54 protein-coding genes (2 of these 54 only partly in view) are annotated in these 57,671 nt (G+C 61.6%); 16 read left to right on the plus strand and 38 right to left on the minus strand.

From position 1 onward, the window contains the following. The 6 genes from H2510_RS03210 to H2510_RS03235 all read right to left on the minus strand — a co-directional run. On the minus strand, nucleotides 1–526 hold the 5' portion of the coding sequence (locus tag H2510_RS03210) for a sirohydrochlorin chelatase (RefSeq protein WP_186626871.1). Its footprint begins 206 nt before the window's first position; 526 of the gene's 732 nt are visible here — the first part of the coding sequence; the start codon lies at nucleotides 524–526; its stop codon lies beyond the left edge, outside the window. Next, nucleotides 527–1,747, minus strand: a complete 1,221-nt coding sequence (locus tag H2510_RS03215) for a uroporphyrinogen-III synthase (protein WP_186626872.1) — start codon at nucleotides 1,745–1,747, stop codon at nucleotides 527–529. Continuing rightward, complete coding sequence (gene nirD / locus H2510_RS03220; protein ID WP_186626873.1) at nucleotides 1,744–2,157, minus strand: nitrite reductase small subunit NirD; 414 nt, start codon at nucleotides 2,155–2,157, stop codon at nucleotides 1,744–1,746. The genes H2510_RS03215 and nirD overlap by 4 nt, the downstream gene beginning before the upstream one ends. A gap of 57 nt (nucleotides 2,158–2,214) precedes the next feature. Next, nucleotides 2,215–4,746: a nitrite reductase large subunit NirB gene (nirB, locus tag H2510_RS03225; protein WP_186626874.1), complete on the minus strand. Its 2,532-nt coding sequence runs from the start codon at nucleotides 4,744–4,746 to the stop codon at nucleotides 2,215–2,217. A 54-nt stretch (nucleotides 4,747–4,800) separates the two neighbouring features. After that, entirely contained in the window at nucleotides 4,801–6,213 is a 1,413-nt protein-coding gene (locus tag H2510_RS03230) for a NarK/NasA family nitrate transporter (RefSeq protein ID WP_186627156.1), read from the minus strand. Nucleotides 6,214–6,445: 232 nt separating this feature from the next. After that, entirely contained in the window at nucleotides 6,446–7,684 is a 1,239-nt protein-coding gene (locus H2510_RS03235) for an MFS transporter (RefSeq protein WP_315901197.1), read from the minus strand. An 82-nt stretch (nucleotides 7,685–7,766) separates the two neighbouring features. Here H2510_RS03235 and H2510_RS03240 point away from each other — a divergent pair, with 82 nt between their 5' ends. Beyond that, nucleotides 7,767–8,429, plus strand: a complete 663-nt coding sequence (locus H2510_RS03240; protein ID WP_186626876.1) for a FadR/GntR family transcriptional regulator — start codon at nucleotides 7,767–7,769, stop codon at nucleotides 8,427–8,429. 1 nt (nucleotide 8,430) lies between these two features. Here H2510_RS03240 and H2510_RS03245 read toward each other — a convergent pair whose 3' ends face one another. The 3 genes from H2510_RS03245 to H2510_RS03255 all read right to left on the minus strand — a co-directional run bounded on the left by H2510_RS03245 (nucleotide 8,431) and on the right by H2510_RS03255 (nucleotide 11,854). Next, nucleotides 8,431–9,285, minus strand: a complete 855-nt coding sequence (locus H2510_RS03245) for a TIGR02569 family protein (protein WP_186626877.1) — start codon at nucleotides 9,283–9,285, stop codon at nucleotides 8,431–8,433. An 82-nt stretch (nucleotides 9,286–9,367) separates the two neighbouring features. Next, nucleotides 9,368–10,543, minus strand: a complete 1,176-nt coding sequence (moeZ, locus tag H2510_RS03250) for an adenylyltransferase/sulfurtransferase MoeZ (protein WP_186626878.1) — start codon at nucleotides 10,541–10,543, stop codon at nucleotides 9,368–9,370. Nucleotides 10,544–10,678: 135 nt separating this feature from the next. Further along, nucleotides 10,679–11,854 (minus strand): DUF3152 domain-containing protein, encoded by a 1,176-nt coding sequence (locus tag H2510_RS03255; RefSeq protein WP_186626879.1) that lies wholly within the window; start codon nucleotides 11,852–11,854, stop codon nucleotides 10,679–10,681. A gap of 277 nt (nucleotides 11,855–12,131) precedes the next feature. Here H2510_RS03255 and H2510_RS03260 point away from each other — a divergent pair, with 277 nt between their 5' ends. Continuing rightward, on the plus strand, nucleotides 12,132–12,785 hold the full coding sequence (locus H2510_RS03260; protein ID WP_136169412.1) for a TetR/AcrR family transcriptional regulator: 654 nt from the start codon (nucleotides 12,132–12,134) through the stop codon (nucleotides 12,783–12,785). Nucleotides 12,786–12,857: 72 nt separating this feature from the next. Here H2510_RS03260 and H2510_RS03265 read toward each other — a convergent pair whose 3' ends face one another. Further along, entirely contained in the window at nucleotides 12,858–13,082 is a 225-nt protein-coding gene (locus tag H2510_RS03265) for a DUF3107 domain-containing protein (protein WP_179142288.1), read from the minus strand. Between the two features lie 111 nt (nucleotides 13,083–13,193). Continuing rightward, nucleotides 13,194–13,847: a ferritin-like domain-containing protein gene (locus H2510_RS03270; RefSeq protein WP_261392678.1), complete on the minus strand. Its 654-nt coding sequence runs from the start codon at nucleotides 13,845–13,847 to the stop codon at nucleotides 13,194–13,196. 465 nt (nucleotides 13,848–14,312) lie between these two features. Here H2510_RS03270 and H2510_RS03275 point away from each other — a divergent pair, with 465 nt between their 5' ends. Together H2510_RS03275 and H2510_RS03280 are read left to right on the plus strand one after the other, a co-directional pair. Next, on the plus strand, nucleotides 14,313–15,923 hold the full coding sequence (locus H2510_RS03275; protein WP_186627157.1) for a DEAD/DEAH box helicase: 1,611 nt from the start codon (nucleotides 14,313–14,315) through the stop codon (nucleotides 15,921–15,923). 11 nt (nucleotides 15,924–15,934) lie between these two features. Further along, the gene (locus tag H2510_RS03280) at nucleotides 15,935–17,182 is read left to right on the plus strand and encodes a hypothetical protein (RefSeq protein WP_186626881.1); all 1,248 of its coding nucleotides are present in this window, start codon (nucleotides 15,935–15,937) and stop codon (nucleotides 17,180–17,182) included. A gap of 20 nt (nucleotides 17,183–17,202) precedes the next feature. Here H2510_RS03280 and H2510_RS03285 read toward each other — a convergent pair whose 3' ends face one another. Both H2510_RS03285 and H2510_RS03290 read right to left on the minus strand, forming a co-directional pair. Next, nucleotides 17,203–18,003, minus strand: a complete 801-nt coding sequence (locus H2510_RS03285) for a ParA family protein (protein ID WP_186626882.1) — start codon at nucleotides 18,001–18,003, stop codon at nucleotides 17,203–17,205. Nucleotides 18,004–18,117: 114 nt separating this feature from the next. Continuing rightward, nucleotides 18,118–19,599 (minus strand): DHA2 family efflux MFS transporter permease subunit, encoded by a 1,482-nt coding sequence (locus H2510_RS03290; protein ID WP_186626883.1) that lies wholly within the window; start codon nucleotides 19,597–19,599, stop codon nucleotides 18,118–18,120. Nucleotides 19,600–19,851: 252 nt separating this feature from the next. Between H2510_RS03290 and H2510_RS03295 the strand changes: the two genes are divergently transcribed. Further along, a complete protein-coding gene (locus H2510_RS03295) occupies nucleotides 19,852–20,478 on the plus strand; it encodes an acid phosphatase (RefSeq protein ID WP_186626884.1) in 627 nt (208 codons plus the stop codon). Between the two features lie 5 nt (nucleotides 20,479–20,483). Further along, nucleotides 20,484–20,969, plus strand: coding sequence for a GNAT family N-acetyltransferase (locus H2510_RS03300; RefSeq protein ID WP_186627158.1), 486 nt, complete (start codon nucleotides 20,484–20,486; stop codon nucleotides 20,967–20,969). Nucleotides 20,970–21,008: 39 nt separating this feature from the next. Here H2510_RS03300 and H2510_RS03305 read toward each other — a convergent pair whose 3' ends face one another. Continuing rightward, nucleotides 21,009–21,431: a hypothetical protein gene (locus H2510_RS03305; protein WP_186626885.1), complete on the minus strand. Its 423-nt coding sequence runs from the start codon at nucleotides 21,429–21,431 to the stop codon at nucleotides 21,009–21,011. A gap of 46 nt (nucleotides 21,432–21,477) precedes the next feature. Between H2510_RS03305 and H2510_RS03310 the strand changes: the two genes are divergently transcribed. Then, nucleotides 21,478–22,434 carry a diacylglycerol kinase family protein gene (locus H2510_RS03310; RefSeq protein WP_186626886.1) on the plus strand — a complete coding sequence of 319 codons (957 nt, stop codon included), beginning with the start codon at nucleotides 21,478–21,480 and terminating at the stop codon, nucleotides 22,432–22,434. Nucleotides 22,435–22,745: 311 nt separating this feature from the next. Continuing rightward, nucleotides 22,746–23,000, plus strand: coding sequence for a WhiB family transcriptional regulator (locus H2510_RS03315; protein WP_084346872.1), 255 nt, complete (start codon nucleotides 22,746–22,748; stop codon nucleotides 22,998–23,000). Nucleotides 23,001–23,075: 75 nt separating this feature from the next. Here H2510_RS03315 and H2510_RS03320 read toward each other — a convergent pair whose 3' ends face one another. Next, nucleotides 23,076–24,554 (minus strand): sensor histidine kinase, encoded by a 1,479-nt coding sequence (locus H2510_RS03320; RefSeq protein ID WP_186626887.1) that lies wholly within the window; start codon nucleotides 24,552–24,554, stop codon nucleotides 23,076–23,078. Nucleotides 24,555–24,572: 18 nt separating this feature from the next. Then, nucleotides 24,573–24,788, minus strand: coding sequence for a biotin/lipoyl-binding carrier protein (locus tag H2510_RS03325; protein ID WP_084346870.1), 216 nt, complete (start codon nucleotides 24,786–24,788; stop codon nucleotides 24,573–24,575). A gap of 117 nt (nucleotides 24,789–24,905) precedes the next feature. On the opposite strand from H2510_RS03325, the gene H2510_RS21180 reads away from it, so the two are divergent. After that, nucleotides 24,906–24,980, plus strand: a complete 75-nt coding sequence (locus tag H2510_RS21180; protein ID WP_099052202.1) for a 50S ribosomal protein bL37 — start codon at nucleotides 24,906–24,908, stop codon at nucleotides 24,978–24,980. Between the two features lie 91 nt (nucleotides 24,981–25,071). On the opposite strand, the gene rsrA is transcribed toward H2510_RS21180, so the two are convergent. Both rsrA and H2510_RS03335 read right to left on the minus strand, forming a co-directional pair. Beyond that, the gene (gene rsrA / locus H2510_RS03330) at nucleotides 25,072–25,374 is read right to left on the minus strand and encodes a mycothiol system anti-sigma-R factor (RefSeq protein ID WP_186626888.1); all 303 of its coding nucleotides are present in this window, start codon (nucleotides 25,372–25,374) and stop codon (nucleotides 25,072–25,074) included. Continuing rightward, nucleotides 25,371–26,030: a sigma-70 family RNA polymerase sigma factor gene (locus H2510_RS03335; protein ID WP_186626889.1), complete on the minus strand. Its 660-nt coding sequence runs from the start codon at nucleotides 26,028–26,030 to the stop codon at nucleotides 25,371–25,373. The genes rsrA and H2510_RS03335 overlap by 4 nt, the downstream gene beginning before the upstream one ends. A gap of 207 nt (nucleotides 26,031–26,237) precedes the next feature. Between H2510_RS03335 and ybaK the strand changes: the two genes are divergently transcribed. Genes ybaK through rsgA form a run of 3 tightly spaced genes read left to right on the plus strand, consistent with a single transcriptional unit; the run spans nucleotide 26,238 to nucleotide 29,056 of the window. Continuing rightward, a complete protein-coding gene (gene ybaK, locus H2510_RS03340) occupies nucleotides 26,238–26,732 on the plus strand; it encodes a Cys-tRNA(Pro) deacylase (RefSeq protein WP_186626890.1) in 495 nt (164 codons plus the stop codon). 6 nt (nucleotides 26,733–26,738) lie between these two features. Then, the gene (gene aroA / locus H2510_RS03345) at nucleotides 26,739–28,067 is read left to right on the plus strand and encodes a 3-phosphoshikimate 1-carboxyvinyltransferase (protein WP_186626891.1); all 1,329 of its coding nucleotides are present in this window, start codon (nucleotides 26,739–26,741) and stop codon (nucleotides 28,065–28,067) included. Further along, nucleotides 28,064–29,056 (plus strand): ribosome small subunit-dependent GTPase A, encoded by a 993-nt coding sequence (gene rsgA, locus H2510_RS03350; RefSeq protein ID WP_176224898.1) that lies wholly within the window; start codon nucleotides 28,064–28,066, stop codon nucleotides 29,054–29,056. The genes aroA and rsgA overlap by 4 nt, the downstream gene beginning before the upstream one ends. A gap of 43 nt (nucleotides 29,057–29,099) precedes the next feature. Here rsgA and H2510_RS03355 read toward each other — a convergent pair whose 3' ends face one another. The 5 genes from H2510_RS03355 to H2510_RS03375 all read right to left on the minus strand — a co-directional run bounded on the left by H2510_RS03355 (nucleotide 29,100) and on the right by H2510_RS03375 (nucleotide 35,082). Then, nucleotides 29,100–30,344, minus strand: a complete 1,245-nt coding sequence (locus H2510_RS03355) for a fatty acid desaturase (protein ID WP_186626892.1) — start codon at nucleotides 30,342–30,344, stop codon at nucleotides 29,100–29,102. 120 nt (nucleotides 30,345–30,464) lie between these two features. Beyond that, nucleotides 30,465–31,748, minus strand: coding sequence for an acyl-CoA desaturase (locus tag H2510_RS03360; RefSeq protein WP_088944410.1), 1,284 nt, complete (start codon nucleotides 31,746–31,748; stop codon nucleotides 30,465–30,467). A gap of 132 nt (nucleotides 31,749–31,880) precedes the next feature. After that, nucleotides 31,881–32,996, minus strand: a complete 1,116-nt coding sequence (locus tag H2510_RS03365) for a ferredoxin reductase (RefSeq protein ID WP_186626893.1) — start codon at nucleotides 32,994–32,996, stop codon at nucleotides 31,881–31,883. Nucleotides 32,997–33,094: 98 nt separating this feature from the next. Next, a complete protein-coding gene (locus H2510_RS03370; RefSeq protein WP_186626894.1) occupies nucleotides 33,095–33,619 on the minus strand; it encodes a DUF6912 family protein in 525 nt (174 codons plus the stop codon). A gap of 11 nt (nucleotides 33,620–33,630) precedes the next feature. Next, nucleotides 33,631–35,082 (minus strand): wax ester/triacylglycerol synthase family O-acyltransferase, encoded by a 1,452-nt coding sequence (locus H2510_RS03375; protein WP_186626895.1) that lies wholly within the window; start codon nucleotides 35,080–35,082, stop codon nucleotides 33,631–33,633. Nucleotides 35,083–35,288: 206 nt separating this feature from the next. Here H2510_RS03375 and H2510_RS03380 point away from each other — a divergent pair, with 206 nt between their 5' ends. After that, nucleotides 35,289–35,861 carry an Rv3235 family protein gene (locus H2510_RS03380; RefSeq protein WP_186626896.1) on the plus strand — a complete coding sequence of 191 codons (573 nt, stop codon included), beginning with the start codon at nucleotides 35,289–35,291 and terminating at the stop codon, nucleotides 35,859–35,861. 25 nt (nucleotides 35,862–35,886) lie between these two features. On the opposite strand, the gene secA is transcribed toward H2510_RS03380, so the two are convergent. The 14 genes from secA to H2510_RS03450 all read right to left on the minus strand — a co-directional run bounded on the left by secA (nucleotide 35,887) and on the right by H2510_RS03450 (nucleotide 54,759). After that, nucleotides 35,887–38,823: a preprotein translocase subunit SecA gene (gene secA / locus H2510_RS03385; RefSeq protein WP_186626897.1), complete on the minus strand. Its 2,937-nt coding sequence runs from the start codon at nucleotides 38,821–38,823 to the stop codon at nucleotides 35,887–35,889. 273 nt (nucleotides 38,824–39,096) lie between these two features. Further along, entirely contained in the window at nucleotides 39,097–39,765 is a 669-nt protein-coding gene (gene hpf, locus H2510_RS03390; protein WP_186626898.1) for a ribosome hibernation-promoting factor, HPF/YfiA family, read from the minus strand. Between the two features lie 222 nt (nucleotides 39,766–39,987). Continuing rightward, nucleotides 39,988–40,728 carry a ComF family protein gene (locus H2510_RS03395; RefSeq protein ID WP_186626899.1) on the minus strand — a complete coding sequence of 247 codons (741 nt, stop codon included), beginning with the start codon at nucleotides 40,726–40,728 and terminating at the stop codon, nucleotides 39,988–39,990. 54 nt (nucleotides 40,729–40,782) lie between these two features. Further along, a complete protein-coding gene (gene lpqB / locus H2510_RS03400; protein ID WP_186626900.1) occupies nucleotides 40,783–42,555 on the minus strand; it encodes an MtrAB system accessory lipoprotein LpqB in 1,773 nt (590 codons plus the stop codon). Then, complete coding sequence (gene mtrB / locus H2510_RS03405; protein WP_186626901.1) at nucleotides 42,552–44,306, minus strand: MtrAB system histidine kinase MtrB; 1,755 nt, start codon at nucleotides 44,304–44,306, stop codon at nucleotides 42,552–42,554. Before mtrB ends, lpqB begins: the two co-directional genes overlap by 4 nt. Beyond that, on the minus strand, nucleotides 44,303–44,980 hold the full coding sequence (gene mtrA, locus H2510_RS03410) for an MtrAB system response regulator MtrA (protein WP_186626902.1): 678 nt from the start codon (nucleotides 44,978–44,980) through the stop codon (nucleotides 44,303–44,305). Before mtrA ends, mtrB begins: the two co-directional genes overlap by 4 nt. Before the next feature lie 4 nt (nucleotides 44,981–44,984). After that, complete coding sequence (locus H2510_RS03415; RefSeq protein ID WP_186626903.1) at nucleotides 44,985–45,650, minus strand: dTMP kinase; 666 nt, start codon at nucleotides 45,648–45,650, stop codon at nucleotides 44,985–44,987. A gap of 16 nt (nucleotides 45,651–45,666) precedes the next feature. After that, on the minus strand, nucleotides 45,667–47,187 hold the full coding sequence (gene ahcY / locus H2510_RS03420) for an adenosylhomocysteinase (protein WP_084346854.1): 1,521 nt from the start codon (nucleotides 47,185–47,187) through the stop codon (nucleotides 45,667–45,669). 65 nt (nucleotides 47,188–47,252) lie between these two features. Next, the gene (locus H2510_RS03425; RefSeq protein ID WP_222438159.1) at nucleotides 47,253–48,485 is read right to left on the minus strand and encodes an alkane 1-monooxygenase; all 1,233 of its coding nucleotides are present in this window, start codon (nucleotides 48,483–48,485) and stop codon (nucleotides 47,253–47,255) included. 93 nt (nucleotides 48,486–48,578) lie between these two features. Further along, nucleotides 48,579–50,090 carry an amino acid permease gene (locus H2510_RS03430; RefSeq protein ID WP_186626905.1) on the minus strand — a complete coding sequence of 504 codons (1,512 nt, stop codon included), beginning with the start codon at nucleotides 50,088–50,090 and terminating at the stop codon, nucleotides 48,579–48,581. Between the two features lie 139 nt (nucleotides 50,091–50,229). After that, on the minus strand, nucleotides 50,230–51,453 hold the full coding sequence (manA, locus tag H2510_RS03435; RefSeq protein ID WP_186626906.1) for a mannose-6-phosphate isomerase, class I: 1,224 nt from the start codon (nucleotides 51,451–51,453) through the stop codon (nucleotides 50,230–50,232). Then, the gene (locus tag H2510_RS03440; RefSeq protein WP_186626907.1) at nucleotides 51,453–52,628 is read right to left on the minus strand and encodes a tobH protein; all 1,176 of its coding nucleotides are present in this window, start codon (nucleotides 52,626–52,628) and stop codon (nucleotides 51,453–51,455) included. Before H2510_RS03440 ends, manA begins: the two co-directional genes overlap by 1 nt. Nucleotides 52,629–52,708: 80 nt before the next feature. Continuing rightward, complete coding sequence (locus H2510_RS03445; RefSeq protein ID WP_186626908.1) at nucleotides 52,709–54,085, minus strand: phosphomannomutase/phosphoglucomutase; 1,377 nt, start codon at nucleotides 54,083–54,085, stop codon at nucleotides 52,709–52,711. Nucleotides 54,086–54,336: 251 nt separating this feature from the next. Then, nucleotides 54,337–54,759 carry a DUF3499 domain-containing protein gene (locus tag H2510_RS03450; RefSeq protein ID WP_186626909.1) on the minus strand — a complete coding sequence of 141 codons (423 nt, stop codon included), beginning with the start codon at nucleotides 54,757–54,759 and terminating at the stop codon, nucleotides 54,337–54,339. A 75-nt stretch (nucleotides 54,760–54,834) separates the two neighbouring features. On the opposite strand from H2510_RS03450, the gene H2510_RS03455 reads away from it, so the two are divergent. Further along, on the plus strand, nucleotides 54,835–55,323 hold the full coding sequence (locus H2510_RS03455; RefSeq protein WP_186626910.1) for a metallopeptidase family protein: 489 nt from the start codon (nucleotides 54,835–54,837) through the stop codon (nucleotides 55,321–55,323). Nucleotides 55,324–55,349: 26 nt separating this feature from the next. On the opposite strand, the gene H2510_RS03460 is transcribed toward H2510_RS03455, so the two are convergent. Beyond that, nucleotides 55,350–55,604: a WhiB family transcriptional regulator gene (locus H2510_RS03460; RefSeq protein ID WP_186627159.1), complete on the minus strand. Its 255-nt coding sequence runs from the start codon at nucleotides 55,602–55,604 to the stop codon at nucleotides 55,350–55,352. 818 nt (nucleotides 55,605–56,422) lie between these two features. On the opposite strand from H2510_RS03460, the gene cofD reads away from it, so the two are divergent. Further along, a complete protein-coding gene (gene cofD / locus H2510_RS03465) occupies nucleotides 56,423–57,391 on the plus strand; it encodes a 2-phospho-L-lactate transferase (protein WP_186626911.1) in 969 nt (322 codons plus the stop codon). Further along, nucleotides 57,388–57,671: the beginning of a coenzyme F420-0:L-glutamate ligase gene (locus H2510_RS03470; RefSeq protein ID WP_186626912.1), read on the plus strand. The gene runs 1,072 nt beyond the window's last position; only the first 284 of its 1,356 coding nucleotides appear in the window; the start codon lies at nucleotides 57,388–57,390; the stop codon falls past the right edge of the window. Before cofD ends, H2510_RS03470 begins: the two co-directional genes overlap by 4 nt.

Genomic DNA, 57,671 nt, shown 5'->3' on the forward strand with positions numbered 1-57,671 from the left:
GTGCACGCAGGGCGGTCACTGCGTCCGGGACGACGCTGTTTGCCGGGGACGCGATGGCGATATGGGCAACGGTGACTTCGATGTGGGCGATCCGCGCGAGCATGTCAGCGGCACGTCGGTGCTCGAGTTGTGCCCTGGCATCGGACGAACCTGCTGCCGCGAGGACGACGGCGTCCCCGGGGCGCCACCCCGCATCGCTCAGTCGTTCCAGCAGCACCCTGGCGAGCACTGGATCCGGTCCGAGTGCGCGAGTGACTTTCACGCTCCGGTGACCGCTGTCGGTGATCTCACGGGGTACGTCGGTGTGTACGTGGTATCCCGAGGCCAAAAATGCCGGGACCACGACGGCAGGCCCATGGACCTCGCGAAGAAGCTCGGATGGAGAGGGTCCGAGTACATCGACGAAAGCGACCCGCGACACCCCGACCTGTCCGCTCACGGCATCGGCCAATTCGGCGATCATCTTTACTCCGCGCGGATTTCTGGTCCCGTGGGCTACCAGGACGAGCGCAGGATCTGATTTCATCTAGTACTTGCTCCCTTCGCAGATGGGCATGGCGGACATGGAAGTTCGTTCGGGCATCTCGGACTCTTCGCACTCCTCGCTGACCTCGGGTTCGTCGACCGCAAGCCGGTAGCCTCGTTTGACCACGGTGTGAATGGCCTTCGGTGCGCCGAGGGCAGAGCGGAGCCGAGTCATGGCGGTTTCGACGGCGTGAGTATCTCCCCCGCCGCCGGGTAGCGATGCGAGTAGATCTTCCCGGGATACCACTCGCCCAGGTCGCTTCGACAGAGTCTTGAGCAGTGCCATGCCCGCCGGGGATACCGCACGCACTTCGCCGTCGACAACGACACATTTGCCGCGCACGCTCAGGAGGTGGCCGCCTGCGTTCATGGATTGGGAGCGTCGCGGTAGTTCCTCCGCGATATGACGCGCCAGCGCCCCGAGGCGAGCACGGGCCGGCTGCGTCGTCGCGACGTTCAGTTGTTCGAGTGGTGCGGCGGTGATCGGTCCTACACATACCGGCAGCACCCGGGTACGCATCGATTGCAGCAAAGGTTCGAGAACGCCGTTCTCGTGTGCTCGCATCAGCAGGGACGCCAGTGCGGGCGCACTCGTGAAGCTGATGGCGTCGAGATCTCCGACGATGACTGCTTCGATCATGCGGTCCATCGGAACGCTGTCGTCCGGTGCGATCCAGCGGTACACCGGAACGGGCACCACTTCTGCTCCGGCGGCACGCAATGCCTTGCAAAAGTCCGGAACCGGTTCCCACTCCGTTGTTGCGCCGTGGAGTTGCACCGCAATCCGTTTGCCTTCGACCCCCTCTGCGAGAAGATGTTCGAGCACTTCTGTCGAAGATTCCGATGCCGGTGACCACTCTTCGCGTAGGTCGGCTGCGCGGATTGCCCCCTTGGCTTTCGGCCCCCGGGCCAGCAGTCGCGACGACGCAAGTGCTGCTCCGAGGCTTTCGGCCTGCCCCCAGCCGTCGGCCGCCTCGATCCAGCCTCGAAATCCAATTCCCGTCGTTGCGACGGTGATCGTCGGCGGATCGGCGATGATGCTGGCGGTGACGCGTTCCAGTTCGGCGTCGTCGGATAGCGGAATGATCCGGATGGCCGGTGCGTGCATTACCGAGGCTCCACGCCGAACGAGCAGCGTCGCGAACTCCTCGGCGCGCCGCGACGCGGTGATACCGACGGCGAATCCTGCCAGAGGTTCCCCGGTCTCGGCAGTCGAGCTCATGTCGATGCGCCACGCACGAAAATCACGCCGCCCGAGATCTTGGTCTCGAAAGATCCGAGCGAGATGTCGCTGACGTCGAGGCATCGGCCGTCGAGAAGGGAGAAGACCTGCTTGAGCAACGGCGAGGCCACGGTGGGTTCACCATTACGGTCGCCGACGAGACCCCTGGACATGACTGCTGCCCGGCCGAACGGATCGATGTTGCCGACCGCGAACACACGCGTATCTGGCAATGCGAACAACGCCACTTGGGTTCCTCCTCTCAGCAGAACGGCGACGCCTCGTCCAGGAACGAGCGCGTCGACGGTGCACGCGGCAGTCCACGAGCGCGCGGATTCGGTGCCCGATGTCGTGGGCAGCTGCTGGTTCCTGTTTCTGGTGGTGCTGGTTCGAGACTCGATGACAGTCATCACGTACCTCCTGGTGCTATTGCACGTTGCCCGTGTTTCTTGATCGTTAAGTAGCGGTTACTCGGATGTGCACATCCGATCGGACCCCGGCATCCCCATCAGCACCGGAACCTTGCGCTCACCCGACTCATCGAAGGCAATGGTCGGATCGATCGCCTCGGGCACATTCACGAACGAGACGAATCTGCCCAACTTCTCCTCGTCCTCGAGAACGCCTGCCCATTCGTCCTTGTAACCGGCCACATGGCGGTCCATATCGGCCTCGAGTTCGGCGCCGATCCCCAGGCTGTCCTCGCAGACGACGGCCTTCAGATGCTCGAGACCACCATCGAGCGCATCGAGCCAAGGCGCGGTCCGCTGCAAACGGTCCGCGGTCCGCACATAGAACATGAGGTACCGGTCGATGTAGCTGACGAGGGTGGCGTCGTCGAGATTCGATGCGAGCAACCGCGCATGCTTGGGCGATTGGCCACCATTACCGCCGACGTAAAGATTCCAACCACCTTCGGTCGCGATGACGCCGACATCCTTACCCCGCGCCTCCGCGCATTCGCGAGCACAACCGGAGACACCGAACTTGATCTTGTGGGGTGAGCGCAGGCCTCGGTATCGATTCTCGAGGTCAACGGCCATCCCCACCGAATCCTGGACGCCGTAACGGCACCAACTCGATCCGACGCAACTCTTGACCGTGCGCAACGACTTACCGTAAGCCTGACCGGATTCCATGCCCGCGTCCACCAACCGCTTCCAGATCGCAGGTAGCTGCTCCACGCGGGCTCCGAACATGTCTATTCGCTGACCGCCGGTGACCTTGGTGTACAGACCGAAATCTCGTGCCACCTCACCGATGACGATGAGTTGTTCCGCCGTGCACTCCCCTCCCGGCATACGTGGAACAACGGAATACGTGCCGTTCTTCTGAATGTTGGCCAGGAAATGATCGTTGGTGTCCTGTAGAGATGCCTGCTCACCGTCGAGGATATGGTCCGAGGACGTCGAGGCCAGGATCGAAGCTACGACCGGCTTGCAGATGTCGCATCCAGTCCCTTTGCCGTACTTGACGATCAGCGAAGAGAACGTGCGGGTGTTCGTTGCCCGAACGATCTCGAACAGCTCGGCACGAGAGCGACCGAAGTGCTCGCACAGCGCCTTCGACATCACCACACCCGATGCGGAAAGAAGCGCCTTGATCGACGGAAGGCATCCCCCACACGTCGTGCCGGCGTTCGTGCAGCTCTTCACCGAGGCGAGATCACAGGCCCCCTCCGCGATCGCGTTGCAGATCGCACCCTTGCTCACACCGTTGCACGAACAGATCTCGGCATCGTTCGGCAACGCACCGATCCCGACTTCCTCGGCAGCAGGGGAAATCAACGATGCTGGATCGCCGGGAAGTTCCCGTCCGACCAAAGGGCGAAGCAGTGAGTACGCGGCAGCATCCCCGACGAGGATTCCACCGAGCAAGGTCTTCGCATCGTCGGAGACGACCAACTTGGCGTACGTCCCTTTCGGAGCGTCACTGAAGACAACCTCGAGCGCTCCCGGTGTGAGAGCCATAGCGTCGCCGAAGCTGGCGACGTCGACACCCATGAGCTTGAGCTTGGTTGACATATCGGCACCGGGGAATTCCGCTGCACCGCCGAGCAATCGGTCGGCCACGACCTCTGCCGTCGAATAACCAGGGGCGACGAGCCCGTAGGGAGTCCCTTCGACCGCGGCACATTCACCGATGGCGTAGACATCGGGATCGACCGTGCGGCAACCGACGTCCACCAAAATTCCGCCGCGCTCACCCACTTCGAGGCCGCAGTCCCGAGCAAGGCGATCCTGTGGCCGCACACCGGCCGAGAACACCAGCAGCGCTGCATCGATGACACTGCCGTCGGACAACTCCACCGAAAGCCCTGCCCTATCGGCATTCTCGGTGATCGACGAGGTACCGACACCGGTGTGAACGGTCAGCCCGAGGTCGGTGACCAGACGTGCCAACAGCGCGCCACCACCCTCGTCGACCTGAAGCGGCATCAGTCGCGGAGCGAATTCGACGACATGGGGCGTCATGCCCATCTTTTGCAGCGCGTTGGCTGCTTCGAGTCCGAGTAGACCTCCGCCCACCACGACACCCACCGCGCCTGGACCCGCAGCGTCCGCGCAGGTCCTGATCCGGTCCAGGTCGTCGAGCGTGCGGTAGACGAAGCACTCCGGGCGATCGTGCCCGGTGATCGGAGGAACGAAAGGGTAGGAACCGGTAGCGAATACAAGGGCGTCGTAGTCGACGGTCTCTCCGGTCGATGTCGTGACCGTCTTCGTTGCGCGGTCGATGTGCTCGGCTCGCACACCGATTCGCAGATCGACGGCTGTTTTACAGAGATCGCCTGTGTCGTCGAGATAGTCGTTGCCCGCCAGAGCGAGCTCCCGGTGATCCCAGGCGCCCACATAGGACGAAAGCCCCACTCTGTCGTAGGCGGGCAATGCCTCCTCGCAGAGCACTGTCACCTTCCAGTCGGACGCGGTGTCTCGCGCGCGGAGCGCCTCCACGAATCGGTGACCTACCATGCCGTGTCCTACAACCACCGCGTTCTTCACGTGAGTTGTCCTTTCGAGAATTTCGTGTCGAACAATGTTCGAGGAGAAAAGAATTCAGACCGCGACGGACGCGTTCGTCTTCTCGCCTTCGAGAACCCGCGGCTTACGCAGATAAACGGCCCACGTCACTGCACAGCACACAACATAGAAGGCGAGAAACACCCAGAAAGCCGTGGTTGCGGACTTCGCCGCGCCCGAGTACGAAGCTCGCAGCACGAGGTTGATCCCAACACCACCCAAAGCCCCTATGGCACCGGCAATTCCGATCAGAGCGCCGGACATCCTGCGCGAGAAATGCTGCTGCTCCTCGATGCTCATGTCCTGCAGTTCAACGGACTTGGCGGCGAAAATCGCAGGAATCATCTTGTAGACCGAACCGTTGCCGATGCCGGAAAGAAGGAACAGAAGAATGAACCCGATCACGAAGAGGGTCATCATGGTTCCGGTGGCAGCACCCACGGTGTTGTCGTCCCACGTGCCTGCGGCAACCAGGATCCCGGTGGAGAAGACCATCGCCACGAACGTGTACAGCGTGATCTTGCCACCGCCGATCTTGTCGGCGAGCTTGCCACCGAAGGGTCGTGAAATCGATCCGAGCAAAGGTCCGAGAAACGCGATCTGAGCTGCGTGCAACGACGCTTGTGCCTGCTGGGCTGCGGTAGCGGGTGCTCCGTCGGTGATTCCGGCAAGGAAATTGATCTGCAGAACCTGACCGAACGCAAAACTGAATCCGATGAACGAGCCGAACGTTCCGACGTAGAGGAACGCGATCCACCAGGAATCGGAGAACCTGAGAACGTCGATCATCGAGCGGCCGTTGGTCTTCTGGTTCTCGAGGTTGTCCATGAAGAGTGCGGCACCGACGGCGGCGATCGCGATGAAGACGAGGTAGACGGCACACACGATTTCGGGAGCCGTGTTGCCGATCGTGGCGATGACCAACAGGCCGATGAGTTGAATGACAGGCACACCGATGTTTCCGCCGCCGGCGTTCAGCCCGAGTGCCCACCCCTTTTCGCGCTGCGGATAGAAGGCGTTGATGTTGGTCATCGAGGACGCGAAGTTGCCACCACCGAGGCCGGCAAAGGCTGCGACGACGATGTAGGTGGTGTACGACGCCGGGTTCAGCATGAAGTACATGGTCAGCATCGTCGGGATCAGCAGGACGAGGGCGCTGAAGATCGTCCAGTTACGACCGCCGAATTTGGCTGTCGCAAACGTGTACGGAATCCGAAGAATCGCTCCGACCAGCGTTGGCACCGCGACGAGGAAGAACTTGCCTGCCGCGTCGATGCCGTAGACCGTCACCGGCATGAACAGAACCATCACGGACCAGATCGACCAGATGGAGAATCCGACGTGCTCGGCGACGACGGACCAGATCAAATTCCGCTTCGCGATCGTCTTGCCCCCGGCCTCCCAAGCCTCGACGTCCTCGGAGTTCCAGTGGCTGATGCGGTGCTTGATCGACACCGGAACGCTTCCTCGCTCGGGCGTCGTTGTCGAAGCATCTTGGGCTGGTGGTGCCTCGGGAATGCTGGTCACGTGGGCCTCCTGATCGCGTGGGAGACCCAAAGGTAGAAAAACCGTGTTGCGGAGGCGCTGCCTGCGGTGACCTGTCGATTAACTTGCTCTCACGGGTCGAAACCGGTGCCCGTGAGGTCGTCGGCGCTACGACCCTGCGGTTACGACCCGGCGGTCACCAGGTGTCTTCGAGCATGCGCGGGCGGCAGCACAGGTACCCGCCTACGAGCAGCACCGCAACACATCCGGTCAGGAGCAGCATCGGTATTCCCCAGCCCCCGGAGAGTGTGTGCAGCAGTCCGAACGACAGCGGCCCGGTGGCCGATACGACGTATCCGAGGCCCTGTGTGAATCCCGAGAGTGCCGAGGATCCGGCATGGGTGCGGGTACGGAGATTGATGAGTGTCAACGACATCGGGAATGTCATCGTGCCGAGTCCGATGAGGCATACCCAGAGAACGGTTCCGGCGGTCGGCGAGAAATACAGTCCGGCGAACCCGATGAGGTAGAAGACGGCAGCCGCGATGACCAAGCCATACGGGTTGCGCAGGCGCGCGCACAGCGACGGGGCGGCCAGCGAGGAAATCAGACCCATGCCGCCGAACGCTGCGACCGAGGCACCGGCGAAAGCCTCGCTGATGCCCGAATCGGTGAGGATCGTCGGTAGCCAAGTCAGCATCGAGTAGGTGATGAACGACGTCATCGAGAACATGCCGACCATTCCCCATGCCAGCGACGAACGCCAGATTTTGCCTTCTGAATGCTCCTGCACGGCCACTGCGCTGGCCGCTTCCCTGCCATCACGCTCACGGCGTGAGAGAACGACACCGAGCCATGGCACTGCCGCAGCCAAGCCCACGAAAGCCCACATGCCGATCGAGATGCGCCATCCGTACGCCTCCGCCAGGGGAACTGCCACCAGCGGAGGAACCATCGTGCTTATTTGCAGGGCACAGATGTAAAGGGTGCTGACGACGGCCAGACGATCGGAGAAGTAGCGCTTCACCAGCGGCGGAAGGACGACGTTTCCGATTCCCATTCCGGCCAACGCGAGAGCTGACAAGGCGAGGAGTGAGCCGGTCCCCGGCGCGAATGCTCGGGTAGCCATTCCGAGGGTCGTCGCCAACATCGCCACTAGGGCGGCTCGCTCGAGTCCGATTCTCTTGACGATGAGGGGTGTCAGAAGGCCGAAAACGGCGAACATCGCCGGTGGAAGCATTCCGACCAGTCCGACGACCGTGGATCCGAAGTGGAGTTCATCGCCGATACGCCCGAACAGTGGGCTGATCGAGGTCACGGCGGCACGCAATGTCAGCGCTGACAGAATGATGGCCGCGAAGACGAGTAGACGTCCTCGGACCAGATGCCTGGCGTGGGTCCGGTCGTTCGACTCTGTTACTGCAGCGGGACTCACCACCAAATCATAGGATGACCGGATCATCTGACGCAAAGCCCTAAACTGGCCTACACATCGAGAAGACAACGGGGAGTCACGCGTGCAGCAAGTTCAGCGTTCCAGCCTGATATCACAGGTCACTGCGCAGCTTCGCGAGGAAATCGTGGCCAAACGTTGGCCGGTAGGTTCGCGTATTCCGGCAGAACCCGAACTGTGCGAGCTGACCGGGACCGGTCGTAACACGGTCCGAGAGGCCGTGCAGGCGCTGGTCCACGCTGGAATGCTCGAGCGAAGGCAGGGATCGGGCACGTATGTGATGACGGTGTCGGATCTGGGTGGCGCGCTGGGAAAATACTTCGCCGACGCGCAGGACCGTGATGTCACCGAGCTACGACGCACCCTCGAGGTCACCGCGGCTACGCTTGCCGCCGAGCGAGCCGACGCCGAGGACATCAGCGCACTACGGGAGGCACTCGCCGCACGAAACCTCGCCTGGACAACTCGGTCTCGCGACGACGCGATAGCGATCGATGCGCAGTTTCATCGCGCGATCGTCGCCGCTTCACACAACGCCATCTATCTGGAGTTCTACGATTCGCTACTGCCGGTGATCCGCCGGGCCATGCATCATCACGCCGCCGAGCACGACAACGACTATGTGGACGAACATGCCGCGCTGGTCGAGGCCGTAGCGGCAGGCGACCCTCTACGTGCGGGCGAGGCAGCACGCGTGTTCTTCCGTGAGCTCGGGGCGGATCACTGAACTACAGGATCAGCCGTACCAAATCGGCCGTCCGCGCGAGCCCGGGGAAAGCTTCGGGCGTCGAGCGCGGATGCAGCGCGTGCACCGCGAACCGAAAAATCAAGGCACGCAACAACATTTGTGGCCATTCGGGAAGATCGTCCCAGCGCCCGATCAAAGCATCGTCCGCTCCACCCCACGAAATGGCATCGACCACGGCCACCGCTGCGGCCCATGACGTCGGACGCCAGTACGGGGTGATGTCGGTGAGGCCAGGAGCTTCGCTGCCGTCGAACAGCACCGTGCCGAACAGATCGCCGTGCACCAACTGGTCTGCCGACTCGACAGGCCTGCGCAGACTCGCGAACTGCTTGATCAATTCGAGGCTCTGACGCCCGTCTTCGGAGGTCACTTCCGGAGCGCCCGCACCCCGCGCCGCCCGCAGGGGAACAGCCTCCCAAGCCGCCCGATCTGCCGCAACGAACACATCGACATCCGCCCACGGGGCAACGGGCGGCTGCACCAGAAAGCGAGGGCGCTCCAACTGGGCCGTTGCCGCATGAAGCCGCATCGACAATGAGACGACCTCGTCGTGCCGCGGTTCCGGCGAACCCTCGATGAAGGTGTCAGCGCGCCAACTACTGACTACGTAACGCCCGTCGGTCGACCGGACGGGACGCGCAAGGCGGACACCGTCGACGGCCAGGGTCTCGCGAACCTTCGCCGACCACGCAGCACGCGCGTGATCTGCGACAGGCGAAAGCACGACATCACCGAGTCGCCACCCACCGTCCCAGTCGGCACCGAGCGGCGTGGGCGGTACATCGCGCAACCCGAATGTGGAGATCACGTGTTGAGGGGGTTCCACTGAGCTCACAACTCTCACGCTACCGCCGACGAGCCGCACCGGTCCGCAGGCGCGCGTGGAGTATGAAAGGCCGAACAGTGCCGACGTGCGACTAGTAGATCGGCAAGCTGGGATCGATCTGACCGGCCCAGGCGATAATGCCGCCTTGCAGATGAACTGCATCGGCGAAACCCGCCTGCTTGAGAACGGCAAGCGCCTCCGCCGACCGAATTCCTGTTTTGCAATGCAACACGATGCGTCGATCGTGGGGCAGCGACGAGAGCGCATCCCCGGAGATGATCCCGCCCTTCGGCACCAGGGTTGCCCCCGCGATATGCACGATGTCCCACTCCACCGGCTCGCGGACGTCTATCAACGCGACATCGGCGCCAGTCTCGAGCAACACCGCCAGCTCGTTCGGCGTGATCGTCGAATCTTCCGTCGCAGCCGCACCCTCGTCGGACACGACACCGCAGAACGCGTCGTAGTCGATGAGTTCGGTGATCGGAATCCGATCCGGATCTCGCTGCAGACGGATAGTGCGGTAGCTCATGGCCAACGCGTCGTACACCAACAATCGACCCAGCAAAGTGTCACCGATGCCGGTGATCAGCTTGATCGCCTCGGTCACCATGACCGACCCGATCGAAGCACACAGGACCCCGAGCACGCCGCCCTCCGCACAGGAAGGAACCATCCCGGGCGGAGGAGCCTCCGGATAGAGATCTCGAAGGTTCAGACCGACCCCGTCCGGCGCATCCTCCCAGAACACCGAGACCTGACCTTCGAAACGGTAGATCGACCCCCACACATAGGGCTTACCGGCCAGAGCAGCGGCGTCGTTGACGAGATAGCGCGTGGCGAAGTTGTCGGTTCCGTCGAGAACGAGATCGTACTGCTCGAAGAGAGGCACGGCATTCGAGCGATCGAGCCTCATATTGTGCAGCCTGACCTCGACGCCGGAGTTGATTTCGCGGATCGAATCGCGAGCACTTTCCCCCTTCGGGCGCCCGACGTCGGAACTGCCGTGGATGACCTGTCGCTGCAGGTTGGACAATTCGACGTCATCGAACTCGACGATCCCGAGCGTCCCCACACCTGCCGCCGCGAGATAGAGCAATGCAGGCGAGCCGAGCCCTCCGGCGCCGATCACCAACACTCGGGCGTTCCGCAACCGTCGCTGCCCCGTCATTCCTACGTCGGGGATGATCAGATGGCGACTGTATCGAGCCACCTCGTCGAGCGTGAGCTCTCCTGCCGGTTCGACCAGCGGGGGCAACTGCGTCATGAAAAATGCACTCCTCGACGGCACTCCGTCAGTGGCCGTATGCCACGTTCGGTCACTTCACGTTACCGAACTGCCCATTCGCCGCCGCTTCGGTGATCCACTGCTCGCACCGGTCCGCGATCGCAAGACGAGCTTTCAGCTACGGGGGTAAGGCCACGGATTGAACCGACAGGTCTTGCCGTCCATCGGCACGACGCCTTCTGGATCGAGGCGGGCGATGTCGTCGTTCGAGGTACCGAAGGTCTGCTGCATCATTACCGGGGCCAGGCCTCCCTCGGTTTCGCACGGCTGATGTTGCTGATAGCCGATCGCGTGTCCAACCTCGTGATTTATCTGATATTGACGATACGAGCCGATATCACCTTGAAATGCGATGGCGCCACGCACCCATCTGGGCTCGTTGAGCACGACACGACCGATTCCAGGGTTGTAGCACGAGACCTCGAGCTGAATGTCGTAACCACAGGCCTTACGGATGGACATCTGCGAGGTCAGCGAAATTCGAAAATCGGGATCACCGGATTCGATTCGGCGGAATGCGAAGCGGGGGTCGTTCGTCCAACTCTTCGGGTTGCCCAGTGTCTGATCGACCAGCCTTCCGAACGACTCGTCGCCACCGAATCCTGCCGTATCGATACCGTCCTCGACCTCGACGGTATAGGTGAAGGTGCGCTCGGTCCCTTGACCGACTTGGTTCGACGATCCAGGGACCAGGCGCCAGGTACCCGCACCATCGACAGCAAACGACCCGCCGTCCGGTAGCTCACCGGAGGGAATGGATGCAGCGAAGTTGCCGTCGGCTTTCGGCGGAACCCCGATCACTCCGGAACCGCTCGTGTCCGAACTGAGCGCTCCGAATCCCGGGTCCGCCGGCAGTGAGAGGTTTCCCGTCGCGGTGGTGGTGGGATCACCGGTGCGCACCGCGTCGACCACGACCAGCGTGGTCACCACCAGAAGCAGCGGAATTGCATAGGCTCGCCAGCCATAGACGGATGCAAATTTTCCGAGCTTGCTCTGTTTTCTGACTTGACGTTCCGGACGCGGTGTCCGCGGACGTCGCAATTCTTCTCGGCTCGTAGGGTCCCACTGGGCCCGCAGCGGCTGGTGCGAGCCTGCGCCGCCAACCTCACGCGGGAGATCATCCGGACCGCTTTCATACCGTCGAGCAGGGCCGTCATACCCTCGCGCTCGAGCGTTCTCCGTATGGCGATCGCCGTCGGTACGGCGGCCTTCTGCGGCCTCGAACCGACGTGACCGCTGATCGGGTGGGAGGTATGCACCCCCGCGCCTCGGCCCTCCTCGGTCAGTCACTCCGCCAGAATCTCACAGTCTGGCGCATACGCCGCTCGCCGCGCCGATAATTTCCCCTTCGAACAAACTCAATGCCCGATTTGACCCGACTTATCCGGATACCGACCTGTCTTCGGATGTGACTCGACGAACGAGGGACACCCGCAGTCCTTCAGGTCACTACTTCGGGAGGTATCGTTGCCCACGATCTGCGCTACAAGAACCAATTGCCTCCGGTGTTGGGCACCCACAGGCGGCCGACACCGGCGCAGTGACTATGCAGATGGGATCAACCACTATGACAGAACTCGCGGATCGGATGTCCTCGGACCGTCCGACTCCTCCAGCCGGCCGCCGCAGCGCGCGCTTGCCACGCGAGGCGCGACGCGCGCAACTCTTGGCTGCAGCAAGCGAGATTTTCGTGACCCGTGGATATCACGCGTCCGGAATGGATGAGATCGCCGAATGCGCCGGAGTCAGCAAGCCAGTGCTCTACCAACATTTCCCCGGCAAACTCGAGCTGTACCTCGCCGTACTGCAAAGTTATGTGGACACCCTGATCTCAGGGGTCAGACAGGCGTTACGTTCGACGACCGACAACCGGCAGCGCGTCCGCGCCGCGGTGCTGGCGTTCTACGACTTCGTCGACACCGACACGCAGGGGTTTCGCCTAGTGTTCGAATCGGATCTCATGGGCGACCCCCAGGTGAGCGCCCGCGTCGAGCAGGCAACTGAAGCATGCGTCGACGCAGTGTTCGACCTCGTCGCCCACGACTCGGGCCTGGATCCATACCGAGCGCGCGTACTTGCCGTCGGTCTCGTCGGTGCCAGCCAGTTCACTGCGAGGTACTGGCTCGAGGCCGACCGTCCGATTTCCAAAGAGGACGCCGTCGACACCACGGTGTCGCTTGCCTGGGGCGGACTGTCCCATGTTCCGCTTCAGTCTCCCTAGAGTTCACGACAACGCGATAGGCCCCGTATCGATCTTCCGATACGGGGCCTATCGCGTTGTCGATCCAGAAATCTAGGTCGCGAATCCGACCTTGCGAGGATCGGCTGGGCCGATCTCCACGTACGCCACCTTCGCGGCCTGCACGAGGTACTTGCGGCCCTTCTCGTCGACGAGGGCCAGCACGCCGTCCTTGCCACTCAAAGCCTGAGCAACGAGCTTCTCGACCTCGTCCGGCGACTGTGCACTGTTCACCACGAGCTCGCGAGAGCTTTCCGACACACCGATCTTGACCTCCACGGCCAACCTCCGAACTCATAGACAACTAAGGCTGCTTCATCCAGGCTAGTGCAGCCGACACCTCGGGAGCTCACCTCGCGCCTGTGCTGTCAGCGAACACCATGTCCTCGGCTAGACGAGCCCGAGCACGCGCATCCGTTTCGAGTGCTGCTCCTGCATCCGATCGAACAACGCTGCGACACCGTTGAGATCGCCCGATACCGCGATAACCAAGTCGGTGAGGCTCTCTCGCTGCGCCAATACGTACTGTGCCTGGGTGATCGCTTCACCGAGCAGTCGCCGGCCCCACAACATCAGGCGCGCCTTGTCCTGGGAGCTTTCCTGCACCCGGACCGCGACCTCGTGAACCACGAATTCCGAATGACCGGTCTCGGCGAGAACCTCGCGGACGATCCTCGCGACGCTGGGATCGAGTGTGTGGGCGATCTCGCGGTAGAAGTCGGCTGCAATTCCATCGCCGACGTAGGCTTTGACCAGAGCTTCCATCCACGTCGAGGGGTTCGTCGAAGCATGGTACTCGTCGAGTGCGCGGACGAAAGGGTCCATCGCGGTGTAGACGTCCACTCCTCGGTCCGACAGTGCCCCGACCACAGTTTCGAAGTGGTTCATTTCCGCTGCCGCCATACTTGCCAGCGCGACACGACCCTGCATCGAGGAAGCCATCCGGGCGTCCTCGGCCAGCCGATAGAACGCGGAAATTTCGCCGTACGCCAGCACCGCGAAGAGATCCGATATTCCGGGGTGGTCGTATGCGACCAACGTCATCTCGGATGAACCTCCGGAATCGGACGGGTCCTCCGTAGGTGACGCCGAGGTAGACAGAGCAGCGGTCGATAGATCAGACGAATGAGCTCCCATGGAACACGATCGTAGTCGCGCCAGGATCGATGCATCAGCGGGTGGCCGACGATGAGTGTCGGGTTGCGCGCACACTCGCGAAGGCACTGAAAATCACTCGATACACAGGATGAGCGTTCGGCAAGCTACCATGGTGCTCAGATCACTGCACGGACCGATCGATACGGACCGACTCACGCGGAGATCAGTGACAATGTGTGCGCACCTGATCCGGGTCGCTACGACTGCTTCGCCCATCGTGTTCGGGCCCGAACACGATCGCGGCTGAGGCTCGACGCGACATCACATCGGATTGAGGGCATCGACTTCGGCCGGCAATAGGCCTGTGCCCTTCCTTGTGCGTACGTTCTCGATACGAGGAAGGCCAGACCCCTGAGCAAGATCATCATCGACCAAGAAGACGAGACCGGCGACACGACGTTGTCCGCCCAGCTCGACGACACGCACGTACCCCCGACCTTCGCCGAACTGGGCGTGCGCGAGGAGATCGTCCGATCCCTGAAGGACATCGGGATCGAGCGGACCTTCGCAATCCAGGAGCTGACACTCCCCCTGGCTCTCGCCGGTGACGACCTCATCGGTCAGGCCCGGACCGGAATGGGCAAGACCTTCGGATTCGGCGTCCCTCTGCTGCAGCGCATCTCCACAACGGACTCGGGCACCACAGCTCTCGACGGCACCCCGCGGGCGCTCATCATCGTGCCCACCCGGGAACTATGTGTGCAGGTCACCTCGGACCTCCAGAATGCGGCCAAACATCTGCGCTCGACGACTGGACCTGTCAAGGTGCTCTCGATCTATGGCGGTCGCCCCTACGAGGCACAGATCAGCGCCCTCCAGAACGGCGTCGACGTCGTCGTCGGCACACCCGGACGCCTTTTGGACCTCGCAAAGCAGGGGCACCTGATTCTGGGCAAGATCGGCGTCCTGGTACTCGACGAGGCCGACGAGATGCTCGATCTCGGGTTCCTGCCGGACATCGAACGCATTCTCGGAATGGTCCCGGACAAAAGGCAGACGATGTTGTTCTCGGCAACGATGCCAGGACCGATCATCACCCTCGCCCGAACGTTCCTCACCCAGCCGACCCATATCCGTGCCGAAGAGGCCGAGTCGTCGGCAGTGCACGATCGCACCGCCCAGCACGTCTACAGAGCTCACGCACTCGACAAGGTCGAGATGGTGACCAAGGTGCTCCAAGCAAACGGCCGCGGTGCAACCATGATCTTCACCCGCACCAAGCGCACCGCCCAGAAAGTCGCAGACGAGCTCGCGGAACGCGGGTTCGCCGTCGGTTCGGTGCACGGTGACCTCGGTCAGGTCCAGCGTGAAAAAGCGCTGAAGAAGTTCCGCACTGGTGGAATCGACGTTCTCGTGGCCACCGATGTGGCCGCCCGGGGCATCGATATCGACGACGTCACGCACGTCATCAACTACCAGTGCCCGGAGGACGAGAAGACATACGTTCACCGCATCGGCCGGACAGGCCGCGCAGGCCGTACCGGCATCGCTGTGACGTTGGTCGATTGGGACGACATCCCGCGGTGGCAGCTCATCGACAAAGCCCTCAATCTCGGGACACCCGACCCTGTCGAGACCTACTCGAGCAGCCCGCACCTGTTCGAAGAACTCGACATCCCTACCGGTGTGGGCAGCACAGTCCACAAGTCGTCCGAGGCCAAGGCCACGAAGGACTCGAACGGTAGCGCTGCGACCGATGAGACCTCGGAGGAAAAGGGCTCTGAGCAGCCCGACACCGATGCGGAGCCGCGCGCTTCCAAGCCTCGCCGCTCCCGCTCTCGCTCGCGTACCAGAGCGGGCAAGCCCGCGACCGGAGAGGCAGACTCCGTCGCTGACATCACCGGGCCGGTAGCCACCGAATCCACTGGTGACACAGGGACAGAAACGACGGCTCCACCACGTAGACGACGGCGTCGCCGCTCCTCCGCGTCGGCCTCGTCCGGTGCGGCCGCGTCGGAGTAGTCTCCCAAACTGTGCTTGCACCCGAACGTCGGCGCCGGTCGGATATCGTCATCGCCGTAGCGATCGCAGTCGTGACCGTGCTCGTTCTCGGAGTTGTGTGGCTCCGAAGCGACGCGCACGGCACGACATCCGCCCCTGCGGAATCCCCTTTGCCCCAAGCGAATGTGGCAACGTCGATTCCGGTCGCGCTGACCGAGACTTGGCGTGCGTCGAGTCCGGTCACGTCGGCACCGGTCACCACAGGCGGGGCCGTCGTCACAGGCGACGGTGGCACGGTCTCCGGACGGGACCCGCTCGATGGCTCCATTGAATGGAGCTATATCCGAGATCGAAAGCTTTGTGCCGTTACAGATGCGTGGAATACCATCGTCGCGGTCTATCAGGACGCCAGGGGTTGCTCACAGGTCACCGAGCTCGACAGCTCCAGTGGTACGCGGAAAGCTCAACGTAGCAGTGACGCTGATGCGAATATCGTGCTGAGCGAGGACGGAACCTACGTCACCTCCCGCGGTGACACTCGAATGGAGCTATGGCGCTCGGACCTGGTCCGAACACTCGAATACGGTCGCGTCGACGCGCCGGTCAATCCGAGTGGTCAACCCAGATCCGGATGCACCCTGCTGTCCTCCGCTTCCAACAGTTCTCGCGTTGCAGTTCTCGAGCAGTGCCCAGGCGAGTCGGGGGCGCGACTGACAACGATGAATCCAGCCCCGAAGGATGCCCAGCAGCCGGAGGAATACGGTTCTTCCGTCGTGGCGGCGTTGATAGGACCCGGCGGCCCGATCTCCGGCGCATCGATTCTCGTCGCCTCGGGTGACCGTGTGGCAGTGGCGATTCCAGCACATTCCGCACAACCACCGAGGGTTGCCGTCTTCGACGGAAACGCACAGCCCTTGGCCGAGTACGACCTTCCTTCCGCAGTCGTCGACGAAAATCACTCCCCCACAGCCGAAGCGGTAGTCAAGGCCGCATCGGTCTTCAGCTGGTGGACTGGAAGTGGAACCGTGGCACTGGGATTGACTGATCTGGTCCCAATGTGGTCGATCCCCGGCGCGCTCGGACCCGGCACGATCATGGCCGGCCGGCTACTGGTTCCGGTACTCGACGGAACAGCAGTGATCGACCCCGCCAAGGGCACCGTAGAACGGACCTTGGACGTCGACCGAGCCGGCTATAGCGGCCCAGTGGGCATGTCGGTGATCGGCGATGTCGTCATCGAGCAGCGCGGTGAGGACCTCGTTGCGCTATCGGCACGCTGAAGCGATGCTACCGAAACCGATCAGTCCGGTGTGTTCGGAGAATAAGTGGCCAATGCGGTCCCATGCTGCCAATGTGCTAGGAGATTCGCTGCGAGTTCGCGATATGCCTGCGCGCCCTTGCTCTTTCGTCCCGAGAGCACCGTCGACCCTGAAGCCGTAGCCTCCGCAAACCGGACAGTTCGCGGGATCGGTGGCGACAGAACCGGCAGATCGTAACGATCGGATACGTCGCCGAGCACATCCCTGCTGTGGGTGGTCCGAGCATCGAACAGAGTCGGCAGAGCACCGAGCAGAGTCAGATCAGGATTGGTGATCTGCTGGATCTCCGAGACGGTCCGAAGTAACTGTCCGACACCACGATGCGCGAGAGTTTCACATTGCAGTGGAACGAGCACCGATTGGGCTGCGGTGAGGCCGTTGAGGGTCAACACCCCCAGCGACGGAGGGCAGTCGATGATGACGACGTCGAAATTGTCGATCACCGGCGCCAACGCTCGCTTGAGGGCATATTCTCGTCCCGGACGCATGAGGAGCAGCGCTTCGGCACCGGCAAGATCGATCATCGCGGGCAGCAGCATGATGCCCTCGTCGGTTTCGATGAGCACGTCGGAAACATTTTTGTCGCCGGTGAGGACTTCATGCACGGATGAATCGAGTTTGTCGGGGTTGTGACCCAACGAAAACGTCAGGCACCCCTGCGGATCGAGATCGACCACGAGAACACGCTGGTCGAGCGCGTGAAGTGCTGCCGCCAGCGACGCAACCGTCGTCGTTTTTGCGACGCCACCCTTCTGATTGGCCACTGCCAGTACTGTCGTCACACCGCTGATCCTTGCGTACAAAACACGACAGAGCCAGGCGAATGCGAATGTGGGCGCGTCGAAACCGAATCCGATGCGCCCATATCCCGGGAAACAACCGTATTGGGAACGATCTCAGTGCAGCATGACTGGAGTCTCGGTGTTCACATCGCCGCGAGCCTCGTACTTCCTTCGAGGAAGGAAGTACGCCGGTACGAAGGTCAGCAAGATGAGAACGAGCGCGACCGTGAACGTCGTACCGAAAGCGCTCGCGGAGATGTCGAGCGCGTCGGCCGGGGACGTCGCCTGTGCGACATTCTTGATCTGATTGGTCAGCACCACGGACATCACGGCGGTGCCGATGGACCCCGCTGTCTGCTGCACGATGTTCATCAATGTCGACCCACGTGCGACCTCGTGGTGGGTGAGTGTCTGCAGCGCGGCAGTCATGATCGGCATCATCGTGGATCCGAGTCCCATGCCCATCACGAACAGTGCGCCCAACAGAAGGACATACGAGGTATCCGGTCCGACCTGCGTGAACACCGCCATTCCTGCCGAGATGAACACCATTCCGACGAGCACTACCTTTCCGGGTCCAATCCGGTCTGCAAGCGTCCCCGCGAGCGGCATGGTGAGCATCGCACCGATGCCTTGAGGTGCAAGAAGAAGACCGGCAGCGAGTGTGGTCTCACCCCGAATCTGCAGGAAATAGCTCGGAAAGAGCAATCCTGCGCCCATGAATGCCACCGTGAACAACGTCGTCGTGACGACCGCCACCGTCAGCGGCTTGTTTGCAAACAGTCGCAGGTCGATCAAGGGATGCTCGGTGCGCAGCGCGTGAAGCACGAACAGGCCGATCAGAATCAGCCCCGCGATCGCCGACACCAACACCCGTGCCGAGAGAATCGTTCCCGTTTCAGGGATCGACGACACCCCGAACAAGAAGAGGGCAAGACCCGGCGACAGCATCAACATGCCGAGGAAATCGAAGGACTCCGACGGCGTCGGATCGTCCTTCGGGAAGATTGTGATCGCAGCGACGAGTGCTATCGCGCCGATCGGAACGTTGATAAGAAAGATCCAGTGCCAGCTTGCTGTTTCGATCAACCAACCACCGAGAATGGGACCACTGATGGGACCGAGCAACATCGGGACACCGAGGACTGCCATCACGCGGCCGATACGCTCCGGCCCAGCAGCCCGGGTCATGATCGTCATGCCGAGCGGCATCAGCATTCCGCCGCCGAGGCCTTGGAGCACTCGGAACGCGATGAGCGTGGTGATGTCCCAAGCAAAGCTGCACAGCACCGAGCCGAGAACGAACAGAATCAATGCGGTGATGTAGAGGCGCTTGGTTCCGAATCGGTCTGCGGCCCAGCCCGTCAGAGGGATCACCGTGGCGAGCGCGAGTGTGTAGCCCGTCATCGTCCATGCCACGGTGGCATAGGTAGCGTCGAAGACTTCCATGAACGTGGGTAGCGCAACACTGACCACGGTGACGTCGAGTATCGACATGATCGCACCCAGAACCACGACTCCAGCGACCTTCAACACGGCTGAATCGAGTTTTTCCGATGCAGCGGGAGTCGGTGGTGATGTTCCTGGCTTCGTCATAGATCGAGAGTCCTTCGAGTAGGCGAGCGCTGTGTTGTATTCGCACCGGGCCGATTCGCGCAGCGTCACACGAAAGCATCGTCGAATCTTGGTGCGAGATTTTGGCAGATACGTCCGACACGGTCGAAAAGTGCAACGCGTGCAGACGAACAAGGTCTGATCAGTATTCCCTGTCGCCGCAATACGCTCAATCCGTTTTGCCGGCGGATGCACCGTGTGGACTGTGAAACCCGACACGGCATCATTGCGGGTATGACGATCTCGAACTCCGGTACCACCGGCCGGGTCGTGCTCCTCCGGCACGGCGAAACCGAATGGGCAACAAGTGGCCGGCACACCGGAACCACGGACGTGCCACTGACAGCAGTCGGCGAGCAGCAGGCCGTTGCTGCAGGCGAACTCATCGTAGAACTCGAGCTGCGCGACCCGCTGGTCCTGTCGAGCCCACGCGCGCGGGCTCAGCGAACCGCCCAGCTCGCCGGCCTGACGGTCGACCGAGAGTGGGACGCGCTCTCCGAAGTCGACTACGGAGACTACGAGGGCCTGACCTCACCCGAAATACACACAACCGTGCCGCACTGGACCGTGTGGACGCACCCGTGCCCGAACGGTGAGTCGATCGACGATTTCGGCTCCCGTGCCGATCTCGTGCTTTCCGTCGTACTGCCGGTCATGGTCGAACGCGACGTCGTCCTCGTCGGACATGGCCATTTTTCGCGGGCTTTGCTCACTCGATGGTTAGAACTGCCTGTCGCCGAGGGGAAACGCTTCGCAATGGCTCCTGCGGCGTACTCGGTGCTGGGCTTCGATCATTCGTATCGACAGCTCGTCGTCCACAACATCAATCCGTCGGTGCGAACCGGGAGAAAGAAGCGGTGAGCAGCATGATCCGACGAGCGAACGAGAACGATGTGGAAGCCATCACCGGGCTCGTGTACGAACTGGCCGACTACGAGGAATCGCTCGAACACTGCACGGTGAAACCCGAGCAGATCGCTGCCGCTCTATTCGGCCCAGCACCTTCGGTGTTCGCCCACGTCGCCGAAAACGATGGCGAGATCGTGGGAGTGGCTCTGTGGTTCCTGAACTTCTCCACCTGGGATGGCGTCAACGGCATCTATCTCGAAGACCTCTATGTCAAACCCGCATTTCGCGGAGCGGGCCATGGCAGAGCCCTACTCGCTGCACTGGCCACGGAGTGCATCGAGAAGGGGTACACCCGGTTGAGCTGGTGGGTGCTCGATTGGAACACCCCGTCGATCGGCTTCTACCGTTCACTCGGCGCTCTCGCTCAGGACGAGTGGACGACGTTCCGGATGACCGGTGATGCACTGGCTGCCCTCGCGAATACGCCCAGCTCGAGCGAGTAGTCGGGCGGGCCTACCGAATGCACAGCAGAGTGCCGTCGTCTACATCTCTTCGTCGACGTCCCCGTACTCGGCGGCCATCCATCTCGACGACGGCGGGCTGAAAAGCAGCACCAGGATCGCGATCACCACCAGTCCGAGCAACGCACCGTACAGCGGCTGATGCGAGTCGGTGAGCAGCGACCAGACGACCGGCAACAGGAGGAACTGTACGACCAGCGCGATGGCTCGCGCCCAACGCTTACCCGCCACCAGTGCCCCACCCGCAGCTCCGACGGCCAGTCCGACCACTGCGAACCATCCGGCGGTTCCGTAGCCGTTCGCGGCGGAATCCTCGACGCCGCCGACAGCGCGGACAAGTAGAACTACGGCAACGACCGACGCCACAAGCCCTTGGAGGGCGACGAGCACCCCGGCGGACCGGAAGGTCGAAGGCGGCACCAGTGGCTGCGAAGGCGTTGACACCCGGCCAGCCTAGAACACCGCCGTCGGACCGCTAGGCTGATGCCCCGTGCGCGCGCTTCTGATCGTCAACCCCAATGCGACATCGACCACTCCTGCTGCCCGTGACCTGTTGGCGCACGCGCTGTCGAGCCGCGTTCGCGTCACGGTCGCCCACACCACGCACCGAGATCACGCGGCCGAACTGGCACGCGAAGCTCGGGAGGACGGTATGGGTCTGGTCATCGTCCACGGTGGTGACGGCACGGTGAACGAGGTCATCAACGGGCTTCTCGGTGTTCCGCTTCCGACGTCGATGCGATCAGTGACGATCGGGGCCATCCCGGCTTTGGCCGTGGTACCTGGAGGCAGTGCCAATGTCTTCGCCCGCTCCCTAGGAATCGAACCCGACCCGGTGGCTGCCACGAATCAGCTCATCGAGCTTCTCGCGTCGCGGTCGAGGCGGACGATCGGCCTCGCTCACTGCGACAACCGATGGTTCACATTCAATGCCGGCCTCGGACTCGATGCCGACGTATGTCGTGCGATCGACGCGAGCCGCAAGGACGGACGCCAGGTTTCCGCCACTCGCTATGTTCGGGCGGCCGTCCGTGAGTTCTTTCGGCACAAACGTCACGAGCCGATGTTGACAGTCGAGGTGCCGGGCCACGACCCGATCACCGGCGTGCATTACGCGTTCGTCTCCAATTCGAGTCCGTGGACCTATCTCAATGCCAGGCCGGTTCACACCAATCCCGGGACCACGTTCGATACCGGACTCGGGTTGTTCGCCATGCGGACGACCAAGGTGGTGCCGAGCCTTCTGGTGTCGCGACAACTTCTGTCTCCCGGGGCAGAACCCAAGTCTCGCAATCTCTTTCGCATCGACGACGTGCCTCGAATCAAGATTACCTCGACCGAACCGATCGGCCTGCAGATGGACGGCGACTACCTCGGGGAGCGCACCGAAGCCGAATTCTTCGCAACTCCGTCTGCACTGGAAGTCATAGCCCCGCCGTCGGAATGACCCCCGCGCTGACGGGTGGAGAAGCCAGCTTCACCCTCGTCCGGCCAGACTCGTCCAGCCTGTTTTCCGCCGCATTTACCACGGCAGCGACTATGGTGTATAGCGAGAATTCGCCATGAGGGGTACAAAGGAGCGCAGGAGGCTTGAAGCACCCTAACAGAGTGAGCTTGACCACGGTCACGCGGCAATCTATTGACTTCCCCTGAGTTCGTGAAAGCATTCACAAGCAACAGAGCGGAAACATTGGTTACGCACTCGCGAACATCAATGAAACGGAAAACGGTGCTTCGGCGCCCGGTAAGGAGCAGAGGATGGACTGGCGCCACAACGCTATTTGTCGCGACGAAGACCCGGAACTATTTTTCCCCGTGGGAAACAGTGGCCCGGCACTCGCACAAATCGCCGATGCCAAAGTCGTCTGCACGCGATGCCCTGTCACGGCTGAGTGCCTGTCATGGGCTCTCGAGTCCGGCCAGGATGCGGGCGTGTGGGGCGGTATGAGCGAAGACGAGCGTCGCGCACTCAAGCGTCGTAACGCTCGTACGCGAGCACGTAGCTCCGTCTAACGTTCCCAGGAACAAGAGCAGAAAATAACTCGGTCCGCATCGGACCGAGTTTTTTTCTGCGCGAACACGCTCGAATCAGATCCTCGGACCGCGTCTGCCCAATGGCACGCGAAGCGAGGCGTCGGTTCCGCCACCTGCGGCGCGATGCAGCCCCAGCGACCCACCCAGCTCCGCCGAGACGAGCGTCCGCACGATTTGCAGCCCTAGTCCCTCGGACTTCTCCAGAGAGAAGCCAGGAGGCAGGCCTGGACCGTCGTCGTGGACAACGACGTCGAGCCACCGCGCCGATCGGTCTGCCGTGATGCGGACCACTCCATCGGTACTCGCCACGAAACCGTGCTCCATGGCATTCTGGACCAACTCTGCGAGCACCATGACCAGCGGCGTTGCACGTTCGGCGGAAAAGACCCCCAGCGCGCCCTCCCGCACGACGCGAACGCGCGGATTGACTGTCGCAATGTCCAACATGATGGGCACCAACCGGTCGACTATCTCGTCGAGGTCGACTTCCTCGTCCACCGACATCGAGAGCATTTCGTGAACCAGTGCGATCGAGGTCACCCTGCGCACCGATTCCGACAGCGCGATACGCGCCTCTTCGTTCTCCAGCCGTCTGGACTGCAGCCGTAACAGTGCAGCGACAGTCTGCAAGTTGTTCTTCACCCGATGGTGAATCTCGCGGATGGTCGCATCTTTGCTCAGCAGAGCACGATCGCGGCGTTTGACTTCGGTGACGTCGCGCACCAGCACTATTGCGCCGACGAATTCACCACGAGGTCGGAGCGGAAGGGTTCGAATCAGGACAGTCGCGCCGCGCGCATCGACTTCCATGCGATGACCCGCATCTCCCGAAGTGGAGGCCGCAATGTGGTCGGCCACCTCCTGGGAATCGAACGGGTCGGTGATCAAGGAACGCGTCACCGAGGCAAGATCCCGTCCCGAAAGCTCGGTCGCCAATCCCATCCGGTGATACGCCGACAGTGCGTTGGGGCTGGCATAGACAACCCGCCCATCGGTGTCGAGCCGAATGAAGCCGTCACCTGCACGCGGGGACGAGTTCACGTCGGTACGTTCGGCCGGCGTCGGAAACGTTCCTTCACTGATCATCCGGCAGAGGTCATCGGCACATTCTCGGTACGCGCTCTCCAGTGCACTGGGTGGCCGCTGCTGGGCGGGGTTGATATCGCGAGTGAGGACGGCGATGACGTGGTCGCCACACCTCACCGGCACGCTTTCGGTACCGGAAGCACCGCCGCGGACGATGTCGCGGGTGACCAACGAGTCGATCACGGTCGGGTGTTGCGACTCCGACACGATCGACCCCACCATGTCCTCGGTGAAGGCGGTGGAAGCCGTTGTCGGCCTGCACTGGGCAACGCAGAGCACTTCGGCATCGGGGCGATCGGCCGCGTTGCCGGTGCCGACCCACAGCAGCAGATCGGCAAAGGACAGGTCGGCCAGAAGCTGCCACTCCCCGACCACTCGCTGCAAATGATCGACGGCATCCCCGGGAAGATCGGTGTGCTCGGCAAGAAGGTCACTGAGAGTCGACACGGTGGACGGCGACTGGGCTCAGGACACCACTGCGATGAGATCACCTTGTTTGATGACATCACCGACTTTCACGTCGATTTTGGTTACGGTGCCCGCAATTTCGGCCAGCACCGGAATCTCCATCTTCATCGATTCGAGAACCACGAGAGTGTCGCCGTGAGCGACTGTGTCCCCCTCTGCTACAACGATCTCGAAGACAGTCGACACCATCTCTGCCCGCACGTCTTCGGCCATGAATTTTCCTCTCGCTCAGTGATCCACACCACAAGCACCGCGAACTCATCAGGCACCCGTAGAAGGACAGCCAATCACACGTGAAAGACTGTAGTGAACATACGAGAGGAGCTACACATGGGTAAGCGTGGGCGTAAGAAGCGCAGTCGCAAGAACAACAAGGCAAATCACGGCAAGCGTCCGAACAGCTGACGCTCGGACCGAGAACCGAGAAAGGCCAGGGAGCTTGAAACGCTCCCTGGCCTTTTTCTGTTTCTATCGAACCAACGTAGTCCTGAATGTCTCAGTCGAATTCGGTCTGCCGAATCAGGACCGTTCTCCGGATCTCGATGCTGAGGCGCTCGCGCAGACCACTCGGGGCTTGATCTCCACCACACTTACGACTGATCAGGTTCTTGACCTTCTCCTCGATACCGTAGGCCGCGAAGCACGACCCGCAATCGTCTATGTGCTTCTGTAGACGCTGCCGGCTGGCGTCGTCGCACTCGTCGTCGAGCATCAGCCATACATCGGCGATCACCGCCGAGCAGTCGAGATTGTCGAACTCGCTTTGCCCCGCATCGTCGGGAGTTGCCTCGGACGTCACTTCGACACCTCCTGCTCGTACGCATCGACAGCGCCGTTGCGGTTGAATCCACGCTCACGGGCCACACCAGCGAGCAGGCCCCTCAGTTGCTTACGACCACGATGTAAACGCGACATAACCGTTCCGATCGGCGTTCCCATGATCTCGGCGATCTCCTTGTAGGGAAAACCTTCCACGTCTGCGTAGTACACAGCCATTCGGAAGTCCTCGGGCAGAGATTGCAACGCGGCCTTTATGTCGTCATCGGGAAGTGTGTCCAGCGCTTCCACCTCGGCGGAACGCAAACCGATGGACGAGTGCTCAGCGGTAGCGGCCAACTGCCAATCCGTGATCTCGTCGGTCGGGTATTGAGCCGGCTGGCGTTGCTTCTTGCGATAAGAGTTGATGTAGGTATTGGTCAGGATGCGATACAGCCATGCCTTGAGATTCGTACCCTCACGGAACGACCTGAACGCCGTGTACGCCTTGACGTACGTTTCTTGAACCAGATCCTCCGCATCGGCAGGATTGCGGGTCATTCGCAGTGCTGCACCGTACAGCTGATCCAGCATCGGGAGCGCGTCACGTTCGAAACGCTCGGTCAGCTCGGTCGCCGATTCAGCTGTCGCCTGAGCTTTCGGCTCGACTTCCTCCACGCTGATCCCTTCGGTAGCCATGTTCGACCAGGCTACCGCGGGCGAGGGCAGCCCCAAAACGTAGATCGCTTCGTTACCGACAGGTGTGCGCGAGGGGCGCTCTGTTGTCGAAACCGTCACAGCAGATCCCTTCCTTCCCAGCTAGAGATTCTTGCGGGTTCAACACCGACGCGACGCCACGTGTTCCCTCGAGCCCAGTTCGACTACAACGTCGATAGGGTTGCGCGCATGCGCGCCGCCCCAACTCCTGCCGTCACGGTGCTGGCCCAGGCGAAAGTGCATCACCGACTGCACAGTTACGAGCACGACCCGAACTCCTCCTCGTACGGGACCGAAGCCGCAGACATTCTGACCACGCGACTCGGACTGGCGCGTGGCCAGATTTTCAAGACCCTCGTGGTCGAGTGCGCCGACCGCACGCTCGCGGTTGCAGTACTACCCGTCACCACGACGCTGTCCCTCAAGGATGCGGCGGCTGCTCTCGGCACTCGTAAAGTGACCATGGCCGATCGGGCTCAGGCAGAGCGATCGACAGGGTACGTGCTCGGCGGGATATCACCACTGGGGCAACGGCGGGCGTTGGCCACCATCGTCGACGACTCGGCACTCTGGTGGGACCGGGTGCTGTGTAGTGGAGGTAGGCGCGGACTGGAAATCGAGCTCGATCCCCGCGAACTGGTTCGGCTCTGCAAGGCGGTCACGGCTCCCATCGCGACGGAGTGAACGTCGATGCGCAAAGATGAAGGAGTGAGCACCTGGACAGCGCCGTCGACCACAGAGCCCGTACATGCAACGGTGATCCTGCCCGGATCCAAGTCCATGACGAACCGAGCACTGATCATTTCTGCTCTTGCGACCGGCCCGTCCACGGTGTCGGGAACATTGCGGAGCCGAGACACCGATCTGATGATCGCCGCTCTGCGTGATCTCGGGGTACGGATCGACATCGATGAAGACGATCCGACCGAGCTGCACATCATTCCCGGCCCACTCCACGGTTGTTCGATCGAGTGTGGTCTCGCCGGAACCGTCATGCGGTTCGTTCCACCGCTCGCCACGCTCGCCTACGGTGCAGTCTTCTTCGACGGCGACGAGCAAGCGCGTTCGCGGCCTCTGGATACTATTCTGGGGGCCTTACGGTCGGTCGGCGCGCAAGTCGACGGTAGCTCCCTCCCGTTCAGCGTGACAGGCACTGGGCGCCTGAGTGGCGGCGCCGTCGACATCGACGCATCCGGATCCTCACAGTTCGTGTCCGGGCTCATGCTGTCCGCCGCAGCATTCGACGACGGCATCACCATTCATCACGTAGGCAAGCCGGTGCCGTCGATGCCACACATCGAGATGACGGTGCACATGCTCAGGCAGGCCGGGGTCCGAGTGGACACCCCCCAGGACAGCGGCGACGCCGATACCTGGCGTGTCCACCCAGGGCCGGTTGCCCCGGTGCACTGGGTCATCGAACCGGATCTGTCGAACGCGACCCCGTTTCTAGCCGCAGCTGCGGTCACCGGCGGTGAAGTGCGCGTACCCCAGTGGCCGGCCGCAACGACGCAACCGGGCGATGCGATCCGCGAGATCCTTCGGTCCATGGGCGCCGAGGTCGAACTCACCGACGGCACCCTCGTCGTATCAGGACCGGACGTGCTGCACGGCATCGATATCGACCTACACGAGGTAGGCGAGCTCACCCCGACAGTGGCAGCACTGGCAGCGCTCGCCGATGGACCGTCCTGGCTTCGCGGGATCGCACATCTGCGCGGCCATGAAACCGATCGACTGAAAGCACTGGCCACTGAAATCGGCAGGCTCGGCGGAAAAGCCGTCGAAACCGCTGACGGTCTCGAGATCACGCCGGTTCCCCTCGGTTCCGGACTGTGGCACGCATACGCCGATCATCGAATGGCGACGGCGGGCGCAATACTCGGACTCCGCGTACCCGGAGTGCAGGTAGACGACATCGGCACCACGGCAAAGACATTGCCCGGGTTCGAGACCCTCTGGTCCAACATGCTCGCCGGTTCACCGTCGCACCTCGAGACCGACGGGAACATGTCCTGACGCCGCGCCGGTACGACGAATCGGACGTGCGCATACGTCCAGGAAAGAGCTCGCGACCTCGGACCAAGACCCGGCCCGAACATGCCGATGCTGAATCGGCCATGGTCGTCGCAGTCGATAGAGGCAGGTGGGGATGCGTTCTGGGAGGTGACCCGAACCGGCCCGTTGTCACCATGCGCGCACGTGAACTGGGCCGGACACCGATCGTCGTCGGAGACGACGTCGACATCGTCGGAGATCTGACCGGCAAGGTCGATACCCTCGCTCGTATCGTCCGCGTGGCCGAGCGTCGCACGGTGCTCCGCCGTACAGCCGATGACACCGATCCCTTCGAACGCGTCGTCGTCGCCAACGCCGAGCAACTACTCATCGTCGCTGCGTTGGCCGATCCGCCGCCGCGTACCGGCTTCGTCGAGCGCGCACTGGTCGCCGCCTACGTCGGCGGTCTGTCACCGATTCTGTGCCTGACGAAGAGCGACCTCGCGGATCCGACCGACTTCACCGCATCTTTCGCCGATTTGGACGTGCCGGTGGTTCTCGCCGGCCAAAGCGAGGACCTCACCGAACTGACGGCCACGTTGCGGGGCAAACTGACCGCACTGATCGGGCACTCGGGAGTCGGAAAGTCCACCCTCGTCAATCGACTCGTCCCCGACGCGCATCGCGCCGTCGGCGTCGTATCGGGCGTAGGCAAGGGACGTCACACGTCGACGCAGTCGGTGGCATTGCCCTTGCCCAGCGGCGGGTGGGTCGTCGACACACCGGGCATCAGATCCTTCGGCCTCGCGCATATCTCACCGCACGACGTCGTGGCTGCCTTCTCCGACCTGGCCGACGCGATCGAGGAGTGCTCGCGAGGGTGCACCCATCTAGGACCGCCCGCTGATCCCGAATGTGCGCTCGATGATTTGACCGGTGACGCAGCCCGTCGCGTCCGCGCCGTTCGCGGTCTTCTCGAGGCCGTACGCACGAACGACGCCTGGCAGTAGATCACCAGACGTCGTTCGTGGTATCGAACCGAAAAGTATTACTTCACTTTGCTTTTCGCCCAAACAGTCCGCGGGACTTCCTGGCTTCACGAATCGCCGTCGCAAGGCCACGCCGCTTCCCGGTCTCGGGATCGATGGTCAGCAGACCCGCAGGCTCATTGGCGAACTTACGTTCGGATGCTGTCTCCGGCGCATCGTCCGCGGTAGCCCGAAGGTACTTGTTCGGCAGCGAGAGTTTGGCGATTGTTCGCCACGACAACAGATACTGCTTGCCGATCGATCCGGTGGTGTACGGCAAATCGTATTTCTCGGCGAGCTGCACAACGCGAACCTTGATCTCCCGCAAACGATTACTGGGAAGATCCGGGAACAGGTGGTGTTCGATCTGATAGCAGAGATTTCCGCTCATGAACTCCATGACGGGGCCCGCATCGAAATTCGCACTGCCGAGCATCTGACGCAGGTACCACTGCCCCTGAGTCTCGCCCTCCATGTCGGACTTGGTGAACTTCTCGGCGCCGTCGGGAAAGTGACCACAGAAGATGACGGTGTTCGTCCACACGTTGCGAATCATGTTCGCGAGGAGATTCGCCGTCATCGTCGACTTCCACGCGGGACCGGTCAGAGCCGGGTACACCACGTAGTCCTTGACGACCTGCCGGCCGACCTTCTCGAGAACCTCGCGGCGCTTCTGAACGAACTCCTCGCGCGGAATACGCCCCTTGGCAACCTTGCCCAGTTCGAGGTGCTGGGCTGCGACGCCGTACTCGAAGAACAGCTGCAGCAGCAGGTTGAACACCGGGTTACCGAGATTGAACGGCTTCCAGCGCTGATCGCGAGTCACCCGCAGCAACCCGTAACCGACGTCGTCGTCCATACCGAGGATGTTGGTGTACTTGTGATGGATGTAGTTGTGGGTCTGCTTCCAATGCGCGGACGGCCCGGTGTTGTCCCACTCCCACGAAGTGGAGTGAATCTCCGGATCGTTCATCCAATCCCATTGCCCGTGCATCACATTGTGCCCGAGCTCCATGTTCTCGATGATCTTCGCGGCGCCGAGCAGTCCCGCGCCGAGCAACCAGGCGGGACGCTTACGACTCGCGAAAAGGGTTGCACGACCACCGATTTCGAGTGCGCGCTGGAAGCGAATCGTATTGCGAATGTATTTCGCATCACGTTCACCCCGCGAAGACTCGATGTCTCGACGAATCGCGTCGAGTTCGATTCCGAGCGCTTCCACGTCGGCGTCGGTCAGATGTGCGTATTCTTTGATTTCCGAAATCGCCATAGGATACGGCCCTCCTGGCAGTCGTCGAGGTGCACTTCGTACACGTTCTTGCAACGACCGTACCGCAACTTACGGTTGCGTAGGTTACGCACGCGTAGGTGTGAGTGAATTCACTCGCGCCTACGCGCGGCGCAGTGCCTTCGCCTGCCGCTTGGCTTCCTTCTTTGCGTTCCGAAGGGTGACCCGGGCTTCGGCGATAGCCGAACGAAGTCCTCGCCGCTCTCCGGTCATCGGATCGATTCGGAGCGCGTGGACGGTCGGAACCTCACCCGTGCGGAAACGTCGCTCAGAGCTGGTTTCAGGCGCATTGTCCGAGGTAGCCCGCAACCAGGAGTCCGGAAGCGAAAGCTTGTGGATGGTACGAAGTGCCAACAGGTATTGCTTTCCCAGCGAGCCTGTCGTGTACGGAAGGTCATATTTCTCGCAGAGCGCATGCACGCGTTCGGATATCTCCGCGTACCGGTTGCTGGGAAGGTCGGGAAACATGTGGTGCTCGATCTGGTAGCAGAGGTTGCCCGACATGAAGGCCATGACCTTACCCGCCTCGAAGTTCGCACTTCCCAGCATCTGTCGCATGTACCACTCGGCGCGAGTCTCGTTCTCGAACTGGCCGATGGTGAACTTCTCGGCGCCATCGGGGAAATGTCCGCAAAAAATCACTACGTACGTCCACAGGTTGCGCACGAGGTTCGCCGTCGCATTGGCAGTCAGAGTCGACTTCCACGCGGGGCCGGACAGCGCGGGGAAGAGCACGAAGTCCTTGCCGACCTGACGTGCGATCTTGCGGCCGAATTGCCGGTTGGAAGCAGACTTCCAGAAGGGCAGATTTGCCTCGCCGTCGAGGTCCTTCTTCGCATCGAGATCATGCAGGGCGATGCCCCACTCGAAGGTCATGGCAAGCAAGACATTGGCCAAGGGCTGGATCAAATTGATCGGCTTCCATGGCTCGTCACGAGTCATACGGAGAATGCCGAAACCGATGTCGTCATCCATTCCAACGATGTTCGTATACGTGTGATGCGAGTAGTTGTGCGCTCGCTTCCACTGCTCCGACGGCCCCGTCTGATCCCACTCCCACGAGGTGGAGTGAATCTCCGGATCGTTCATCCAATCCCACTGCCCGTGCATCACATTGTGCCCGAGCTCCATGTTCTCGATGATCTTCGCAACGGTGAGCATCGCCGTTCCTGCTAGCCAAGCGGGTCGATACTTGCTGCCCAGCAGCACAACTCGGGCTCCGAGCTCCAAACTGCGCTGAACGCGGATGGTCCGGCGGATGTAGGCGGCATCTTTGGCGCCTCGGCTGTCCTCGATATCACGTCGTACCGCGTCGAGTTCGCGCCCGAAGGCTTCCATATCGGCTTCGGTCAGGTGAGCAAACTCCTTGATGTCCGAAATGGCCATCGTGGTCCTCCATGGGTCCTGGGCCTAGCGCTGATGGCTTAGCCCGAATGTCTGTTAGGCGACGGGGCGCCTAACCAAATAATAACCGAAGATACTGAGAGGTAGGTGTGCTCCCCCGCAGCGCACAGGTGTTTACAGGTCGAGAGTGCAGTCGCCGGCCGCGGCCGAGATACACGTCTGAATTCGATCACCTTCACCGTGCTGTTTGCCTGAGCGGAGATCGATGACATGGCCTGCAGTAAGCGGAACCACGCAGGTCTGACAAATCCCCATCCGGCATCCGAAAGGCATCTGTACACCGACATTTTCGCCTGCCTCGAGCAGACTGGTCGCGCCATCGACCTCAGTGGAACGATCAGACTTCGCGAACGTCACCGTTCCGCCCTTACCGGAAGTATCGGCTCGCGAAATTTCGAATCTCTCGAGGTGAAGCTTGTCTTCCAACCCTTCGTGTTTCCACACGCGCTCGATCTCTTCGAGGAGCGAAGCGGGACCACACGCCCATGTCTCACGGGTACGCCAGTCCGGGTACAGCTCGTCGAGCGAGGCGAGTGCGAACTTGCCATCGGACCGTGTCAGCTGAATATGCGAATGAAATTGCGGATGCGCCTCGGCAAGTGCAGAGAGCTCGCCCGCGAACATGACTTCGTCCTCAGTGGGTGCCGAGTGAATGTGCACGGTGTCCGACAATTCTCCATGACGGTCCAGCGCTCGCAGCATCGAAATCACCGGCGTGATGCCACTACCGGCAGTAATAAACAGAATTTTCTCCGGAGGCGGCGTCGGAAGCGCAAAATTTCCCTTCGGCGCAGCCAGTCGAACGATGGTGCCCTGTGGAACTCCACCGACCAGATGGCTGGAGAGGAAACCCTCGGGCATCGCCTTCACCGTGATCGAAATACGCTTTTCGTCCCAGTTCGGTGGTGACGTCAGCGAGTACGAACGCCAATGCCACCTACCGCGGAGATGAAGACCGATACCGATGTACTGGCCGGGCTTGTAATCGAAATTGAAACCCCACCCCGGTTGAATGACCAGCGTCACCGCGGTTGCAGTCTCCTGCTTGACCTCGACGACGCGTCCGCGCAGCTCTCTCGCCGACCACAACGGATTGGCGAGGTGCAGGTAGTCGTCGGGAAGCAGAGGGGTCGTAATCCTGGTGAACGCTCCGCGCAGCATGTTCAGCTTGGGCCGCTTGGGCGCAGATACGTCCGCAGCAGGTGCTTCCAGCCACTTCTTGAGGTCCATCCGGTTGGTCATCCCCTCGCTCGAGGCAACGGTACGTTGCTGTAAGTTACGCTACCGTAGGTTGACGAAACGCAAAAGCGATGTGGGTTACACCGCCGTCACAGCAACGCGAGCAAGAACGGCAATTCCTGCGTCGCGTACCACGCCAAAATGTGGTCCTCGGCATCGCCGAGCACGAACTCTGCGTCGGGATCACCGACGTCGGCCGCGTCGACTACCGCAACAGCTTTTCCGACCGCATCCTCCGCGCCCTCCAGATCGAGGTGAACCGACGCCACCTCGTCCATGCGCAACGGGTTCTTCAACCGAACGACCGCGTCGTCGAGATCGGGACGAAGCGTCGGGTCCTCGACGTCCGCGGCAATGACCGCACGTCGATGCACCACTCCCCCGTCCACTACCCCGGCATCCGTCTCGTCCTCGATGCCTGCGGCGATGAGCCGCAACGACGCCCTGGCGGCCTCGTTCATTGCTACCTCGGCCAACTCCTCGTCGTCCCCCGAGGAGTACGCCTCTCGTAGGGACGGCGTCACCGCGAATGCGGTCCGGCTCACCGGATGGAATTCACCGTCTTCCACCAGCGTCCTCAGCATCGCGACCGTCGCCGGTATGTAAACCCTCACAGTTGAACTCCTTACACTCTCGACTCGTTGCTGGCATCGATCAGCTCTTCCAGAGACTCGAGTAGCAGTGCTGTCACCACATCGACGTCGGGCATCGCACCCCGATCGGCGTTCAACCCGAAGTACACAGAGCCGTCGTACGACGTCAGACCGATACTGAGGGCCTGATTCTCGAACAGTGGCGACACCGGGTACATCTCCAGCATGCGCGCCCCACCGACATACAGTGGAAACTGCGGTCCCGGAGCGTTGGTGATGATCAGGTTGAACAATCGCTTCGAAAGCCGACTACCAGCTCGCGCGCCCATGGCATGCAAGCTGGCCGGAGCAAATCCTGAAATTCGCATCAAAGTTTGAGCCGTCACTCCGGGTGACTGTCGCGCATGAGCTTCGGTCGCATGAGAAATATGCGACAGCCGGACGACCGCATTGGGCTCACCTACGGGCAGGTCCACGAGAAACGATGACACTTCACTGCGCGGCACCTCGGCTTCGGGCTCACCGGTCAGCCTGGCTGCGTGCTCGACGGGTCCTGCCCCTTCGTTCGAGACGTACACCGACATCGGCACCAATGCCCGAACCGTCGACGACTCGGTCACCGGTTCGCCGCGCGAGAGAAGCCAGTTGCGCAATGCACCCGTCACCACAGCGAGCACGACATCGTTGATCGAGCAACCGAATCGGGTGTGGATTTTTCGATAATCGGACAGTTCTGTCTTCGCAACCGCAAAGCGACGATTTCGAGATATCGGAGTATTCAGCGGGCTGGAGGGAGCGACCTGTGCCGCCGTGCGCACGGCGGAAAACACTTTGCCCGTCGCGGCAACGGCCTCGCTCGCCACGTCGGTGATGCTGCGGAACGCACCTCGGACGGCTTCGACGCCTTCGCTGGGGCGAACGATCATCTCGGTGATCGCATCGAGGACGAGTGTCGTGTCCTTGGGCTCACGCGCCGGCATCCACAGTTCATCGGCCATGACAGGGGGGCTTTTGCTCGCGTCGAGGATGACTTGACCGAGCTCGAGTGCCATCTCTCCGTCCACGAGCGCAGAATGCGATTTGGTGAAGATGGCGAACCTGTTTTTGGACAACCCCTCTACGAGATACATCTCCCATAGTGGACGTGTTCGGTCCAGGGGTCTGGAGGTGAGCCGGGCGATCAAATCGTGAAGCTGATCATCGGAACCCGGTTTCGGCAATGCAGACCGACGAATGTGGTAGGTGATGTCGAAGTCCGGATCGTCGATCCATACCGGGCGCGCCAGCCCGAATGCGACCTCGCGAACCTTCTGCCGATAGCGGGGCACGAGAACCAGACGCTCTTCGACAAGCTCGAGCAAACTCTCATAACTGAAACCGCTGCGCGGTGTGCGGAAGGTCGCCAACGATCCCAAATGCATGGGCGTGCTGCTGGCCTCGAGAAAGTAGAAAGACGCATCCTGCGTAGTCAGCCTTGTCGCCATCGCGAATCCTGCTCCCCGTTTCCGTTCGCCGGTACCGGCTAGTTCTGCCCGACGCTCGAACCGACCATGCCGATCGAACTTGGATGAAGCAAAACGCTACAGCCATTTCTACCGGCTGCACGAAAGACAACAGTGGAACCGTACGGCCTCCGGTTCCGTCTCATTCACTAGAGGATGCATACACCGCGACGTAAGGGATGCAAAGAATGGACAACCCACCCGTGTCGAACCGTCATACATTCCTTTCGCACGCCCGACCTTTCGAGCCACCGACAGCGTCTGGAAATGCCGCCGTACACGCCAAGAATCGTCTCGACCACCATCTCGCACACGTGCACGCCCGAAGTCAGTCGGACCGTCGACGTCGCCCCTTCCAGCGAAGTCTCGGCAACCACGCTCACGGGGGCACGCCTGGATCGAATGCAGTAACCCCAGCCGAGCGTCAGGCTTCCGACGACGCACAGCGGGGGGCGGAACACGCGTTACGGCTGATCCTGGAGGTTCTCGACAGACGCCGAACAACCGCCAGGCTGGGCGCCTTGTTCACCCCCACTGTTGTCGAGTCGCTGAAAACCCTTGTGAATTCGCAGCCACCCGGCCAGAGTCTCGGCGCCGCGTCACTCCGACGGGTGCATGTGAGCCGATGTGCGAAGAACTCCGCGGAGGTGTTCGGCACCTATGCCCGCGGACCACGCATCTTTGCGGTGGCCGCCCGCCTCGAGTATCGAAAGACTGCGCGACACTCGGGCTGGACGGTCACCTCGGTCAGGATCCGTTGAGGATTACCAGAACGACGGCAGGTTCTCAGCGCTTCTTCTTGGATCTACCGGACTTGTTGGAGGTTTTCGACTGCTCACGAGCTGCCTCGCGTCGCTCTCGGCGCGTCCCCTCAGGGGTGACCGGGGTTCCTGCAGTCGCTGATCCGCGTTGCCCGGACCCACCCTCGGAACGCCGTACCTCGGTACCACCGTCTTCGTCCGGACCGGAGAACGTCAACCGCCCACTGGGGCGCTCGTCGAGGCCCTTTGCGCGAAGCGCGCTCGGTGCCGCGCCCGCACTCTGCGCCGGCTGTGCGAGCTGGTCCTGTGTCGGCAGCGGTTTCTGAGTAGGTGTCTTTTGGGCAGCTGTCGACTTCTGCATCGATGCTCTGGCCGTACCGATCGGAGACGCCAGACCCGGCGCGACTGCCAAGCCTGCCCCTACCGCGGGACCTGCGGGGGCGGGGGTCGCCTCGACCTGCAGGTTGAACAAGAACCCGACGGATTCCTCTTTCAACCCTTCCAGCATTCCCTGGAACATGTCGTATCCCTCGCGCTGGTACTCAACCAGAGGATCGCGCTGCGCCATCGCGCGCAGGCCGATGCCTTCCTTGAGGTAGTCCATCTCGTAGAGGTGCTCACGCCACTTTCGATCGAGTACCGAGAGCAGCACTCGACGCTCCAGCTCACGCATTCCGTTCTCGCCCGCGATCTCTTCGATGTTCTTCTCGCGCGTCGCGTACGCGGCCCGAGCGTCGGCGAGCAATGCCTCGAGAAGTTCCTCGCGGCTCAGATCGCCCTTTTCGCCGAACTCGTTCTCCTGCGAGAGCTCCTTGTAGTCCAGACCAACCGGATACAAGGTCTTCAATGCCGTCCACAACTGCTCGAGATCCCAATCCTCGACGTACCCGTCAGCAGTAGCCCCGGTGACATAGGCGGTGATCACATCGGTGATCATCCCCTCGACCTGGCCTTCCATGTCCGCGCCCTTGAGGATGCGGCGCCGCTCCTCGTAGATGACGGTGCGCTGCTGGTTCATGACCTCGTCGTACTTGAGGACGTTCTTGCGGATCTCGAAGTTCTGCTGCTCGACCTGGGTCTGCGCACTCTTGATGGCCTTGGAGACCATTTTGGCCTCGATCGGCACGTCGTCGGGCAGGTTCAGACGCGTCATGATCGATTCGAGGGCGCCACCGTTGAATCGACGCATCAACTCGTCACCGAGTGACAGATAGAAGCGGGACTCCCCTGGGTCACCCTGACGACCGGAACGACCACGAAGCTGGTTGTCGATCCGGCGCGAGTCGTGCCGCTCGGTACCGAGGACGTACAGTCCGCCGGCATCACGCACGGTCGCTGCGTCGGCTTTCACCTGGGCTTTCACTGTCTCCAGGGCAAGCTCCCATGCATCTTGATATGCGTCGGGCGTCTCCACTGGGTCCAGACCCTGCTTACGCAGTTGCAGATCGGTGATGATGTCCGGGTTGCCACCCAGAACGACGTCGGTGCCACGTCCTGCCATGTTGGTCGCCACAGTGACCGCACCGAGCATGCCGGCCTCGGCCACGATGGTGGCTTCCTGCTCGTGGAACTTCGCGTTGAGCACGCTGTGCACTACGCCTTGCTTGGTGAACTGCTTGGACAAGTACTCCGAGCGCTCGACACTCGTCGTTCCGATCAGAACCGGCTGCCCCTTGGCGTGTCGTGCGACGACGTCAGCGACCACCGCATCGAACTTCGCCTCTTCGGTCTTGTAGATGAGGTCGCCGTTGTCGACGCGAACCATCGGTCGGTTGGTCGGGATCGGAATGACTCCCAAGCCGTAGATCTGATGAAGCTCAGCCGCTTCGGTCTGGGCAGTACCGGTCATGCCGGACAAAGTGTCGTACAGCCGGAAATAGTTCTGCAGCGTGATCGTGGCGAGAGTCTGATTCTCGGCCTTGATCTCGACCTTTTCCTTCGCCTCGATGGCCTGGTGCATGCCCTCGTTGTAACGACGCCCCACGAGGATGCGGCCGGTGAACTCATCGACGATGATGACCTCGCCGTCGCGGACGATGTAGTCCTTGTCCTTGGTGTAGAGCTCTTTCGCCTTGATCGCGTTGTTGAGGTAGTTCACCAGCGGCGAATTCGCGGCCTCGTACAGATTGTCGATGCCGAGTTGGTCTTCGACGAATTCGACACCCGCCTCGTGGACACCGATTGTGCGCTTACGGATGTCGACCTCGTAGTGCACGTCGATCTTCATCATCGGCACGATTCGGGCGAATTCCCCGTACCACTTCGACGACGCGTCGGCCGGACCCGAGATGATCAGCGGCGTGCGCGCCTCGTCGATGAGGATCGAATCGACCTCGTCGACGACAGCGAAGTTGTGACCCCGCTGCACCAGATCGTCGAGGGAGTGCGTCATGTTGTCGCGGAGGTAGTCGAATCCGAATTCGTTGTTCGTTCCGTAGGTGATGTCGGCCGAATAGGCCGCACGCCGCTCGGTCGGAGTCATTCCCGAGAGAATGACGTCGACCTCGAGGCCGAGGAAGCGGTGGACTCGGCCCATCCATTCCGAATCTCGCCTGGCCAGGTAGTCGTTGACCGTCACCACGTGCACTCCGTTGCCGGAGATCGCATTGAGATATGCAGGCAGAACACAGGTGAGAGTCTTGCCCTCGCCTGTCTTCATCTCGGCGATGTTCCCGAAATGCAGAGCTGCGCCGCCCATCACCTGGACGTCGAAATGTCGCTGCGACAGCACTCTGGACGACGCTTCTCTGGCGACGGCGAAGGCCTCGGGCAGCAGCTCGTCCAGAGATTCACCGGACGCGAATCGATTCTTGAACTCTGCGGTCTTGCCATGCAGTTCTACGTCGGACAGCCGCTCGACGTCCGGAGACAGGGTGGACACATGGTCTGCGATGTTCTTGAGCCGCTTGACCATGCGACCTTCACCAACACGGAGCAGCTTGGAAAACGACAGCGAAGGCACGGGCTTTCTCGTCCTCGATCCTCGGTTACGGATATCGGCTAGCAAGATATCGACTGGTCATTACGTCGTAGCGGGGCGTTACGGCAGCGCCGGTTGCGCTGCACTCACATGAAAGTCTCATGCCGGCAGCGGACCGACCCGTCCATGGTAGGCGCTGATGCTGAGTGCTTTGTAGGCCCACCACACGTCGGTGGGCCCGACCTGGGGTCGAACCCCTGGTCGGGCCCACTGACGTGACTCGAAATGCACGTCGGACCTAGTTCGTAGGCCAGATCAGGTGAGTCTGATCAGGCCGTAGTCGAATGCGTGCCGTCGATAGACGACGGACGGGCGGTCGGAGTCGCTGTCGTGGAAGAGGTAGAAGTCGTGACCGACCAATTCCATCTCGTAGAGAGCGTCGTCCACGCTCATCGGTGAAGCGGAGTGGACTTTGGTTCGGACGATCTGTCCGGGTCCCGTAGCCTCGTCCTCGAACGAATCCAGCTTGATATCCGGATTCAGCGCCAGACTGTCGTCCTCAGCCAACTCCGCCGTAGCCTCGGCGACCGACACCGGAGTCTTGTCACCGTAATGGACCTTGCGGCGATCCTTGGTCCGACGTAGGCGTGCTTCCAGTTTGGATGTGACGGACTCGAGCGCCGCATAGAAGCTGTCGGCAGTAGCTTCTGCTCGAACAACCGGGCCTTTGCCCTTTGCGGTAATTTCCACGCGCTGACATGCTTTGGCTTGTCGACGGTTGCGCTCGTGCTGCAGTTCGACGTCGAAGAGATAGATGGAAGGGTCGAAGCGCTCGAGTCGGGCTAGTTTCTCGGAGACGTACACCCGGAAGTGGTCTGGGATCTCGACATTGCGGCCCTTGACCACAACGTCGGCACTGGTCTTGGTGGACTCGTCCGAAGGCTTCTCGTCGAAGAAAACAGAAGCTTGTGAAGGGGTCGTCACTCGTACCTCCCGATATAGGCTGCACCGCTTTTCGCAGTGCGGCAAATGTTCATGCCGAATGGGGAACCAACCGGCATCACGTGCGGTTGCATCACCTCCACTACGAGACCTCGAAAAACATATCGAGGTCATGTCCGCGACGTTAGTCTGTCATCCGCTCGTGTGCCACTCTTCACTCGAAATTGGTACGTCTGCGTGTCCGGAGTGCACTATCGAGGCACCCTACCGAACTGCTGCAACCACCAATACCCCATCAACACGCACTCCCGAATTCTTTAGGACACTTACTGATTCGGTCGCCGTCGCACCGGTGGTGAGTACGTCGTCTACGAGAAGGACAGTTCTTTCACGCGGAATTCCCACGCGCGCAGCAACATCGCCGACTTCGGTGCGTCTGCGATATCGACGACCTGCAGATGTTGCGCTGCGCGAGAGTATCAACTCGATGCGACCCTCCACGTTCGCCTGCCGCTCGGACGCACTGAGCCCGACCGAATCTCGCACTCCCCTGCGCATCCGTAATACCGACGGTATCCGCACGACTTCTTGCCCTAGCTCGGCCGCGGTCGCTCTGACACAGCGCTCCACATGATCACCACCTCGCACTCGCGCTGCCCGCGCTCGAGTGGGCGCAGGCACGAGCACCAGACGAGAAAGCTCGGGCGGATCGATCTCACCGAGTACTCGAAGTTGCTCGATTGCGTGGGCAAGGGCCCGTCCGAGCGGGACGGCCACGTCGTGCCGGTTCCGTTCCTTCAGTTCGAGGACCGCGCTTCGGCGGGCACCGGAGTACGGCCCGAGCGCCCAGCACGGCACTCCTGGGTCGACGCGAGGCGATACCCGCTCGACGGCGGAGCACACAGTATCCTCGCACCGAGGACACCACAGGGTTGCCACGGCACCGCAGCCCCCACACTCACGAGGGAGTGCCAGGTCGAGCAACGTCCGAACAGTTGCGTTCATACGGCGAATCACAGCATCCGGGTACGACACTTTTTACCCTGCCGGATACCGCGCTCAGCCTGGCAGAATCGGTGTCGCTTTCACTCCTGCCAGACCGGCTACTTCACGCCAGTAGCGATCACCGGCAGGATCGCCATTGTTCAGCTGAAATACTGCTCGTGAATCCGCGACGTACTCGTTCGTCGGCGACGCGTCGACAGAGAGCACCGGAGCTGTCAGGTTCCGGCTCGGAAGCGCATCGAGGCGCGAACCGTCGGTCGTAACCTGCACTACCGGCACGTCGGTCGCGATACGCACGATGACGATGGCATCGCCGGTACTCCAGTCCAACGCCAGAGCGTCGCTGCCGAGACCGTTCGCCACCGCCTTGGGAGACATGAGGGAGTACGAGCCGTTCCCCTTGCGCACTACCGTCGCGACGTATACCAACCCGTCGACGATCATGGCCGCCCGGACACCGTCGCGTGATAGCCGTAGGTCGGTGATCCTCACACCGAGCGCAGTGACGGCGGTAGCATCCACCGGAACCACCGAAACCTGCCCCGTCGCTGGATCCCGTGCTGCGCGAATCACATTCGTACCGTCGATGACAGCCCACGCCGCGTTGTTGTCGGCGCCCCAGGAAGGTCTGGTGATCGACTGTCCCTCCGCTACTGGGAAGGCACCGCTGTCGTACCCGCCGATCATCAATGTCGAGGACGGCTCGGGCACCGGGCGGCCGGTGTCTGCTACGCCGGCCACCAGCGTTCCGTCGTTCGACAGCGCGACGCTACGCAGATTGTTGACGGTGCCGAAATATCCTGGAACAGGAACGGCACCGTAATCCTCGACCGACATCAGTTGCCCTGCGACCAACGCGTGTAGCCCCACTGCAGTCTCGGATGTCCCCAACGGATCGAGAGAACCGACATCTGCGGTCGTCCACCCGTCCTGCTTGTCGTCATCGAGAGGTTGTCCGTCGGCGAGCAGTACGTAGGGACCGGATATATCCGCCGATGCCAACGTCCAGATCACCTGGGCAGCAAGTAGCTCACGATTCTTCGTATCCATCGACTGCAGTCCGCCGAAATCGATTCTCACGCCGCCTGGACCGACGCCGACCTGTGTTGTTCGACCATCGGCTTTGGTGATCGGCCCACGAACGCCGACATCGTTCGACAATTCGTTCGACACCGCAGGCGCCAACGTCTGTTTCGGCCCGTCGATCAGCAATTGCACGAGCTGGTTGGCCAGTTGATCAGGAGAACCGGTGAGCCACCGGACATCGGGAACCAACGCCGCACCGAGCGGATCTACGAAGAACAACGACTGGCGTTGGTAGGCGTTGAAGAACTGCGAGCGATCGATCAGTACGCCGGGAGGAAGCTCGTCGATGCGCCACTCCCCGTCGACCTTGACCATCCGAATGGTCGAGTCCACCGAGCCTGCACCGGCCTGATAGTCACCACCCGACGCGAGGACGCCCACGGTGTTCGACCGAATCGTGTACTCCGATTCGTCCGAAGTACGAGGGCCGGACAACAGGTCGATTCGATCCGCTACGACGGTTTTGGCTCCGTCGTCCCAGGTACTGGAGGCATCGCGTGTCAGATACTGCCGTGCAGCTTGATGGCGGTTCGCCGAATTCGCGCTCGCTACGAGGAAGTCGCGGACGAGCAGATCGGGCTCACGTCCTTCCGCCGGCGGTGGCGGTGTAGTCGACGCCGCCCCTCCCGTGATCGAACCGATTGCCTGTGGGGTCGACGATTCGGGCAGGCTTGCGCATCCTGCGAGCGACAGGAGGACGACCATTACAGCGGCAACGGTCGCCGAACAACGCCGGATCATGATGACTCCGAAGGATTAGAAGGGTCCGTCGACTCGCTGGACACCGCAGGCATCAACTCCGAGTGCTCCGCATCCGCCGTCGGCGGCGTATCGGTCCGCGAGGTCGACGAGGGAAGCGGCTGGCCCTGTGAGTAACGCCGAGTGCTCGGCTTCAGGGGCAATGGACTTCCGATCACTTTGTGTCCTCGCACGAGTGGCAAAGTCAACCGGAAGCATGCTCCTTCACCCACAGCCCCCCAAGCCTCGAGCTTCCCGTCGTGCAACCGTGCATCCTCGACGCTGATCGCAAGCCCGAGACCGGTCCCGCCCGACCTGCGCACGCGAGAGGGATCCGAACGCCAGAAGCGATTGAAAACGAGCTTCTCCTCACCGGGACGTAGCCCCACTCCCTGATCTCGGACGATAAATGCCGCAGCGTCCGCATTGGCTCGGAGCCGCAGGAGAACAGGCTTCCCTTCGCCATGATCGAGGGCATTGGCCAGCAGGTTTCGCAGTATTCTCTCGACACGACGCGGGTCGACTTCTGCGATGACGGCAGTGTCGGGCATATCCACGATGACCTCGGTGCCAGTCTCTCGTGCCAAGTGCCGCACCGTGGACACTGCTGCTCGCGCGCACATCCGTAGATCGAGTTGTTCCGCGGCCAGTTCGGCGACACCCGCGTCGTGGCGGCTGATCTCGAGCAGATCACCGAGTAGCGTCTCGAACCTGTCCAGCTCGTTGACCAACAACTCGGAGGACCTCCTCAATGCCGGATCGAGATCTGCACTTCCGTCGTGGATCAGATCAGCGGCCATCCGCACCGTCGTCAGCGGGGTTCGAAGCTCGTGGCTCACATCGGAGGTGAAACGCCGCTGCAGGTTTCCGAACTCTTCGAGCTGGGTGATCTGTTTGGACAGGCTTTCCGCCATCTCGTTGAACGACATGGCGAGCCGCGCCATGTCGTCCTCACCGCGCACCGGCATTCGCTCCTTGAGTCGTCCATCGGCGAATCGAACGGCGATACGTGAGGCCGAGCGAATCGGAAGGACCACCTGTCTGGCGACGAGCATCGATATCGCTGCAAGCAGGACCAATAGCACGACCGCACCGATGAGTAGCGTTCCGCGGACGAGTGAAAGTGTTCTGTCCTCACTCCCGAGCGGAAACACCAGATACAGCTCGAGCCCTGCGATATCGGATCCGGTGGGTGAACCCATGATCAAAGCAGGCCCGGAATATCCACCTTCGTTATCGGAGACCGTTGCGTACTGATAGCTGATCAACCCCTGCTTCACGAACTCACGCAAACTCGCGGGAATGTGATCGACGGGACCGACGGAGGCGTCGCTGCGGACACCGTCACCTTCGACGATCAGCACCGGGTCGAAGGTGCCCGCGGACCCGGAAGCCTCCCCGGCATCGACGTCGCGGCTGGTCAACTGTGCACGGGCGCGCTCGAGGCGGGTGCTCAGCCCACTCGAGTCGTCTGCTCCGGCCAGCGACCCTTCGACAGTGGTACGTGAACGATCGAGTTCCTCGGTGGCTGCGGTGATTTTCGCCTCCAGCAGGCGATCGGTGATCTGACTGGTCAGAACGACCCCGAGGATGGTGATAACGACCAGCGACAACGTCAGAGTCGAGACCACCACGCGCAGCTGAAGCGAACGGCGCCACGCATGACCGAGCGCAGTACTGAGCGAACGCAACCAGCGCAGCAGCGGCGAGAACGTTCCGTTGATTCGCCGCCGAGAGTGGGAAAATCGGATCACGGCGGTCCGGCCTTGTAGCCGACCCCTCTCACGGTAAGAACGACTTCTGGGTTCTCAGCGTCCTTCTCGACCTTCGCACGCAGGCGCTGAACGTGAACATTGACCAGACGTGTGTCAGCGGCATGGCGGTAACCCCACACCTGTTCCAGAAGCACCTCACGAGTGAATACCTGCCGCGGCTTTCGAGCAAGAGCCACCAGAAGATCGAACTCGAGCGGGGTCAAGGACACGAGGTCTTCGCCCCTACTCACCTTGTGGGCAGGGACGTCGATCACGATGTCGGCAATGGACAACAATTCGGCCGGCTCGTCCTCGGTGCGACGCAACCGCGCCCGAACACGAGCGACCAGTTCCTTCGGCTTGAACGGCTTCATGATGTAGTCGTCCGCGCCGGATTCGAGGCCGAGAACGACGTCGACCGTGTCGGTCTTTGCCGTCAACATCACGATCGGCACTCCCGAATCTGCACGTAGAACTCGGCACACGTCGATGCCGTTCATACCTGGAAGCATCAAATCCAGCAACACCAGATCGGGTCGGTTCTCGCGAACCGCCGCCAGAGCTTGAGTGCCGTCACCGACGACGAAAGGCTCGAAACCCTCGCCACGAAGGACGATGGTGAGCATTTCGGCCAGAGCCGAATCGTCGTCGACTACAAGAATCCGGGGCTTCATGTTTCTATGGTGTCACTTTCATGCCGTCAGATGTCTCATTGACCAGGTGCGCGGCGAGTTGGGTCGGATCGACGTCCCCGTCGATCACCTCCCACGGTGACACCCAGTTTGCGGCGGCCAACCCGCAATAGGCCGCTGAAGTCCTGCTTTGAAGCGAGGAGTCACGCTCGTAGGAGTCTCGGACGCGAGTCGAATCCTCTTTCTCACGTGCCGCAGCACGTTGGGCAGCGAGCTCGACGGGGACGTCCAACAGGATTTGCACATCAGGAATCGGCACCCCGAATCGCTCGAATTCGAGAGCTCGAATCCATTCGACCCCAGCGCCGTCGGCCTGCTCTTCGAGCCGTGCGGCAGTGTATGCGGCATTCGAGGCAACATATCGGTCCAACAGAACGATATCGTTGTGCGAGAGCAGCTTTCGGATCATCTCTGCCGCATCCCGTCGATCCAGGGCGAACAGCAAAGCCATCGCGTGCACACTCTCAGCGGTATCACCGTGCGCACCGCGCAACGCCTCGGCAGCCAGATCGGCATGAACCGACAATCCGTACCGTGGGAACCCGACGCGAGCGACCTCGAGGCCCTCGCGCTCCCACGCCGAGACGAGCCGACGGGCCAGGGTGTTCTTGCCCGCCCCGTCGACTCCCTCGATCACCAGCAATTTTCCCACGGCTACCGCGTCCGGATCAGTAGCGGTAGTGCTCGGGCTTGTACGGGCCCTCGACGTCGACATTGATGTACTCGGCCTGCTCCTTGGTGAGCTTGGTGATCGTGCCACCGAGTGCCTCTACGTGGATGCGAGCAACCTTCTCGTCGAGGTGCTTCGGCAGGCGGTACACCTCGTTGTCGTACTCGCTCGGCTTGGTCCACAGTTCGATCTGCGCGATGACCTGGTTGGAGAAACTGTTGCTCATCACGAACGACGGGTGACCCGTGGCATTGCCGAGGTTGAGCAGTCGGCCTTCCGACAGCACGATGATCGAATGGCCATCGGCGAACTGGAACTCGTCGACCTGCGGCTTGATGTTGATCCGCGTGACGTCCTTCGCGCGCTCGAGACCGGCCATGTCGATCTCGTTGTCGAAGTGGCCGATGTTACCCAGAATCGCCTGGTGCTTCATCCGCTGCATGTGCGCGAACGTGATGATGCCGAGGTTGCCCGTCGAGGTGATCACGATGTCGGCCTTCTCGATGAACTCTTCGACGGTCCGCACGTCGAACCCGTCCATGAGCGCCTGGAGCGCATTGATCGGATCGGCTTCGGTGACCGTGACGCGAGCACCCTGGCCCTTCAATGCTTCGGCGCAGCCCTTACCTACGTCGCCGTAGCCACAGACCAGAACCGCTTTACCACCGATGAGGACGTCGGTACCACGGTTGATTCCGTCGATCAACGAGTGACGAGTGCCGTACTTGTTGTCGAACTTGCTCTTGGTGACCGAGTCGTTGACGTTGATCGCCGGGAAGGTCAATTCGCCGGCCGCAGCGAACTGGTAGAGCCGCAGCACTCCGGTGGTCGTCTCTTCCGTGACGCCCTTGACCGACGCTGCGATCTCGCTCCACTTGGTCTTCGACTCTTCGAGCGAACGGCGCAACAGGCCGAGGAACACCTGGTACTCGTCCGAGTCCTGGTCTTCGTCGGTGGGGGGAACTACGCCGGCCTTCTCGAACTGAGCGCCACGAAGCACGAGCATCGTCGCGTCGCCGCCGTCGTCGAGAATCATGTTGGGGGGCTGCGGGGTCCCGTCCGCGGCTGCCGGCCACGTCAGCATCTGCTCAGCGGCCCACCAGTAGTCCTCGAGGGTCTCGCCCTTCCATGCGAAGACCGGAACGCCCTTGGGCTCCTCGACACTCCCGTACGGTCCGACCACGACGGCCGCGGCCGCATGATCCTGGGTGGAGAAGATGTTGCACGACGCCCAGCGAACCTCGGCGCCGAGGGCGACCAGGGTTTCGATCAGCACGGCAGTCTGCACGGTCATGTGGAGCGATCCCGATACTCGAGCGCCCTTGAGAGGCAACACGTCGGAATATTCGCGACGGAGTGCGATCAGACCAGGCATTTCGTGTTCGGCGAGGCGGATCTCCTTACGGCCGAACTCCGCCAGCGACAGGTCTGCGACCTTGAAGTCGATTCCACCGAGGTTGTCCGCGGTGAGTGCCGATCCTGTGGCCGAACGATCATCCGGCGTTACTGAGGTGGTCATCTTGCCTCTCCTGATTGCGTGAAATTCTCTTTCAGGCTATCGGGTCTGCGCGCCGAGGGTTCGCGCTACCTGCATTTGGTCATCCTGGCCGTTGCGCATCCGGGCGCTGTGTATGTCCGAAGAATCTTCTCGCGCTTACGAGGAAGGATGTTCGCTCTGCTCACGTCGCCGTCGTAGTGCGCGATCACTCGCGGGTCCATGACCCGACGCCACAGCGGTGGGAACGCCGCCATCATCACCATCGTTGCGTATCCGGCCGGCAACTGTGGTGCCTCGTCGCAGGTACGAAGAACCTGATAGCGCTTGGACGGATTGGCGTGATGATCACTGTGCCGCTGCAGGTGATAGAGAAAGATATTCGTGCACAATCGGTCACTGTTCCAGCTGTGCCGTGGTGAGCACCTGACGTAACGCCCCCGAGCGTTCTTTTCCCGAAGCAATCCGTAGTGCTCGACATAATTGACCGTTTCCAACAACAAGAAACCGACGACCGCCTGCAGCACGAGGTACGGCAGGATTGCGGGGCCGAATGCCAGTGCCAGCAGCACGAACAGCACCGCACTCATCAACCATGAATGCAGAAGGTTGTTTCGGATACTCCAAGGTCGGATTCTCTCGCGAGCCAACCTCTGCGTTTCCAGATGCCACGCCGATATCAACCCCAGGACCACACTGCGAGGCAGGAAGGTCCACAGATTCTCCCCAAGCCGTGAACTGGCTGGATCATCGGGCGTTGCCACTCTGACGTGATGTCCCCGGTTGTGCTCGACGAAAAAATGCCCGTAGAAGGTCTGCGTCAAGGCAACTTTGGCAAGCCAACGTTCGTGCTGTTCGACCCGGTGGCCCAACTCGTGTGCTGCATTGATCCCAGTTCCGGCGACGAGGCCGACCGTGACGGCCAGACCGATGCTGTCGATGATCGTCAAATCTCCGAAAGCCCACATCCAGCACGCGACCAACAATGTGAAGAACTGAATGGGCAGGAACGCATAGGTGCACCATCGATAGAACTTGTCTTCTTGCATCGACGAGACGTCGGTATCGGACGGATTGTCGCCGTCCTCACCCGCCACCTTGTCGAGGACCGGAATGATCACGAAGAAGACCATCAAGCCACTCCACCAAAATATCGGCATGCCGGTCCACGTAACCAGTTGCGAAGGTAACAAGGCCGAAGCGGGTGCAAGCAGACCGAGCAGCCAGAGATACCGCTTGTGGCCTCGCCGGCTTGTCGCGATGGCAGGATGCGCACCGGAGACCTCGTCCACAACCGCACAGTTACGACCGACCTGGCTCAACCCACACCCCCTGAAACTCGACCCGAAGTTGGTTCGAGGAGCCTATAACATACCTACTGCCCCGTAAAGTGGTTATTCGAGCGCGCTGGCGCGCTATTTCGAGTCGCGTTCGTTGGCCGCTTCGCGCGCACGGATCGTCTTGTCTGCGTTCTTCCGGCTGTAGGCGAAGTAGATTACGACGCCGATTGCCATCCAGACGACGAACCTGATCCACGTCTCGACCGAGAGATTGACCATCAGCCACACGCACGAGGCCACCGCCAGAATCGGAATCAGCGGCATCAGGGGAACCTTGAATCCGCGGGGAAGGTCCGGACGCGTCCGGCGGAGTACTACCACGCCGATCGACACGAGGACGAAGGCGAACAGTGTGCCGATGTTCACCATCTCTTCGAGGGTGCCGATCGGAAAGAATGCGGCGAGAACCGAGACCACGCCGCCGACGAGCAGCGTAATTCTTACCGGGGTACCCCTAGAGCCCGTATGTGCCAACGAATGTGGGACGAGGCCGTCACGCGACATGGCGAACAGCACGCGGGTCTGCCCGAGCATCAAGACCATGACTACCGTCGTCAATCCGGCCAGTGCGCCGAACGAAATAATGTTCTTTGCCCAATCGAGGCCGTTGAGTGCGAATGCCGTCGCCAGAGTGGAGTCGTCACCAGCGAGTTCGGTGTAGTTCACCATCCCGGTCAGCACGAGCGTTACCGCGACGTAGAGGACCGTCACGATGGCAAGGGATCCGAGAATTCCACGAGGCAAAGCCTTCTGTGGGTTTTTGGTTTCCTCCGCAGTCGTGGCGACCACGTCGAACCCGATGAAGGCAAAGAAGACGAGGCTGGCAGCGGCCAGCAACCCGTACCACCCGAAGGTGCTACTTCCCGCACCCGTGACGAAGGACAACAGCGACTGGTGAATGCCCTCTTCGGTGGTGCCACCCTGGGAGGGAGGAATGTAGGGAGAGTAGTTCTCCGATTTGATGTAGAACGCGCCGACAACGACCACGAGCAACACGACAGCGACCTTGATCGCGGTGACCACCAACGACACCCGAGACGACAACTTGGTACCGCTGACGAGTAGGACCGTGATGATGAGAACGATCACCAACGCACCCCAGTCGAAGTCGAGTGAACCGATCTTCACGATCGGCGATGCCGACCCGATGACCTCACCGAGATACAGCGACCACCCCTTCGCTACCACCGATGACGCCAGCGCGAACTCGAGGATCAGGTCCCACCCGATGATCCATGCAACGAACTCGCCGAAGGTCGCGTACGAAAAGGTGTATGCGCTTCCCGCCACCGGGACGGTCGAGGCGAACTCGGCATAGCAGAGGGCGGCCAGCCCACACGCGACTGCAGCGAGAAGAAATGCCAACGACACCGAGGGACCGGCAACGTTTCCTGCGGTGCGCGCGGTGAGCGTGAAGATTCCGGCCCCGATGACGACAGCCACCCCGAACACGGTGAGATCCCACGAAGTGAGATCCTTCCGGAGTTTGGTGTCCGGCTCGTCGGTGTCCTTCATGGACTGCTCTACCGACTTGGTCCTGAACAGGCCTGTCGTTCGCAGAGCCTTCTTCGGCCGATCTTCGGTCATCGCGTGTGTTCCACCTGTCGAGATCGGGTCACTGACGGTATTCGGCTTGCGAGTTGTTCACACGCCACTTGGAGCCCCTGCGGTAACACCCTAGGGGAATGGAGCTCTTACACGGACGGTTCCAGCATCGGGCGAAAGGCTACCCGACGGTCGCGAAGAATATCTCGGCGTCTCCCCACCGCGCCGCGGCGGTGAACGCTGGATCTGCCGCAGATATCCACACAGCCGAACCTTGCTCGAGCACCAACTCGCGGTCACCGTCGTCCACAGCGACCCGCCCCTTGGTGCACAGCACGATCGACGGCCCGTCGCTGTCCGACTTCACCGAAGAACCGTTCGACAACACTGCGCGGCTCAACGCGAATTCCGGCGCTGGTGTCTCGTAACAGGCGACGGTGTCTCTCATGTCAGGCTCCGCTTCGAGGATCTTCACCTCCGATGGCTGGAAATCCAGAATCCGGAGAAGTTCCGGTACATCCACATGCTTGGTTGTCAGGCCACCGCGCAACACGTTGTCGGAGTTCGCCATGATCTCCACACCCGTACCGGCCAGGTAGGCATGCAGGTTGCCCGCATCGAGAAAAATACCTTGGCCGGGGGTCAACGTAATCCTGTTGAGCAGCAACGCCGCCAGCACTCCCGCATCACCCGGATAGGACTCTCCGAGTTCGAGAAGTGTTCTTGCCTCCGCGACGAATTCGCCGCCGTCGGACTGTGCCCGAGTCGAGAGATACTCGATGCACCCGTCGGCGACCAGCGGCAACAATGCATCGAGGGCAGGTCCGGGCAAGGTGATCCAGGAAGTGAACACAGTCCGCAAGCCGGCATCGTCCGGCTGGTCGGCCAGAAGTGATCGATATCCGGACAGAGCGTCCACGTTCAGCGCGTCGATGAACTCGACGGTTCGCCGCGGACACCTGAATCCGGCAAGTGCGTGAAACTCGGTCAACGCAACGATCAGCTCTGGTTTGTGGCTCGCATCGCGGTAGTTCCGCAACGACGAATCGATCGGAATCCGTGCTGACTCCTCGCGCGCAAATCCCTCGGCAGCTTGCTTCGCGCTCGGATGGGCCTGCAGCGACAGAGGTTCGTCGGCGGCAAGCAGTTTCAACAGAAAGGGCAGCCTCCCCAGATAGGTCGCGGACGTATCGGCGCCAAGCTCGAGAGCCGGGTTCTCATCGATGACGCTCAGTAGCGACCGCGTCGAGGTGCCGTCGTCGATCAGTGCTGGATCTGCAGGGTGTGCCCCGAGCCAGATCTCGGCTTCCGGATGTTCGGACGGAACCGGCCTGCCTTGCAAAGCTGCAAGAACAGTCCTCGATCCCCACGCATACGACCTGACTGCACCGAGCAGTGGTTGCACTATTTCCCGCCCATCAAATGTAGATACGCGGCAGCCATTTCCAGCCGCGTCGCCAATACTGCAGTTGCCCCTAGCTCACCGGCCGCGTGCAGGTTCATTCCTGCACGGTCCTGACTTTCGCGCCGGTAACCTCCGGTGCCGTCCATGGACTCCGATGTCGATCCGAAATCGATGCTCCCCCGATCGAACTCGGGTAAGCCCGCCGTGATCACGATCGAGTCCGGTAGCGCAGCAGTCCGACGCTCGGTCGACGCGGCGAAAGAATCGGATGCCAAGACGACTACTCGAATCGCTTGTTCGGGCCGGGGGCCGTCGAACTCTTCGTCGTGGAAGAAAGCATCGTATTCGGCGGGTGCTGCGCCGCTCGTGCGACCGGAGGACACGACAGCGGCGATGACATCGGAAAGTTCACTCGCCCCGGCCACGACGCCTGCAGCCCGCAGCAAAACCTCACTACCGTGTCGGGCCAATTCGACGTCGACGGCTCCCGCACCGGACAGCACAACCCTACTGCCCGAGATCTGAGCGGCAAGTGACTTCGCCGGGTTGTGAAAAACCTCGTGCGAGGGATGATTTCGAGCCGCCTCGGCGTCGAGAAGATCTGCAACTTCGGACAAGTCGGGGAGCAAGGATCGATAGGCGCCGTCGGACACAGCGGCGAGAACTGCCGACCCAGCAGCCAGGTAACGCATCAACGTGTTGTGCTCGCGCACAGCGACCCTCGGGGGAAGGAACACAGCGCGGCCTGCCGCAGCAGAGCGCAGCGGTCCCTCGTCCGGGGTGATGAGAACAGTTTCGGCACCGCGGCGAACGGCTGCGGATGTCGATTCTGCGAGCCGTGGATCACCGGCGTCGTCGCCGGAGAGCACAACTACGTCGAGCGGACCGACCCACAGCGGCGTCGTCGCGACGTGCACGAGCGGAAAACCGATGCGTGCACCGATGGCGGCGATGAGCATGGACGCGGCCCGACCTGCGCGACCTTCACCGGCGACGAAAACAACGCTGCGAGGGCGAAGATCGCCCAGCCGTTCGGATACGGACTCCTCGACGGCTGCATACGTCGCACGCACCTGCGCGCCTGCTAATGCAGCGCTGCGCAGGGCCCCGTCGGTATCGGCGGCGGCGAGTGCGGCTGTGTCATCCAAATTCAGCAGAGACGACGGAGCTGTCATGGCTGTTTGCACCGTCCTTTCCTTACCGACGTCCACTCACCGACCGAGTGCATTCGTGAGTGCGAGCGTCTCGTAGCCCACTATTCCAGTTGTCCTCGCACTATGCCCAATATCTCGGAGGTCAAAGCATCGACATCTTCACTGCTGCGGGCTTCGACGTTGAGGCGCAGCAGCGGTTCGGTATTGGACGCCCGGAGATTGAACCAGGCACCGTCCGCGAGATCGATGGTGACACCGTCCAACCGGTCGACCGATACCGTGCGGTCCGCGAAGGCGTCGAGCACTGCATTCGTGCGCTCGACGGCATCGTCGACCGTCGAGTTGATCTCCCCCGACGCAGAGTACGACTCGTACGACTTCATCAACTCCGAGAGCGGTAGGTCCGTAGCGCCGAGAGCTGCCAGGACATGCAGCGCCGCGAGCATTCCGGAGTCCGCACCCCAGAAATCGCGGAAGTAGTAGTGGGCGGAGTGCTCACCGCCGAACACAGCACCGGTCTCTGCCATCTGCTGCTTGATGAACGAATGGCCGACCCTGGTTCGCACGGGTTTACCACCGAGTCTGGTCACCAATTCCGGAACCGCATGGGAAGTGATCAGGTTGTAAATCACCGACGCGCCGGGTTCTTTGGCGAGCTCGCGCTCGGCTACCAGCCCGGTCACTGCCGAAGGCGAGACCGGATCTCCGAGTTCGTCGACGACGAAGCATCGATCCGCGTCGCCGTCGAAGGCCAATCCGATATCGGCACCGGTCTCGCGTACGAACTTCTGTAGGTCGACAAGATTCTTCGGGTCGAGCGGGTTCGCCTCGTGGTTGGGGAAGGTTCCGTCGAGCTCGAAGTAGAGCGGGTAGATGGTGACCGGCAGTGAATCGAATACAGCAGGCACGGTGTGCCCACCCATTCCGTTTCCGGCGTCGACGGCGATCTTGACACCCGATACCTGAGACAGATCGACGAGGTCACGCACAAAAGTGGCGTACTCGACCAGAACATCACGGTCCGAGGTGGTTCCCGGTGTCCCATCGTATTCCGGAACACCGTCGACCAGCTCTGCCTTGATCGTGCCGAGACCGGTGTCCTGCCCTACCGGCTTCGCTCCCGCGCGGCACAGCTTGATGCCGTTGTATTCGGCAGGATTGTGGCTTGCGGTGAACATGGCACCAGGGCAATCCAAAACGCCCGATGCGAAGTAGAGCTGATCGGTCGAGGCAAGTCCTATGTGGACGACATCGAGGCCCTGTGACGTGACTCCGTCCGCAAATGCCCGCGACAACTCCGGCGAAGATGCGCGCATGTCGTGGCCGACCACGACCTGGGTGACGGATTTGTCTCGGACCAATCGCGCGAACGATGCGCCGACGTCTCGCACGAAGCCTGCGTCGATCTGCTCGCCCACCACCCCTCGTACGTCATAGGCCTTGATGACTGCATTGACGGACTCGGCAGTTCGTGCCACGAACGACTCCTCGTGAATTTGGGTGGGGTGAGCGCTAGAGGCTAGCCACTGCGGCCCAGCCCTTGCACTTCGGACATCGACTTCTCGAGTCGAATCTGTCACAACTCGATGGGTCGAGCGCGAGAAAACCGACCAGTTGTGACCGACCCCATGCGACCGGACGGAACGAAACAATCGCCGAGTACAACAGCGGAACATCGAACGGAACAAAAGGCTGAACAACCGGGTCGGACGCGGGGATTGACCAGCATTCAGGACGTGGGATCGGGAAGCACCCTTAGGTGACCCCGTCGGCCGGTCCGTGCCGGCGCCGAAGTCCGACGATCTCCAACTACGTCAGCGCGGATGTCCCGTTCTCGAACTCGGTTCGTCGACTCGGTGTCCTCGCGTCGGACACGATCGCCGCGGCCTGCTTCGCGAACGGCTTCGGCCAGGGCCGTCAGGTCGTCCTCGTCGGGCGTCGTCGTGGTGAAGCCACCCTCGTAGCGAACCATTTCCCAGCCCTTGGGCGCAGTGGTGGTCACAGCGTGTACCTCACACAGGTCCCATGAGTGGGGTTCGGCGACAGTAGCAAGTGGTCCCACGACGGCAGTCGAGTCCGAATAGACATACGTGAGCGTCGCGACGGCCGAACGGCTACACCCGGGCCTGCAGCATCCACGCAGTGATCTCACGATCAAGAGACTATCCCTCGACTCCGACTGCACGCCGCCCGACACACCGCGAAGGGGCGGGCGATAACCTTGGGCATGGCTCGAACTGGCTCCGGACGACAACCGACCTCCCGATCTGCGGACCGTCGCGGCCGCGGAGTTCGCGGCCCGGTGCTCCCCTCGAATGTTCCGGGGCACCGATCGCGAGCCGACAAATTCGACCGCGTGGTGCTGGAGGCATTCGCTCGCATCGACCACAAGTGGCACGAGCGGTTGGAGAGGCTGGATATTGCAGTCGACGAAGTACCCAAAATCAGGGCCATAGATCCCGAATCGGTCACGTGGCCTCCCGAGGTGGTAGCAGAGGGGCCTGTTCCGTTGTCCAGACTGGTGCCGGCGGGCATCGACAAGCGCGGCGAATCCACACGCGCACGGATCGTGTTGTTCAGGCGCCCCTTGGAGCGACGCGCCAAGCACCCGGAGGATCTGGAAGATCTTCTCTACGAAGTGCTTGTCGAACAGGTTGCGACTTACTTAGGGGTCGACCCCGACTCCATCGACCCGGGCATGGAAGAAGAACGTTAGCCGAAGGACCCGGCAAGTAACTCGATCTAGCCGATACCCCGCTTGAGCCGACGACGCTCCCGCTCCGACAGTCCTCCCCAGATTCCGAAACGCTCGTCCTTGGCAAGCGCGTACTCCAGGCATTCGCCCTTGACATCGCAACCAAGGCAGATGCGTTTTGCTTCGCGAGTCGATCCACCCTTCTCGGGAAAAAATGCTTCAGGATCGGTCTGCGCACAGAGCGCACGCTCTTGCCACTGATCTTCGATCTCCTCGAACATTTGATCGAATCCAGCGACCATACTCAAGAACGGCTTTTCCGGAACACGAACTGGCAGAGAGGTTCCCTCCCCCAGCGTGTCGTGTTCGTCTACGAAATCCTCGGAATCGCGATCGACACCGACAGCGCTGGAATCCATTGAACCTGAATCGATATCGTCCAGATCGTCTGCATCTTCAGCCCCGGAAACCACAGAATCGCGGTCGAGCGCCACGTCCGCTGTAGCCACATCAGCAAACGTATCCGAGCGGCCACCTTTTACATGTGCCGCAAAAGTCTTGTCATTCATACGATTCCCGCTGTCGCCTCGTGCCGCGCGTGCTCGGGGATCGGTCTGCGACGCGTAGCTGACTACGCTGAGGCGAGCCTGGGGTTCGCCCCGGTGTTCACGTGCCTCGTACTGGTCGTACATCGCTTCAGCCTCCTCACCATTCGATAGCACAGAAATTTCCGGTCGATTCCGAATACCTTGCCCCGCGCCGATATTCGTACCCATACCCCAACCATCGATTTTCAACACACGCTCCGGCATACTTGACGTCAGATGGGAACGAGTGTTCGAATCAAGGGTCACTCCAAGCGAACTCGCCTGATGATCGGGGAATGACATAAATGTGATTAGACACGCCGGAGTAGGTTGCGGTCAAGCCGATACGGGATATTGCAATACCATCTCCAGACCGAAATCGGCCCTCTCCCCGAATAACGGCCTGTCGTCGGCGTGTCGCGCCCCGAAAAACGCGCCGAAACCGGGACGGGGTCCGGATTTCACCGTATCGGCGCCGCCGAGGAGGCGGGCGCCGACCGATCGATTCGATCGAGAGCCTAGGCTCTGAATCTGTGAAAGTGACTGTCTTGGTCGGTGGAGTCGGCGGAGCCCGGTTCCTCCAGGGCCTCAAAACACTGCTCGGGGACGACGACGAGATTACGGCGATCGTCAATGTCGGAGACGACGTGTGGATGCACGGTTTGCGCATCTGCCCCGACCTCGACACCTGTATGTACACCCTCGGTGACGGAATCGATACCGAGCGTGGTTGGGGACGCATCGCGGAGACTTGGCACGCGCGTGACGAACTCGCCGCGTACGGGGCCGACCCGGATTGGTTCGGGCTCGGAGACAGAGACATTGCCACACACCTCATCCGGAGTCGGATGCTCAGGACCGGATATCCGCTATCGGCGGTGACCGAGGCACTGTGCAATCGATGGAAGCCAGGCGTGCGACTCCTACCGGTGACCGACGACCGGAGCGAGACCCACGTCGTCGTCACCGACCCGGACGAAAAGGACGGGGACACTAAGCGAGCAATCCACTTTCAAGAGTGGTGGGTTCGCTACCGAGCGCAGATTCCGACACACAGCTTCGCCAATATCGGTGCCGAGCAGGCGAGTCCGGCGCCCGGGGTCCTCGATGCTCTCGCCGGCGCCGACGCCGTGATTCTGGCTCCATCCAATCCGGTGGTGAGCGTCGGAGCGATCCTCGCTGTCCCCGGAATCCGCAGTGCGCTACGCACGACGTCGGCCAAGGTTGTCGGCCTGTCGCCGGTGGTGGACGGAAAGCCGTTGCGCGGGATGGCAGACGAATGTCTGACCGTCATCGGTGTCGAGACTTCCGCCGAGGCCGTCGGACGTCACTACGGCGCACGATCGGACACCGGAATTCTCGACGCATGGTTGATCCATTCGACCGATCAGGCCACCATTCCCGGCGTTGACGTACACAGCGTGCCGTTACTGATGACCGACCCCGAAACGACGGCCCTGATGGCGGCAGCGGCACTTCGTTCGGCTGGACTCGAGCTGTGACCGAGCCGATTCCGACCGACCACGCTCCTGGCGGCAGCATCGAGATCATCCCGGTGACCGGGTTACCAGAGTTTCGACCGGGCGACGATGTTGCGTCCTCGATAGCCGCGTGCGCACCATGGATTCGCAACGACGACATATTGGTAGTCACCAGCAAGATCGTGTCCAAGGCCGAGGGTCGACTGGTCGACGCCCCACTGGATCCAGAAGAACGAGATGCCGCGCGAAGACTGCTGGTCGAGCAGGAAGCAGTTCGGATCGTCGCTCGCAAAGGCCGAAC

Origin of the sequence: Rhodococcus sp. BP22, from assembly GCF_014281965.1 — a bacterium.
Classification (GTDB): domain Bacteria; phylum Actinomycetota; class Actinomycetes; order Mycobacteriales; family Mycobacteriaceae; genus Rhodococcoides.

Excerpts from the sequence above, each read along its gene's own strand:
- H2510_RS03215 (WP_186626872.1), bottom strand. The coding sequence starts at position 1,747 with ATGAGCTCGACTGCCGAGACCGGGGAACCTCTGGCAGGATTCGCCGTC.
- nirD (WP_186626873.1), bottom strand. The coding sequence starts at position 2,157 with ATGACTGTCATCGAGTCTCGAACCAGCACCACCAGAAACAGGAACCAG.
- moeZ (WP_186626878.1), bottom strand. The coding sequence starts at position 10,543 with ATGACGCAGTTGCCCCCGCTGGTCGAACCGGCAGGAGAGCTCACGCTC.
- H2510_RS03260 (WP_136169412.1), top strand. The coding sequence starts at position 12,132 with ATGACAGAACTCGCGGATCGGATGTCCTCGGACCGTCCGACTCCTCCA.
- H2510_RS03270 (WP_261392678.1), bottom strand. The coding sequence starts at position 13,847 with ATGACGTTGGTCGCATACGACCACCCCGGAATATCGGATCTCTTCGCG.
- H2510_RS03290 (WP_186626883.1), bottom strand. The coding sequence starts at position 19,599 with ATGACGAAGCCAGGAACATCACCACCGACTCCCGCTGCATCGGAAAAA.
- H2510_RS03295 (WP_186626884.1), top strand. The coding sequence starts at position 19,852 with ATGACGATCTCGAACTCCGGTACCACCGGCCGGGTCGTGCTCCTCCGG.
- H2510_RS03300 (WP_186627158.1), top strand. The coding sequence starts at position 20,484 with ATGATCCGACGAGCGAACGAGAACGATGTGGAAGCCATCACCGGGCTC.
- H2510_RS03315 (WP_084346872.1), top strand. The coding sequence starts at position 22,746 with ATGGACTGGCGCCACAACGCTATTTGTCGCGACGAAGACCCGGAACTA.
- H2510_RS03325 (WP_084346870.1), bottom strand. The coding sequence starts at position 24,788 with ATGGCCGAAGACGTGCGGGCAGAGATGGTGTCGACTGTCTTCGAGATC.
- H2510_RS03335 (WP_186626889.1), bottom strand. The coding sequence starts at position 26,030 with ATGGCTACCGAAGGGATCAGCGTGGAGGAAGTCGAGCCGAAAGCTCAG.
- ybaK (WP_186626890.1), top strand. The coding sequence starts at position 26,238 with ATGCGCGCCGCCCCAACTCCTGCCGTCACGGTGCTGGCCCAGGCGAAA.
- aroA (WP_186626891.1), top strand. The coding sequence starts at position 26,739 with ATGCGCAAAGATGAAGGAGTGAGCACCTGGACAGCGCCGTCGACCACA.
- H2510_RS03355 (WP_186626892.1), bottom strand. The coding sequence starts at position 30,344 with ATGGCGATTTCGGAAATCAAAGAATACGCACATCTGACCGACGCCGAC.
- H2510_RS03360 (WP_088944410.1), bottom strand. The coding sequence starts at position 31,748 with ATGGCCATTTCGGACATCAAGGAGTTTGCTCACCTGACCGAAGCCGAT.
- H2510_RS03365 (WP_186626893.1), bottom strand. The coding sequence starts at position 32,996 with ATGGACCTCAAGAAGTGGCTGGAAGCACCTGCTGCGGACGTATCTGCG.
- H2510_RS03375 (WP_186626895.1), bottom strand. The coding sequence starts at position 35,082 with ATGGCGACAAGGCTGACTACGCAGGATGCGTCTTTCTACTTTCTCGAG.
- H2510_RS03380 (WP_186626896.1), top strand. The coding sequence starts at position 35,289 with ATGGACAACCCACCCGTGTCGAACCGTCATACATTCCTTTCGCACGCC.
- H2510_RS03395 (WP_186626899.1), bottom strand. The coding sequence starts at position 40,728 with ATGAACGCAACTGTTCGGACGTTGCTCGACCTGGCACTCCCTCGTGAG.
- lpqB (WP_186626900.1), bottom strand. The coding sequence starts at position 42,555 with ATGATCCGGCGTTGTTCGGCGACCGTTGCCGCTGTAATGGTCGTCCTC.
- mtrA (WP_186626902.1), bottom strand. The coding sequence starts at position 44,980 with ATGAAGCCCCGGATTCTTGTAGTCGACGACGATTCGGCTCTGGCCGAA.
- ahcY (WP_084346854.1), bottom strand. The coding sequence starts at position 47,187 with ATGACCACCTCAGTAACGCCGGATGATCGTTCGGCCACAGGATCGGCA.
- H2510_RS03430 (WP_186626905.1), bottom strand. The coding sequence starts at position 50,090 with ATGACCGAAGATCGGCCGAAGAAGGCTCTGCGAACGACAGGCCTGTTC.
- H2510_RS03440 (WP_186626907.1), bottom strand. The coding sequence starts at position 52,628 with ATGACAGCTCCGTCGTCTCTGCTGAATTTGGATGACACAGCCGCACTC.
- H2510_RS03455 (WP_186626910.1), top strand. The coding sequence starts at position 54,835 with ATGGCTCGAACTGGCTCCGGACGACAACCGACCTCCCGATCTGCGGAC.
- H2510_RS03460 (WP_186627159.1), bottom strand. The coding sequence starts at position 55,604 with ATGGTCGCTGGATTCGATCAAATGTTCGAGGAGATCGAAGATCAGTGG.